The organism is Mesorhizobium sp. L-8-10 (genome assembly GCF_016756635.1).
Classification (GTDB): Bacteria; Pseudomonadota; Alphaproteobacteria; order Rhizobiales; family Rhizobiaceae.
In genome coordinates this window covers 1305139-1362500 of sequence record NZ_AP023263.1, presented here as the reverse complement: position 1 = coordinate 1362500, position 57362 = coordinate 1305139, and the positions used below count along the sequence as shown (strand labels likewise).

Annotated in this window: 49 protein-coding genes (2 of these 49 only partly in view); 31 read left to right on the top strand and 18 right to left on the bottom strand. The window is 65.7% G+C overall.

The window, feature by feature from the left end:
- On the bottom strand, window positions 1–1893 hold the 5' portion of the coding sequence (locus tag JN280_RS06180) for a propionyl-CoA synthetase (RefSeq protein WP_202310783.1). It extends 15 nt beyond the left edge of the window; the window shows 1893 of its 1908 coding nt (coding positions 1–1893); it begins with the start codon at window positions 1891–1893; its stop codon lies off the left edge, out of view.
- Between the two features lie 262 nt (window positions 1894–2155).
- On the opposite strand from JN280_RS06180, the gene JN280_RS06175 reads away from it, so the two are divergent.
- Entirely contained in the window at window positions 2156–2317 is a 162-nt protein-coding gene (locus JN280_RS06175; protein ID WP_202310781.1) for a hypothetical protein, read from the top strand.
- Window positions 2318–2561: 244 nt separating this feature from the next.
- On the opposite strand, the gene JN280_RS06170 is transcribed toward JN280_RS06175, so the two are convergent.
- The 6 genes from JN280_RS06170 to JN280_RS06145 form a co-directional block, all read right to left on the bottom strand.
- The gene (locus tag JN280_RS06170) at window positions 2562–3287 is read right to left on the bottom strand and encodes an SGNH/GDSL hydrolase family protein (RefSeq protein WP_202310780.1); all 726 of its coding nucleotides are present in this window, start codon (window positions 3285–3287) and stop codon (window positions 2562–2564) included.
- 94 nt (window positions 3288–3381) lie between these two features.
- Complete coding sequence (gene ltrA / locus JN280_RS06165) at window positions 3382–4641, bottom strand: group II intron reverse transcriptase/maturase (protein ID WP_244742193.1); 1260 nt, start codon at window positions 4639–4641, stop codon at window positions 3382–3384.
- Between the two features lie 665 nt (window positions 4642–5306).
- On the bottom strand, window positions 5307–6332 hold the full coding sequence (locus JN280_RS06160) for a class I fructose-bisphosphate aldolase (protein ID WP_202310779.1): 1026 nt from the start codon (window positions 6330–6332) through the stop codon (window positions 5307–5309).
- Between the two features lie 137 nt (window positions 6333–6469).
- The gene (locus JN280_RS06155; protein ID WP_202310778.1) at window positions 6470–7666 is read right to left on the bottom strand and encodes a phosphoglycerate kinase; all 1197 of its coding nucleotides are present in this window, start codon (window positions 7664–7666) and stop codon (window positions 6470–6472) included.
- A gap of 148 nt (window positions 7667–7814) precedes the next feature.
- Window positions 7815–9659 (bottom strand): potassium/proton antiporter, encoded by a 1845-nt coding sequence (locus JN280_RS06150; protein WP_202310777.1) that lies wholly within the window; start codon window positions 9657–9659, stop codon window positions 7815–7817.
- 141 nt (window positions 9660–9800) lie between these two features.
- A complete protein-coding gene (locus JN280_RS06145) occupies window positions 9801–12299 on the bottom strand; it encodes a putative bifunctional diguanylate cyclase/phosphodiesterase (RefSeq protein ID WP_202310776.1) in 2499 nt (832 codons plus the stop codon).
- Window positions 12300–12626: 327 nt separating this feature from the next.
- Between JN280_RS06145 and JN280_RS06140 the strand changes: the two genes are divergently transcribed.
- Window positions 12627–13538 carry an alpha/beta fold hydrolase gene (locus JN280_RS06140; protein ID WP_202310775.1) on the top strand — a complete coding sequence of 304 codons (912 nt, stop codon included), beginning with the start codon at window positions 12627–12629 and terminating at the stop codon, window positions 13536–13538.
- Between the two features lie 106 nt (window positions 13539–13644).
- On the opposite strand, the gene rpsP is transcribed toward JN280_RS06140, so the two are convergent.
- The 4 genes from rpsP to JN280_RS06120 all read right to left on the bottom strand — a co-directional run bounded on the left by rpsP (window position 13645) and on the right by JN280_RS06120 (window position 16783).
- Entirely contained in the window at window positions 13645–14022 is a 378-nt protein-coding gene (rpsP, locus tag JN280_RS06135; protein ID WP_202310773.1) for a 30S ribosomal protein S16, read from the bottom strand.
- 32 nt (window positions 14023–14054) lie between these two features.
- Entirely contained in the window at window positions 14055–14381 is a 327-nt protein-coding gene (locus JN280_RS06130) for a chorismate mutase (protein ID WP_202310772.1), read from the bottom strand.
- 10 nt (window positions 14382–14391) lie between these two features.
- Window positions 14392–15978 (bottom strand): signal recognition particle protein, encoded by a 1587-nt coding sequence (gene ffh, locus JN280_RS06125; protein ID WP_202310771.1) that lies wholly within the window; start codon window positions 15976–15978, stop codon window positions 14392–14394.
- A gap of 265 nt (window positions 15979–16243) precedes the next feature.
- The gene (locus JN280_RS06120) at window positions 16244–16783 is read right to left on the bottom strand and encodes a TetR/AcrR family transcriptional regulator (RefSeq protein WP_202310770.1); all 540 of its coding nucleotides are present in this window, start codon (window positions 16781–16783) and stop codon (window positions 16244–16246) included.
- Window positions 16784–16986: 203 nt separating this feature from the next.
- On the opposite strand from JN280_RS06120, the gene JN280_RS06115 reads away from it, so the two are divergent.
- The 13 genes from JN280_RS06115 to JN280_RS06055 all read left to right on the top strand — a co-directional run bounded on the left by JN280_RS06115 (window position 16987) and on the right by JN280_RS06055 (window position 33006).
- The gene (locus JN280_RS06115) at window positions 16987–18210 is read left to right on the top strand and encodes an efflux RND transporter periplasmic adaptor subunit (RefSeq protein WP_202310769.1); all 1224 of its coding nucleotides are present in this window, start codon (window positions 16987–16989) and stop codon (window positions 18208–18210) included.
- Complete coding sequence (locus JN280_RS06110) at window positions 18207–21287, top strand: efflux RND transporter permease subunit (RefSeq protein WP_202310768.1); 3081 nt, start codon at window positions 18207–18209, stop codon at window positions 21285–21287. Before JN280_RS06115 ends, JN280_RS06110 begins: the two co-directional genes overlap by 4 nt.
- A gap of 194 nt (window positions 21288–21481) precedes the next feature.
- On the top strand, window positions 21482–22315 hold the full coding sequence (locus JN280_RS06105; RefSeq protein WP_202310767.1) for a GntR family transcriptional regulator: 834 nt from the start codon (window positions 21482–21484) through the stop codon (window positions 22313–22315).
- The gene (locus JN280_RS06100; RefSeq protein ID WP_202310765.1) at window positions 22236–23270 is read left to right on the top strand and encodes a BMP family lipoprotein; all 1035 of its coding nucleotides are present in this window, start codon (window positions 22236–22238) and stop codon (window positions 23268–23270) included. Before JN280_RS06105 ends, JN280_RS06100 begins: the two co-directional genes overlap by 80 nt.
- Window positions 23271–23287: 17 nt before the next feature.
- Complete coding sequence (locus tag JN280_RS06095) at window positions 23288–24835, top strand: ABC transporter ATP-binding protein (RefSeq protein WP_202310757.1); 1548 nt, start codon at window positions 23288–23290, stop codon at window positions 24833–24835.
- Window positions 24832–25884, top strand: coding sequence for an ABC transporter permease (locus tag JN280_RS06090; RefSeq protein WP_202310755.1), 1053 nt, complete (start codon window positions 24832–24834; stop codon window positions 25882–25884). The genes JN280_RS06095 and JN280_RS06090 overlap by 4 nt, the downstream gene beginning before the upstream one ends.
- Window positions 25881–26777, top strand: a complete 897-nt coding sequence (locus tag JN280_RS06085) for an ABC transporter permease (protein WP_202310753.1) — start codon at window positions 25881–25883, stop codon at window positions 26775–26777. The genes JN280_RS06090 and JN280_RS06085 overlap by 4 nt, the downstream gene beginning before the upstream one ends.
- Before the next feature lie 2 nt (window positions 26778–26779).
- Window positions 26780–27337 carry a cysteine hydrolase family protein gene (locus JN280_RS06080; RefSeq protein WP_244743032.1) on the top strand — a complete coding sequence of 186 codons (558 nt, stop codon included), beginning with the start codon at window positions 26780–26782 and terminating at the stop codon, window positions 27335–27337.
- Window positions 27334–28200: a carbohydrate kinase family protein gene (locus JN280_RS06075; RefSeq protein WP_202310751.1), complete on the top strand. Its 867-nt coding sequence runs from the start codon at window positions 27334–27336 to the stop codon at window positions 28198–28200. Before JN280_RS06080 ends, JN280_RS06075 begins: the two co-directional genes overlap by 4 nt.
- A gap of 1 nt (window position 28201) precedes the next feature.
- On the top strand, window positions 28202–28957 hold the full coding sequence (locus tag JN280_RS06070) for a nucleoside phosphorylase (protein WP_202310749.1): 756 nt from the start codon (window positions 28202–28204) through the stop codon (window positions 28955–28957).
- Window positions 28958–28988: 31 nt separating this feature from the next.
- Window positions 28989–29756 (top strand): sugar isomerase domain-containing protein, encoded by a 768-nt coding sequence (locus JN280_RS06065; protein WP_202310747.1) that lies wholly within the window; start codon window positions 28989–28991, stop codon window positions 29754–29756.
- Between the two features lie 5 nt (window positions 29757–29761).
- Complete coding sequence (locus tag JN280_RS06060) at window positions 29762–31213, top strand: aldehyde dehydrogenase family protein (RefSeq protein ID WP_244743029.1); 1452 nt, start codon at window positions 29762–29764, stop codon at window positions 31211–31213.
- A 278-nt stretch (window positions 31214–31491) separates the two neighbouring features.
- On the top strand, window positions 31492–33006 hold the full coding sequence (locus JN280_RS06055; protein WP_342216166.1) for a class I adenylate-forming enzyme family protein: 1515 nt from the start codon (window positions 31492–31494) through the stop codon (window positions 33004–33006).
- Between the two features lie 99 nt (window positions 33007–33105).
- On the opposite strand, the gene JN280_RS06050 is transcribed toward JN280_RS06055, so the two are convergent.
- The 6 genes from JN280_RS06050 to JN280_RS06025 form a co-directional block, all read right to left on the bottom strand.
- Window positions 33106–33864, bottom strand: a complete 759-nt coding sequence (locus JN280_RS06050; RefSeq protein ID WP_202310744.1) for an adenylate/guanylate cyclase domain-containing protein — start codon at window positions 33862–33864, stop codon at window positions 33106–33108.
- A 227-nt stretch (window positions 33865–34091) separates the two neighbouring features.
- The gene (locus JN280_RS06045; RefSeq protein ID WP_202310743.1) at window positions 34092–35651 is read right to left on the bottom strand and encodes an ABC transporter substrate-binding protein; all 1560 of its coding nucleotides are present in this window, start codon (window positions 35649–35651) and stop codon (window positions 34092–34094) included.
- Window positions 35652–35666: 15 nt separating this feature from the next.
- Window positions 35667–36698 (bottom strand): ABC transporter ATP-binding protein, encoded by a 1032-nt coding sequence (locus JN280_RS06040; protein ID WP_202310742.1) that lies wholly within the window; start codon window positions 36696–36698, stop codon window positions 35667–35669.
- Window positions 36695–37696 carry an ABC transporter ATP-binding protein gene (locus JN280_RS06035; protein ID WP_202310741.1) on the bottom strand — a complete coding sequence of 334 codons (1002 nt, stop codon included), beginning with the start codon at window positions 37694–37696 and terminating at the stop codon, window positions 36695–36697. Before JN280_RS06035 ends, JN280_RS06040 begins: the two co-directional genes overlap by 4 nt.
- Complete coding sequence (locus JN280_RS06030) at window positions 37693–38595, bottom strand: ABC transporter permease (RefSeq protein WP_202310740.1); 903 nt, start codon at window positions 38593–38595, stop codon at window positions 37693–37695. Before JN280_RS06030 ends, JN280_RS06035 begins: the two co-directional genes overlap by 4 nt.
- Window positions 38596–38605: 10 nt before the next feature.
- Entirely contained in the window at window positions 38606–39547 is a 942-nt protein-coding gene (locus JN280_RS06025; protein ID WP_202310739.1) for an ABC transporter permease, read from the bottom strand.
- Window positions 39548–39807: 260 nt separating this feature from the next.
- Here JN280_RS06025 and JN280_RS06020 point away from each other — a divergent pair, with 260 nt between their 5' ends.
- On the top strand, window positions 39808–40857 hold the full coding sequence (locus tag JN280_RS06020; RefSeq protein WP_202310737.1) for a LacI family DNA-binding transcriptional regulator: 1050 nt from the start codon (window positions 39808–39810) through the stop codon (window positions 40855–40857).
- Window positions 40854–42254, top strand: a complete 1401-nt coding sequence (locus JN280_RS06015; RefSeq protein ID WP_202310735.1) for an amidase — start codon at window positions 40854–40856, stop codon at window positions 42252–42254. Before JN280_RS06020 ends, JN280_RS06015 begins: the two co-directional genes overlap by 4 nt.
- Here the strand turns inward: JN280_RS06015 and JN280_RS06010 are convergent.
- Window positions 42251–42934 carry a GntR family transcriptional regulator gene (locus JN280_RS06010; RefSeq protein WP_202310733.1) on the bottom strand — a complete coding sequence of 228 codons (684 nt, stop codon included), beginning with the start codon at window positions 42932–42934 and terminating at the stop codon, window positions 42251–42253. The genes JN280_RS06015 and JN280_RS06010 overlap by 4 nt on opposite strands.
- 165 nt (window positions 42935–43099) lie before the next feature.
- Between JN280_RS06010 and JN280_RS06005 the strand changes: the two genes are divergently transcribed.
- The 14 genes from JN280_RS06005 to JN280_RS05940 all read left to right on the top strand — a co-directional run.
- Window positions 43100–43906 (top strand): FAD binding domain-containing protein, encoded by an 807-nt coding sequence (locus tag JN280_RS06005; protein WP_202310731.1) that lies wholly within the window; start codon window positions 43100–43102, stop codon window positions 43904–43906.
- A 36-nt stretch (window positions 43907–43942) separates the two neighbouring features.
- Entirely contained in the window at window positions 43943–44437 is a 495-nt protein-coding gene (locus JN280_RS06000) for a (2Fe-2S)-binding protein (RefSeq protein ID WP_202310729.1), read from the top strand.
- 11 nt (window positions 44438–44448) lie between these two features.
- Window positions 44449–45810, top strand: coding sequence for a xanthine dehydrogenase family protein molybdopterin-binding subunit (locus tag JN280_RS39945; protein WP_202310727.1), 1362 nt, complete (start codon window positions 44449–44451; stop codon window positions 45808–45810).
- 1 nt (window position 45811) lies between these two features.
- The gene (locus JN280_RS39940; RefSeq protein ID WP_202310725.1) at window positions 45812–46822 is read left to right on the top strand and encodes a xanthine dehydrogenase family protein molybdopterin-binding subunit; all 1011 of its coding nucleotides are present in this window, start codon (window positions 45812–45814) and stop codon (window positions 46820–46822) included.
- Window positions 46823–46844: 22 nt separating this feature from the next.
- On the top strand, window positions 46845–47153 hold the full coding sequence (locus JN280_RS05985; protein WP_202310723.1) for an EthD family reductase: 309 nt from the start codon (window positions 46845–46847) through the stop codon (window positions 47151–47153).
- Between the two features lie 18 nt (window positions 47154–47171).
- On the top strand, window positions 47172–48026 hold the full coding sequence (locus JN280_RS05980; protein WP_202310722.1) for an AAA family ATPase: 855 nt from the start codon (window positions 47172–47174) through the stop codon (window positions 48024–48026).
- Window positions 48023–49186: a vWA domain-containing protein gene (locus tag JN280_RS05975; RefSeq protein WP_202310721.1), complete on the top strand. Its 1164-nt coding sequence runs from the start codon at window positions 48023–48025 to the stop codon at window positions 49184–49186. Before JN280_RS05980 ends, JN280_RS05975 begins: the two co-directional genes overlap by 4 nt.
- The gene (locus JN280_RS05970; RefSeq protein ID WP_202310720.1) at window positions 49183–50070 is read left to right on the top strand and encodes an amidohydrolase family protein; all 888 of its coding nucleotides are present in this window, start codon (window positions 49183–49185) and stop codon (window positions 50068–50070) included. Before JN280_RS05975 ends, JN280_RS05970 begins: the two co-directional genes overlap by 4 nt.
- A gap of 589 nt (window positions 50071–50659) precedes the next feature.
- A complete protein-coding gene (locus JN280_RS05965; RefSeq protein ID WP_202310719.1) occupies window positions 50660–53185 on the top strand; it encodes a sulfatase-like hydrolase/transferase in 2526 nt (841 codons plus the stop codon).
- 11 nt (window positions 53186–53196) lie between these two features.
- Window positions 53197–53367, top strand: coding sequence for a hypothetical protein (locus JN280_RS05960; RefSeq protein WP_202310718.1), 171 nt, complete (start codon window positions 53197–53199; stop codon window positions 53365–53367).
- A gap of 114 nt (window positions 53368–53481) precedes the next feature.
- Window positions 53482–54675 carry a glycosyltransferase family protein gene (locus JN280_RS05955; RefSeq protein ID WP_202310717.1) on the top strand — a complete coding sequence of 398 codons (1194 nt, stop codon included), beginning with the start codon at window positions 53482–53484 and terminating at the stop codon, window positions 54673–54675.
- Window positions 54676–54701: 26 nt separating this feature from the next.
- Window positions 54702–55970 carry a glycosyltransferase family 4 protein gene (locus tag JN280_RS05950; protein WP_202310716.1) on the top strand — a complete coding sequence of 423 codons (1269 nt, stop codon included), beginning with the start codon at window positions 54702–54704 and terminating at the stop codon, window positions 55968–55970.
- On the top strand, window positions 55967–57127 hold the full coding sequence (locus JN280_RS05945) for a glycosyltransferase family protein (protein ID WP_202310714.1): 1161 nt from the start codon (window positions 55967–55969) through the stop codon (window positions 57125–57127). Before JN280_RS05950 ends, JN280_RS05945 begins: the two co-directional genes overlap by 4 nt.
- 8 nt (window positions 57128–57135) lie before the next feature.
- Window positions 57136–57362 carry the 5' portion of a glycosyltransferase family 4 protein gene (locus tag JN280_RS05940; RefSeq protein WP_202310712.1) on the top strand. It continues 934 nt past the right edge of the window, so 227 of the gene's 1161 nt are visible here — the first part of the coding sequence; the start codon lies at window positions 57136–57138; its stop codon lies off the right edge, out of view.

Here is a 57362-nt window from a genome sequence, read left to right as displayed (position 1 = left end):
GCGCGTAGCCAAGGCCTGCGTGATCTCGTCGAGAATAGCCGGATCGTCGATGGTGGCCGGCATCGCCCAAGCCTCCTTGTCGGCGATCTTCTGCATGGTACCGCGCAGGATCTTGCCCGATCGGGTCTTCGGCAGCCGCTTGATCGTCACCACCAGCTTGAACGCGGCGACGGGACCGATTCGCTCGCGCACCAAGGCCACCACTTCGCGCTCGATTTCGGCGATGTCGCGCGTCACGCCTGAGTTCAGCACCACGAAGCCGCAGGGGATCTGCCCCTTCATCGCATCGGCGATACCGATGACCGCGCATTCGGCGACATCGGGATGCTCGGCCAGCACCTCCTCCATCGCCCCGGTCGACAGGCGGTGCCCGGCGACATTGATGATGTCGTCGGTGCGCGCCATGATGAAGAGATAACCGTCGTCATCGACATAGCCGGCATCCGCGGTCTTGTAGTAGCCGGGGAACTCCGCGAGATAGGCGTCGTGGAACCGCTTGTCGGCATTCCACAGAGTGGGCAGGCAGCCGGGCGGCAAAGGCAACTTCAGGACGACATTGCCGAGTGTATTGCGCGCCACCTCATGGCCGGCATCGTCGAGCACCCGCACATCGAAACCGGGCATCGGCACGCAGGGCGAACCGTATTTCACAGGCAACATGCCGAGCCCTACCGGATTCTGGCTGATCGGGTGGCCAGTCTCCGTCTGCCACCAATGATCGATCACGGGCACGCCGAGCTTCTGCTCGGCCCATCTGATGGTTTCGGGGTCGGCCCGTTCGCCCGCCAGGAAGAGAGTGCGGAACCGGGACAGATCATGTTTGCTGACGAACTCGCCCTTGGGGTCTTCCTTCTTGATGGCGCGGAATGCGGTCGGCGCGGTGAACAGGGCCACTACGCCATGGTCGGCGATCACCCGCCAAAAGGTGCCGGCATCGGGCGTGCCGACCGGCTTGCCCTCGAACAGGATCGTGGTGCAGCCATGCAGGAGCGGGGCATAGACGATATAGGAATGGCCGACCACCCAGCCGACATCGGACGCGGCCCAGAACACCTCGCCCGGTGCGACGCCGAATTCGTTCTGCATCGACCATTTGAGCGCCACCATATGCCCGCCATTGTCGCGCACCACACCCTTTGGCTGGCCGGTCGTTCCCGACGTATAGAGCACGTAAAGCGGATCGGTCGCGGCAACGGGCACGCATGGCACGTCGGTTCCGGAGGCCTTGGCCGCGCTCACCGCATCGGCATAGTCGATGTCGCGGCCGGGGACAGTGTCGCAGGCAAGCTGCGGCCGCTGCAGGATGAGGCAGCTGGCGGGTTTGTGGCCGGCGAGGTCGATGGCGCCGTCGAGCAGGGGTTTGTAGGCGACCACCCGGCCGGGCTCCAGGCCGCAGGACGCGGAGATGATGAGCTTCGGGCGGGCATCGTCGATGCGGGTGGCGAGCTCCGTGGCGGCAAAGCCGCCGAACACGACCGAATGCACGGCACCGAGCCGGGCGCAGGCCAGCATGGCGATCGCGGCCTCCGCCACCATGGGCATATAGATGATGACGCGGTCACCCTTCTCCACGCCGAGCTTGGCCAACACCGCGGCGAGCGCCACGATCTCGGCCTTCAGCTCGGCATAGGTGAAACGCGTCATGGTGCCGGTGACGGCACTGTCATGGACCAGCGCGATCTGATCGGCGCGGCCGCCCTCGACATGACGATCGACGGCGTTGAAGCAGGTGTTGCATTCGGCACCGGCGAACCAGTGCCCATAGACGCCGGCCGGCGCGTCGAAGACCTTGTCCCAGCGCCGGAACCAGTCGATATCCTCCGCCGCCTTCGCCCAGAAACCTTCCGGATCGCTTTGCCAGCCGGCATAAACTTCGTGATAGCGGGACGCCATGATGTCACCCTCCCCAGGAACATTGGCCCAAGCGGCATTCGTCTACCGCATCGGCCCGAAAATCGTATGCGATTTTCGGAAAGCACGATGCGTCGACCCAAAGCTATAGAGCGTCCTTTGCGCGTCCAAGTGGACGCGCGGCGCTCTATGCCGTTTTAGCCACCTCCCCCCGCGCGCGTCCATCTGACTTTATGACGAGCCCGTCGTGCGAAATTCCTCATCTCCGCTTTGACAGGAGCGAGCCGGCCTGCTCAATGGCCTCATGACCAAGGCCCTTTCCCTGCTTATCCTCGCGTTGATGGCCGTGCAGCTGATCAAGCCGCTCGGCCTGCCAGGTCTCAGGCAGCGCCGCGATTTCTGGAAACTCGCCGTATTGGCGCTCGGCGCGATCTCGCTGACCGTCATCCTCAGCCACGCTCAATAGCGTGGGCTTCAGACGCCGGCGCGGCCCATCCGGGCCGATTGAAGCGCCGCGCGTCCGTTTGGACGCGCAAAGGACGCTCCAGCACTTTGAGCCAACGCATCGTGCTTTCCGAAAATCGTGCACGATTTTCGGGCCGATGCGGTAGCTTTCGCGCCAACAGGCGTGGGCCACGCGGTCGCGCGCTCCAGCAGTCGATTTCATCGACCGCTGGTAGACCGAGGTGTTGCCCGGCAGAGCCGGCGTCTTACTCCAGACGTTCGGCCAAGACGAGATCCGCTACGTGCTCGGCCCAGGCGCGATAACCGGCTGCCGAAGCGTGGAAACCATCGGTCGAGAAGCCGGCCTGCGGATCGAGGATTGGCAGCCGCGAGGCCGGCACGGCGCCGCGTTCATGGCACAGCCGCGCGCCCATGCGGTTGATCTCGCCGGCACGGATCTCAAGGATGCGTCCGAGCAGCGGCGGCAAGGCCGGGACGCGGGTGAACTCCACCACCGGCGACCAGACCACCCGCGCTTCCGGCCATTTGGCGCGCAACGCATAGAGCAATCCGCCAAATTCTTTCTTGAAACGCGACACGGTGTGGAAATTCTTGGTGTCGTTTGTGCCGACCGACAGCACGATATGGGTCCAGGGATCGGCAGAAAGATTTGGCAGGACGTGGTCGCGGATCTGCCCGGCGGTGGCGGAGTTGAATCCGGCTGCGCGCCAGCGCACGGCGCGGCCGGTGCGTTCAACAAGAATCAGCGAGAGCTGATGGGCGAGCCCATCCTCCGACCGGCCGATACCGACCGAGGCGGCGGACGAATCACCCAGTACCAGCAATGACAGCGGTGGCTCGTCGCCTTCGACCTGGTGCATCACCGGCCCTTCGGCCGGCAGCATGCGCTCGGTGCGGCGGCGGACGCCGAGCCCCTGCCAGATATAGGCGGGGAAAGCCAGCCAAGTTAGGATTCCAGACAAACGGAACATAGCGGTTTCATAGGGCTGGTACCGATCGGGTAGGAGGGAGCCTTGCGTCTCCCTCCTCCCACACCACCGGACGTACGGTTCCGTATCCGGCGGTTCATGCAGCGTGGTTGAGGCGTTTGAGTTCCTGCTGGAGCGAGATCAGCCCGAGCCGGTCGAAGAAGGTCTTGCGGAAGGCATCGTTCATGTGGTTGGCCCCGGCATTCCACCAGGGACCGCGGCCATTGCCGGCCGAGTCACGTGCGCGCTGTTCCGTCAGTCCTCGTTGCATCAGCCGCATGAACCGGGTCCACGGTCGTTTCCACTGCCGCCACAGGATGCAGCGCAGCCTGCGCCGCAGCCAGCCGTCCAGTTCCTCGAGTATCCCCTTGCCTTCGGTCAGCCGGAAGTAGGCGATCCAGCCGCGCAGGATCGGGGTGAGGTCTTTGACGGTGGCGCCAAGGGCGCGTCCGCGCCCGGCCCGGAAGGCCGTCTTCAGCTTTCGCTTGAACCGTGCCACGCTCGACGCCGCAATCAGGAGACGCGGTGCCTTGTGGGCGGTCATGGTGTAGCCGAGAAAGGTGCGCTTCCACGGTCGGTCGACGGCGCTCTTGGCGCCGTTGACCGTGAGCTTCAACCGCTCGGCCAGGAACCGGGTGAGCGAGGCCATGACCCGCGCGCCGGCACGCCGCGACCGTACATAGACGTTGCAGTCGTCGGCGTAGCGGCAGAAGGCATGACCGCGCCGCTCCAGTTCCTTGTCGAGATCGTCGAGCAGGATGTTCGACAGCAGCGGCGACAGCGGGCCGCCTTGCGGCGTGCCTTCGCTGCGGGCCGTCGCCATCCCGCCCGTCATCAACCCGGCCTGCAGGTAGCGGCGGATCAGCCGCAGCACCCGCTTGTCCGTCACCTTGCGTGCCACGCGTGCCATCAAGACATCGTGGTTCACCCGGTCGAAGAACTTCTCCAGGTCGAGGTCGACCACGAAGCGGCAGCCGCCGGCCACATGGGACCGGGCGGCCAGGGCCGCATCATGGGCACTCCGCCCCGGCCGGAAGCCGTAGGAGGAGGGGGAGAAGTCCGGGTCGAAGATCGGCATCAGCACCTGATGCATCGCCTGCTGGATGAGCCGGTCCAGCACCGTCGGGATGCCCAATTGGCGCATCCCTTTGCCGCCGGGCTTGGGGATTTCCACCCCACGCACCGGCGCCGGTCTGTAACGGCCCGCCAGCAGCTCTTCCCTGATGCGCGGCCAGTGCGCCGCAAGGTAGGGCTTCAACTGCTCGACCGTCATCTTGTCGATGCCCGGCGCGCCCTTGTTCCCTACCACCCGACGGTGAGCCGCCATCATGTTCTCGCGGCTGAGGATCATCTCCATCAGTCGCTCGTCTGCCTCCGGTCGAGAGGGTGACGGTCCTGCCGTGGTGTTTGATGCACCCAATGCCTGCCCTCGCGGCTTCCGGCCGCTGCTCTCGGCATGGGCACGGAGCGTCTCAGCCCCGTCTTCTGCATCCTTCCTCACCATCGAAAGACCGTTCTCCGTCCGGCACTCCATGTTCGGCCCTTCGCCGGTCGGTCCGGCTACTACGGCCTCTGCTGACTCCTGCCGTCCCATCCCGACACCTTTCGATGTCGGTAGCACACCTGAAACCAGGGGCAGGCCGGCAGGCCTCCCAGGGTAAGACGCGTGACCTTCGTGCCATATGCCTGTCGCATCTACGCCCGCACCCTCCGGGTGACATCGGGCTTCGGGTCACTAGGCCCCCTCGCCCGGATGCGGACGCCTCATATGCGATTCCTGTTCGTCAGGCCGGCACTTTGCTTGCAGCTTCCTTCAGACCCCGCCTCGCGACGACGCCCTTGCTGTTCGGCTAGCGGTTCCCATCACCAGGGCCCGCAGAGGACTTGCACCTCCAAGTCACCTCGACCGCCACCACAGCGGTCCAGACAGCGCCACTCACGGCGCTACGCGCCATGCCTGGCGCACCTAAAGAAAAAGCCCCGGCGGTGCGGGGCTTTCTCTTTCGAAACATTCGGAGCGCGTCAGGCGGCCTTTTCGAGGCTCTCCTGCCACTTGCCGAGCGCGGCCAGGCCGTTCATTTGCGCGCGGTGCGCGAACGCGCGCTGCCCGGCAGGCACATTCTCGGCCTTGCCCGACCAGGCCTTCTGCGGTGCGGCCTGCAGGGCGCGGCCATAGGAGAAGGTGAGCTTCCAGGGATGCGGGCCGATGGCGTTGATGGCGTTGAGGTTGGCGGTCGCCTCCTCGTCGGACTGGCCGCCCGACAGGAAGGCGATGCCGGGCACAGCGACCGGGACCGTCTCGCGGAAGACGCGGATGGTCTTCTCGGCCACTTGCTCGGGGCTGTCCTTCTTGCCCGACTTCTTGCCCGATATGATCATGTTGGGCTTCAGTACCGTGCCTTCGAGCACGACGCGGGCGGCGTAGAGCTCTTCGTAGAGCTTCATCAGGGTCGCCCTTGTGACGTCGTAGCAGGTGTCGATGTCGTGGGCGCCATCCATCAGCACCTCCGGCTCGACGATCGGCACGATCTTCGCTTCCTGGCAGAGCGCGGCATAGCGGGCCAGCGCATGGCAGTTGGCGGCGATCGAGGTGGCCGAGGGCACGTTGGCGCCGACGTCGATGTCGATCACTGCCCGCCATTTGGCGAAGCGCGCGCCGAGACCATAATATTCGGCGAGACGCTCGCGCAGGCCGTCGAGACCTTCGGTGACGGTGTCGCCGGGGAAACCGGCCAGGGGCTTGGCGCCCTGGTCGACCTTGATGCCGGGGATAGCGCCCGTGGCCTTGATCAGATCGACCAGCGGCGTGCCGTCGGCGGCCTTCTGGCGGATCGTCTCGTCATAGAGGATGACGCCGGAGATGTTGTTCTTCATGGCGTCGGTGGCGCGGAACAGCATCTCGCGATAGTCGCGGCGGTTGTCGGCGGTCGATTCCACGCCGATCGCGTCGAAGCGCTTCTTGATCGTTCCGGAGCTTTCGTCGGCCGCCAGAATGCCCTTGCCGTCGGCAACCATCGCCGCGGCGATGTCTTCAAGACGTTCGCTCATCTTCTTCTCCTGTTTCAGCGTCCATCAGGCGCATAGCAGAACAGAATTGCGGACGAAATGCCGCGCGAACAGTCGAATCGATTGAAAGAATTACAATCGATTCGAGTGATCCAAGACTGGCACCGTGGAGCCGGAGTTTATGCTTTCAACACCTCGACACCAGGCAATTCCTTGCCCTCCATCCATTCCAGGAAAGCGCCGCCGGCCGTCGAGACATAGGTGAAGTCGTCGGCGACACCGGCGTGGTTGAGCGCGGCAACCGTGTCGCCGCCACCGGCGACCGACACCAGCGTGCCCTCGCGCGTACGCTGTGCCGCATGCCGCGCGGCCGACACCGTCGCCTTGTCGAAGGGCTCGATCTCGAAGGCGCCGAGCGGCCCGTTCCACACCACGGTCCTGGCCCGGTCGATCCACTGCGTGACGGTTTCGATCGTCTTCGGCCCGACATCGAGGATCATCGCATCCTCGGGCACCTTGTCGACCGGCACCACCTCGTTGGCCGCACCCGCCTTGAATTCCCGGGCTATCACGGCGTCGGACGGCAGGATGATGGCGCAGCCCGCGGTCGCCGCCTCGATCATGATCTGCCTGGCGGTGCGGGCGAGATCGTGCTCGCAGAGCGACTTGCCGACGGACGTGCCGCGCGCAGCAAGAAAGGTGTTGGCCATGCCGCCGCCGATGACCAGCGCATCGACCTTCTTCACCAGGTTCATCAGGAGGTCGATCTTGGTCGAGACCTTCGCCCCGCCGACGATGGCGACAACAGGGCGCACCGGGCTGCCGAGTCCTTGCTCCAGCGCCTCGAGCTCGGCCTGCATCGTGCGGCCCGCGCAGGCCGGCAGAAGCCTGGCCAGGCCTTCGGTCGAGGCATGGGCGCGATGCGCGGCCGAGAAGGCGTCGTTGACGAAGATGTCGCCATTGACGGCGAGCGCCTCAGTGAAGGCCGGATCGTTCTTCTCCTCGCCCTTGTGGAAGCGGGTGTTCTCGAGCAGCAGGATCTCGCCGTCCTTCAAGGCGCCGACGGCGGCAGCCGCCTTGTCCCCGATGCAGTCGGCCGCGAAGTCGACGGGACGGCCGATGACCTCGGACGTGGCCCGCGCGATCGGCTCCAGCGAGAATTCCGGCGACGGCCCGTCCTTCGGCCGGCCGAAATGGGCGAGCAGGACGACCCTGGCGCCCTTGTCGGCGAGCTCGGTAATGGTCGGCGCCACGCGCTCGATTCGGGTCGCGTCGGTGACCTTGCCGTCGGCGACCGGGACGTTGAGATCGACCCGGACGAGCACGCGCTTGCCCTTCACATCGCCGATCGCGTCGAGCGTCCTGAACCCTGCCATCGCGTCATCCCTCTTCTTGAGAACTGGCTGGAGAAATCCGCGGGACCTTAACGCGGTGGCCCCGCGATGCAAGAAAGAATGATGGAGGCCTCACCAGCGGTCGTGGGCCACGCGGTCGCGCGCTCCAACGCTCTGTCGACCATCGGTATCAAGCATCGTCCTTTGCCGGCTGCGATTTGTGCGGGGCCCTTTTGCGCAGGCGGGAAAAGAGCTCCCACAGGCGGTCGCGCGCCTCGGACGCGCTGAGGTAGAACGGCACCGCCGGCGGCGGGGCCGCGGGCTCGACCGACAGGCCGATCGCAGTGACGCGGCCCTTGTCGTCGACGTCGCGCACGATCAGCTCGATCGGCCCGAGCGAGACACGGTCGCCATATTCCGCCCGGCCGCCGAGCCGCTCCTTGATGAGCCCCTCGATGGTGAGCTTGCGCTCGGCTTCCGTCAATTCAGGGCCATAGGCGGCTGTCAGCTCTTCGGCGGGCCGGGCCGGATCGATGGCGAAGGCGCCGAAGAAATCCTCGTCCTCGGGATCGACCTCGGCTCGGCTGGCGAAGAGCCGGTCGAGCAAGCGGGGATAACGGTCAGGAACGAAGATATAGACATGATCGCCGGCGGCGAGGCGCCCCATATCCTGGAAACGCATGGAGCGGCCCTCGCGCACCACCAGCGACGGCCGCGCCCATCTTGGGATGCGCTGGCCCCGCGCCACCGGACTGCCGGGGACCACGGTATAGGCGAGCAGCTCGTGATGCGCCGAGCCGGGCAGCTCGAGCTCGACCTTGTTCAGCGGCCCGAGCCGCGCCGGCACGATGAGACCGAGGCGCCGGGCGACCGGGCCGATCGTCCAGCCCTGCACGACGAGAGATACGAGCACGATGATGAAGGCCGTGTTGAAGATCATCCGCCCGTGCTCCAATCCGCCGAGCAGGGGCGTGATCGCCAGAAGGATGGATACCGCGCCGCGTAGCCCGACCCAGGAGATAAAAGCGGTCTCGTTGCGCGGGTAGCTGAACGGAAAGAGGCAGAGCCAGACCGCCATCGGCCTGGCGACCAGGATCAGGAACAAGCCGAGCACGATCGCCGGCAGCAGGATCGACCCGAACTGCGACGGAGTGGCGAACAGGCCGAGCACCAGAAACATGATGATCTGGGCGAGCCAGCTCATGCCGTCCTGGAAACGTTTCAGCGTGGTGACGGCGCGGATCTGCGAATTTCCGGCGACGAGGCCGGCGACATAGACTGCCAGGAAACCGGAGCCGCCGATAGCGCCGGCGCCGGCGAAGACGAGCAGCGACAGCGTCAGCACGAAGATCGGCAGCAGACCCTGGTCGAGGTTGAGCCACTCGACCAGCCGGACGATCGCCATGCCGCCCAGGAAGCCGACCGCGGCGCCGATGCCCATCTGCATGACGAAACCGGCGAGGATGTCGAGCAGCAGCACCTCGGCTTCCGGATCGGCGCCGATGGCGATGACTTCCACGAGCGTGATGGTGAGGAAGATGGCGATCGGATCGTTGCTGCCGGATTCGATCTCGAGGGTGGAGCGCACGCGGTCGCGTATATGGAGGTTGCCGGCGCGAAGAAGGAAGAACACGGCGGCCGCATCCGTCGACGCCACGGCCGAGCCGAGCAGGAACGACTCCAGCCAGTTGAGGTCGGTCAGATAGTAGGCGGCAACACCGAAAGCCAGGGTCGTGATGACGACGCCGAAAGTGGCAAGGGATAAGGCGGGCAGCGACGCCTGGCGCAAGGCGGCGACCGGCGTTCCGAAGCCGGAGTCGAACAGGATCACGGCGAGCGCGAGCGAGCCGACGAAATAGGCGAAGCTGGCATTGTCGAATTCGATGCCGAGCCCGTCGGTGCCGGTCGCCAGACCGATACCGAGGAAGAGGAGCAAAAGCGGTGCGCCGAAACGGAAGGCGATCAGGCTCGAAAACGCGGCGGCAAGGACAAGGGCCGTGCCCACCAGCGTCACGAGATAGATCGACTGGTCCATGCGCCCCTCATAGCCGATTGTTCCACCCTGCGTCGCGGCAGAGTGCGGCAAAGACAAGGCGATCACCCTGCAAAATGTGCATGAGGCGCCGGGGGTTGGTGATTTTCCTTAGCCGATTGCTGCCCCGGAGATCGGCAGTCTTCACGCGACCAACGATACGTCGTCGAAAAACGCTCCGATGATGCCTGCGACATCGTCGCGTGCCACCGGCGGACTGAACAGATATCCCTGCAGCTCACCGCAATTCTCGTTTCGCAACGCCTCGAGTTGCGCCACCGTCTCCACCCCTTCCGCGGTCGTGTCGATGCCCAGGCTGGCGCCGAGGCCGATGATGGCGCGCACGATGGCAAGCGATTCGGGGCTTTCGTCGATCTCGCGCACGAAGGAACGGTCGATCTTCAGCCGGTTGAACGGGAAGCGCCTGACATAGCTCAGGCTGGAGTAGCCCGTGCCGAAATCGTCGAGGGCGACACGCACGCCGCGGCCCCGGAGCTGGCTGAGGGTCGCCAGATTGGCGCTGGTGTCGGCGAGCAGCACCGTTTCGGTGATCTCGATCTCGATCCGCCCGGGCTCGAGCCCCGTGAGGGCGAGCGCCATGTCGACGGTGTCGACCAGTTCCCCCTTGCGGAACTGCACGGGCGAGACATTGACCGCCACGACCAGAGGCGCGGGCCAGGCAGCGGCCTGGCGGCAAGCCTCGAGCAGGACCCAGCGGCCGATGTCGTCGATCATGCCCGTCTCCTCGGCGATCGGGATGAAATCGGCCGGCGAAACCAGGCCGCGGCGAGGATTGCGCCAGCGCAGCAAGGCCTCGAAACCGCGCAGCCGGCCGGTCTTGACCGCGACGATCGGCTGATAATGGACCTCGAATTCGCTCTCGATCCGGGCGGCGCGCAACTCCATCTCCAGGGCGCGGCGTTCGCGGTGCTGCCGGTCCATCTCGCGTTCGAAAAAGCGGAATGTGCCTCGGCCGGATTCCTTGGCGCGATAGAGCGCCAGGTCGGCGCAGCGCAGCAGCTCCTCGGTGTCGACCGCATCGTCGGGCGCCAGCGCCACGCCGATGCTTGCACCCACCGACACCGCCGCTCCCTCGATCCGCTGGATCGAGGCAAGCTCGTGGAGGATCCTGGTTGCGAGGCCTTCGGCCTCGCGCCTCGTGCCGGCATTGGGCAGGAGGATCGCGAACTCGTCACCGCCGAGCCGCGCGACCACGTCGCTCCGGCGCACCAGATTGCGCAGGCGCGTGGCGGCCTCGATCAGCAGCGCATCGCCCGCCGCGTGGCCGAGCGTGTCGTTGACCGTCTTGAAGTCGTCGAGGTCGACCAGGATCACGCCGAAGCCGCGGTTGTCGCGGGCCAGTCCGCCCGCAGCCCGTTCGAGTTCGCGCGTGAACACGGTGCGGTTCGAGATGCCGGTCAGCGGGTCGTGATGGGCGAGATAGGTCACATGCGCCTCGGTGCGCTTGCGCTCGGTGATGTCGACGATGGTCGACAACACCGCGGGCGCGCCGTCGACCATGATCTCGCGGGCATATTCTATGACGTCGATGATGCGGCCGTCGGCGGTGCGGTGGCGCGACACGCTTTCGCGGTCCTCGGCGCCGTCGATGCGAATATCGGCGAGAGCCCGCGCAAGGAAGTCGGACCGCGCGTGGCCGTAGAGACGCAGTGCCGCCTCGTTGACGTCGAGAAAGCCGGAGGCGCCGCGCGCCCTGACATACATCGGAGCCGGATTATCGTGGAACAGCGAGCGGAACAGTGTCTCGCGAGCCTTGAGGTCGCGCACGTCGGTCAGCGTGACGGCCAGCACGCCGTCGGCGACCGCCACGCCGACCTGCAGGACCATGCTGCTTCCGGCGAGTTCATAGGCGAGCTCGAAATTCGTCAGGCGGCCGCCCGCGACAGCCCGCGCCAGGACGGCGGGGTTCTCCCTGATCCCGATCCTGCGAAGCGCGTCGGACAAAAGCGTGAACTGCAGGGTATCGACGGTGGAGCCGAGGAAACGGGCCGCCGCCTCATTGATGCTCAGAATGCAGAAATCTTCGGACGTGCCGGCGGCCAATTCGATCGGGCTCAACGCGACGATGCCTTCCTGGGTGGAATTGATGAGCAGTTTCGCCAGATTGAACTGGCTCTTCCGCGGCCGCAGGAACAGCAGGAAATATTCTCCGGGCCAGCGGCAGGAAAGCGGCAGCGCGATGATTTCGATCGTGGAGACCTTGCCGTCGACGAGCCAACGGCAGACGGCGAGACGCGGCTCGCGGGCGGAGCGCGCCTGGTCTATCGCCGAGCCGATCGAAAGCGTGAAGACATGGGGCAGTTCGCCGAGGCTCTGCGAACTGTGCCTGAGACCGACCACGGTCCGGAACCGCTGACCGGCGCGCAGCACGCAGTGGTTCGCATCGCCATCGCGGCGGATGACGGCGACTTCGTCCGCGAAGCGGCCGATGCTGCCGAGCGTCATCTCCTCATAGGGCGGCAACACGTCGCCGACCCGGGCCGCCTGCCAGCGACGCAGCATCAACCGCACGTCGTCGAACTCGGTCTCGACCGCGATCGCCGGCTCGAGGGCCGGACTTGCCGACGCCGGCTCGCCGCCGGCGAAGACTTCTGATGACAAGGGTCCGATAGAGGTAGGCATGCGACAGCAATCCGAATTCCGGCCCGGGCGGAGGCACGATGCCGGCAAGCCCGGCCTCGGTGCCGCGAACGGCCCGAAACTTCCATAGAGATGCCGCGCTGGCCGGCCCGACAGTCGGGCATCATGCCTGCACGCCGTATCGGCAATGCACTGTCGCGAAGGGAAGCTAGCGGAGCGCATCTTACCAAGCGCTTAAGCCGCCTGTCACCGTTGCGTCACATCGTGGAGCGGGCAGGAACCGGCGGCGGCCGGACCGCCATTCGACGTTTGAACTTGCCGCCGGTCGGTGCGACCAATGCTTGTCTGTCACCAGCGGAGGTCAAAACGATGCGTAATATTCTTCTGGCGGCGGGGATGGCGCTTCAGGTGCTGTCGTCTCCACCGGCCCTGACGAACGCCGCGGCAGCCGAGACGCCGATCCCCGGCCAGGCCGCATGGGCGGACGCCAAGAAGACCGTGAAGCTGGCCAACGGCATCTCGCTCGCTTACGTCGAGATGGGCAATTCCGACGGCAAGCCCACCCTGCTCATCCACGGCTACACCGACAACAGCCGGAGCTGGTCCCTGATTGCGCCTTACCTCAAGGAACGGCGGCTGATCGCCATCGACCTGCGCGGCCACGGCAAGTCGGATGCGCCGGCATGCTGTTATGCCTATAGCGATCTCGCTGACGACGTCAGCCTGTTCCTCGATGCGGTCGGCGTGGCCAAGGCTGACGTGATCGGCCATTCGCTCGGCTCGCTGACGGCGCAGCTCCTGGCCGCCCAGCATCCCGACAAGGTCGACCAGCTCGTCCTCATCTCCTCGACCACGGCCATCGGCGGCGGTCCGGGCTCGTGGCTATGGGACAACGTCATGCCGCTGACCGCGCCGATCGATCCGGACAGCCAGTTCATGAAGGACTGGTACGCCAACCCCAACCCTGTCGACGAGGATTTCATCACCCGCGAGCGGACGGAGAGCGCCGCTACCCCGATCCCGGTCTGGCGCGGGGTTCTGTGGGGGACGGTGATCAACGACCTCACGCAGATCGCGCCGCTCGTCAAGGCGCCGATGCTGGTGCTGTGGGGCGACCAGGATCCGCTCTTCGACCTGACGCATCAGGAGAAGCTTGAAAAGGCCTATCCTGACGCGCGGTTCGAGGTCTTCGGGGGCGCCGGCCACAACATGTTCTGGGAGTTCCCCGAGAAATCGGCGAAAGTGATCAAGGCCTTCATCGACGCGCCCGCCGAACAATAGGGCGGGTCGCTGGGGAGCGCGCGGCCTGGCAGGCAAGAGAAGCCGCTTGAAACGACAACGGCGGGCAAAGCCCGCCGTTTCGAATGCAAGTGGTTCGACCCCGATATCACTCGCTCGGCGCGGCCGCGGCGGCGAGAGCGGCGGCGGCGTCTTCCTGCGCCTTCTTGATGGCGTCGAGACGCTCCTGCGTCTTCTTGCCGGGCAGGGCCTTGGTCGGGTTCGAGCGGGCGTCGCGCTTGGAGATGCCCGCCTGGTCGAGGAAGCGCAGCACGCGGTCGGTCGGCAGCGCGCCGTTCGACAGCCAGTGCTTGACGCGGTCGGCGTCGAGCTTCACGCGTTCGCCGTCCTTGGGCAGCAGCGGGTTCCACGAGCCGACCGCCTCGATGAAGCGGCCGTCGCGCGGCGAGCGCACGTCGGCGACGACGATGTGATAGTACGGGCGCTTCTTGGAGCCCGCGCGGGCGAGACGGATCTTGAGCGACATGTTTTTCTCCTAAAGGTTCAATCCGTTGCGATTCAGGTGGTTTCGGTGACGCCGTTCGAGGCGGCGATCTGTTCGTGATGGCGGATGACTTCCTTGATCACGAAGTTCAGGAACTTTTCTGCGAAGTCGGGGTCAAGATTGGCATCCTTGGCGAGCTGACGCAGCCGCGCGATCTGATGGGCCTCGCGTGCCGGGTCGGCCGGCGGCAAGCCCTGCGTCGCCTTCAGCACGCCGACGGCCTTGGTGCAGCGGAAGCGCTCGGCCAGCATGTGGATGACGGCCGCGTCGATATTGTCGATCGAGGCTCGATATTCCGCGAGCGCGGCGAGCGCCCTTGCCTTGTCGCCGGCTTCAGTCATCTTCACCCCCTCACTTCTTCTTGCCCAGGCCGGGCAGGCCGCCCAGCCCCGGAAGCTTCATGCCGCCGGGCAGCCCGGGCAATCCGCCGCCCGGAAGACCGCCAGGCAGGCCACCGGGCAGCCCCTTGGGCAGGCCGCCGCCCAGACCGGCCGCCTCCGCCTGCTTCTGCAGAGCTTCGAGCTGCTTCGGATCCATCTTCGACGAGTCGGGCATTCCGCCCATGCCGCCCATGCCGCCGAGACCCATCTTCGAGGCGAGCCCACCCATCAGGCCGCGCATCATGCCCGCACCTTTGCCCTTGCCGCCCATGGCCTTCATCATGTCGGCCATCTGGCGATGCATCTTGAGCAGCTTGTTGATCTCGGCCGCATCGGTGCCCGAGCCGGCGGCGATGCGCTTCTTGCGGCTGTGCTTGAGGATGTCGGGATTGGCGCGCTCGGCCTTTGTCATCGACGATATGATGGCGAGCTGACGCTTGAACATCCTGTCGTCGAGGCCGGCGGCGGCGAGCTGATCCTTCATCTTGCCCATGCCGGGCATCATGCCCATGATCCCGCCCATGCCGCCCATCTTCTGCATCTGGCCAAGCTGATCGGCGAGGTCGTTCAAATCGAACTTTCCCGACTGCATCTTCCTGGCCATCGCCGCGGCCTTTTCCGCGTCGATGGTTTCGGCGGCCTTCTCGACCAGGCTGACGATGTCGCCCATCCCGAGGATGCGGTCGGCGATCCGCTTCGGATGGAACTCCTCCAGCGCATCCATCTTCTCGCCGGTGCCGATCAGCTTGATCGGCTTGCCGGTGACGGCGCGCATGGAGAGCGCCGCGCCACCGCGACCGTCGCCGTCCATGCGGGTCAGGATCAGGCCGGTGATGCCGACGCGCTCATCGAAGTTCCTGGCGAGGTTGACGGCGTCCTGGCCGGTCAGCGAATCGGCGACCAGCAGGATCTCATGCGGGTTGGACGCCCGCTTGATTTCGGCCATCTCGGCCATCAGCGGCTCGTCGATATGCGTGCGGCCGGCCGTGTCGAGGATGACGACGTCATGGCCGCCGAGCTTGGCCGCCTGAACCGCGCGCCGCGCGATCTCGACCGGGGACTGGCCGGCGATAATCGGCAGGGTCGGAACCTTGGTCTGCTCGCCGAGCTGGCGCAGCTGCTCCTGCGCTGCGGGGCGGCGCGTATCGAGCGAGGCCATCAGCACGCGCTTGTTCTGGCGCTCCGCCAGACGCTTGGCGATCTTGGCCGACGTGGTGGTCTTGCCCGAGCCCTGGAGGCCGACCATCATGACGACAACAGGGGCAGGCGCGTTGAGGTCGATGGTCTTGCCTTCCGTGCCGAGCATCTCGACGAGCTCGTCATGGACGATCTTGACAACCATCTGGCCGGGCTTGATCGACTTCAGTACGGCGGCGCCGACCGCCTGCTGGCGCACGCGGTCGGTGAAGGAACGCACGACTTCGAGCGCGACGTCGGCCTCGAGCAGCGCGCGGCGGACCTCGCGCAGCGCGGCCGCGACATCGGCTTCCGACAGCGCGCCCCGGCCGGTGAGGCCGTTCAGGATCGAGCCAAGGCGCTCTTGCAGCGATTCAAACATTCGTCATCCTCATTCTCGGCCATCATTGTCGAGACCGAGAGGTAATGCTTTCGCGCCGAAGCTCCAACAGCAAGCCAAGCGCCAAAGCCAAAAAGCACCCGGGGGCGCATCGCGCTGCCGGGTGTTGGCCTCCGGGATCGTTTTGTAGCTCTAGGGCGTCCCGGTCGGCTGCTCGGAGTGGAACTCGTCGCGGATTTCGGGCCGGCTTAGACAGGAAAAGGGCGAAAGAGTCAAGGCAGGCCGCGATTCGGGGTTCGATCCGGGCCTATCTCAGGGCCGCGTGCAGCACGGCCACGACGCTCTCGCGCTCCTGCCGCGTGAGCATGTCCATGTCGAAGAGCTTCAGGCTGCGCATCCCTTCCAGCGCCAGGAAGACGATGAGCGCGGCGTTCTCGTCGGAAGCGTTGGCCTTCAGCCTGTCGAGCAGCGCGCGGTTGTATTCCTTGATAGGTATGATGAAGTCCGGGTTCTCGGAAAGTGCGGCGAGCACGCCCTGGGAAGGAGGGTGCTTCCGGGCGAAGTCGGCGACGACCAGTTCGAGATAGGCTTCGACCAGGCGATTCTCTCCGCCGCCATGTTCGCGCTCCTTCTCGGCGAGATTGGCGTCGAACTCTTCTATATAGTGTTCGACCACCGCCTTGAGCAGCCGTGCCTTGCTGGGGAAGTGGTAGAGCAGCCCGCCCTTGGAGACGCCGGCGCGCTGCGCCACCGCATCGAGCGACAGATTGGCCGGACCCAGGTCCCGGGACAACTCGTCCGCCGCGGTGAGGATCCTCTGCCTTGCGCTCTTCTTCCTGCCTTGCATCTACCCACACTCGACGCAGCGCCCGGTTCGGTGAGCCCCGTGCTCACGATTTTGCTACTAGCCTGCGACCGTTCGCCAGATATACAGCAATTGACAATACCGTCCAGACGGTACAGTTACGCGGCGTCGGATTCCGTTTTGAATTTGCGGAACCGGTTCCAACGTTACACCTTTCGGACCCCCAATCGCAGGTAGCGCCGGTCATGATCAAACGCTTCATCATTGCGTTCATTCTTCTCGCTCTCGTGGTCGGTGGCCTGGTCGGGTTCAACATCTTCCGCGACAACGCGATCAAGCAATTCTTCGCCAACATGCCGGTCCAGCCGGTGACGGTGTCCACGACGACGGTCAAGCCGATCACCTGGAAGCCGGGCATCGAGGCCATCGGTACGGTAAGTGCGGCCCGCGGCGTCGACCTGACCGTCGAGACATCGGGGGTCATCAAGGACATCCGGTTCCACTCCAACGAGAAGGTCGAACAGGGGGCGGTGCTGCTCCAGCTCGACGACGGCGTGGAGAAAGCCGATCTCGACGCGACCAAGGCGCAAGCCGCACTCGACCAGACCGCGCTTGCCCGCGCCATCGAGCTTAAGGACCGGGGCGTCGGCTCGCAGGTCACGCTCGACGTGGCCCGCGCGACGGCCACCGCGTCGGAAGCGCAGGTCAACAAGCTGCAGGCGGTGCTCGACCAGAAGCAGCTCCGGGCACCGTTCAGCGGCACGGTCGGAATTCCGCGCGTCGATCTCGGACAATATCTCTCGCCGGGGACCACCGTTGCGACCCTGCAGGACCTGGAAACGATGCGGGTGGACTTTTCGGTACCGGAACAACAGTTGAATCTGTTGAGGATCGGCCAGAAGCTGCATCTCGGCCCGGCCGACAGCAACCTGCCGTTCAGGGGGATGATCCGCGGCATCGATCCAAAGATCGACCCGGTGACACGCCTCGTCGCCGTGCGGGCGGAGGTCGCCAACCCCGAGGGCAAGCTGAGCCCCGGCCAGTTCGTCCAGGTGCGGGTCGAGCTGCCCGCCGAGGATGGCGTGCTGGCGCTGCCGCAGACCGCGCTGGTGACCAGCCTCTACGGCGACTACGTCTATGTCGTGCGTCCGGCAAAGCCGGCTGACGACGCGCCGGCCGCGGCTCCTGAGGAGGCAAAGGGTGAGGCGAAGCCGGCCGAAGGCGCGGATGCGAAGCCTGCCGACGACGCCAAGCCCTCCGGGGGAGACGAGCCTGCTCTGACCGTCGCCCAGATCTTCGTCAAGCCGGGCCGCCGCAGCGAAGGTCTGGTCGAGGTCGGCCAGGGCGTCAAGCCGGGCGATCAGGTCGTTACGGCAGGCCAGAACAGACTGAGCAACGGCACACCGGTCGTCGTCGACAACACGATCGACCCGACCAGGCCGGCCAACCAGCAGGCGGCCCAGCGATGAGCTTCTCCGACATCTTCATCCGCCGCCCGGTCCTGTCGACGGTGCTCGGCTTCCTGATCCTGCTGCTCGGCGTACAGGGCATCTTCAACCTGCAGGTCCGCCAGTATCCGGAGGTCGAGGAGACGGTGATTACCATCACAACGACCTATCCGGGCGCCAGCGCCGACCTGATCCAGGGCTTTATCAGCGCGCCGATCGCGCGGGCCGTCTCCACGACCGAGAACATAGACTACGTCACCTCGCAGAGCCGGCCGTCGGCCAGCGTTGTGACGGTGCAGATGAAGCTCGGCTCCGACCCCGACGTCGCGCTGACCGAGGTCATGTCCAAGGTCCAGGGCGTGCGCGGCGAACTGCCGACCGACGCCGAGGATCCCGTCATCGTGAAAGGTACCGGCGAGCAGTTCGCCATCATGTATCTGGCGATGCAGAACCCGAACATGACGTCGGAGCAGCTCACCGAATATATCGAGCGCGTCATCCGGCCGCGCATGTCGACCATCGAGGGCGTGGCCGAGGTGCAGATCCTCGGCGCCGCCAACTATTCGATGCGCGTGTGGATCGATCCGATCAAGCTCGCCTCGCGCGGCATGACCGCAGCCGAGGTGATGGCCGCTATCAACTCCTCCAACTTCCTCTCGGCGCCGGGCAAGACCGAGAACGAATATGTCGCCTCCTCGATCACGGTGCGATCGACCCTGCAGACCGCCGAGGCCTTCGGCGCGATGCCGCTCAGATCGGAGAACGGCAATGTGGTCAGGCTGCGCGACGTCGCCAATGTCGAGCTGGCGGCCGAGACTACCGACAGCCGCGTCAATTTCAACGGCCAGCCCGGCACCTTCGTCGGCATCTTCCCGACGCCGGCGGCCAACCCGCTCGACACGGCAGGCGCCGTGCTGAAGGAGCTTCCGGAACTGCAGGCGAGCCTGCCCGAAGGCATGACGGTGACCATGGTCTACGACGCGACCGAGCAGATCGGCGCGTCGATCGACGAGGTGTTCAAGACCATCGCCGAAGCCGTGGCCATCGTGGTCGTGGTCATCCTTTTGTTCCTCGGATCGTTCCGCTCGGTGCTGATGCCGATCGTGACGATCCCGCTGTCGCTCGTGGGCGCCTGCTTCCTGCTCTTCGCGATGGGCTATTCGATCAACCTCCTGTCGCTGCTCGCCATGGTGCTGGCGATCGGTCTCGTCGTCGACGACGCCATCGTGGTGGTGGAGAACATCCACCGTCATATGGAGGAGGACGGCATGTCGCCCATGCAGGCCGCCTTCAAGGGCATGCGCGAGATCTCCTCGGCGGTGGTGGCCATGACCATCACGCTCGCCGCGGTCTTCGCGCCGCTCGCCTTCACCAGCGGACTGACCGGCTCGCTGTTCCGCGAATTCGCGATGACGCTGGCCGGCGCGGTGGTGCTGTCGGGCGTGGTGGCCCTGACCATCACGCCGATGATGTCGGCACGCATCCTGAAGTCCGGGCAGCACAGCCGCTTCCAGGGTTTCGTCGACCGCACCTTCACCCGCGTGGAGAACCGCTACGAACGTCTCGTGTCCGGCTCGCTGAAATACCGGCCGGTGACGCTGATGATCGTCGTCGCGCTGGTCACGCTCAGCGGCTATCTGTTCATGAAGACTTCGAGTGAGCTGGCGCCGGAAGAGGATTCGGGCGCCCTGTTCGCGCTGGTGACGGCGCCGCGCTACGCGACGGCGGACTATACCAGCCGCTATGTCGACCAGATCATGGAAGCGACGAAGGACCTGCCGGAGCTGCGCGCATCCTTCTCCGCCGTCGCTTTCGGCGGCGGCGCAACCAACCAGGCCTTCACCGTCTGGGCCTTCAAGGACTGGGCCGACCGCACGCGCTCGCAGGCCGAGATCCAGCAGGATCTGCAGCAGCGTCTGAAGCACATCGCCGGCGTCGAGGCTCTCGTCTTCGCGCCGCCGTCGCTGCCGGGCGCCGGCGGCGGCTTGCCGATCTCGCTGGTGATCCAGTCGACGGGCGATGCGAGCCAGGTCTACGAAGTCGCCGAGAAGATCAAGCGCGAGGCCGAAGCCACGGGCCGCTTCATCGTCGTCCAGAACTCGCTCGCCTTCGACGCACCACAGGTGACCGTCACCATCGACCGCGACCGCGCTGCAGCGCTCAACCTGCCGATCCGCGACATCGGCATGACGCTGAGCCTGCTGGTCGGCGGCGGCTCGATCGCGCAGTTCGACCGCGATTCCAACAGCTACGACATCATCATGCAGGTGCCGAAGGCGTATCGCGACAACCCGCACAAGCTAGGCGAGTTCTTCGTGCGCAGCGTCACCAATGAGATGGTGCCGCTATCGGCCGTGGTGTCGATCTCGAACAACGCCTCGCCGGCGGCAATCGAGCAGTTCAACCAGCTCAATGCGGCGACGATCTCGGCCCTGCCGGTGCCCGGCGTCACCACCGGCGACGGCCTCGCCACGATCGAGGACATCGCTCGGCAGTCGCTGCCGGCCGGCTTCTTCATCGACTATTCCGGCCAGTCCAGGCTGGAGAAGGAGCAGGGCAACACGATCGCCATCGCCTTCGCGCTGGCCGTCATCGTGATCTATCTGGTGCTGGCGGCGCAATTCGAGAGCTTCCGCGATCCGCTGATCATCATGATGACCGTGCCGCTGTCGATCTTCGGGGCCATCGTACCGCTCAATCTCGGGCTCGGCACGCTGAACATCTACACGCAGGTGGGCCTGATCACCCTGATCGGGCTGATCACCAAGCACGGCATCCTACTGGTGGAATTCGCCAACCAGCAGCGGGAAGCTCATGGCATGAACCGCAGGGAGGCGATCGTCGCTTCGGCAAAGGTCCGGCTGCGCCCGATCCTGATGACGACGGCCGCCATGGCGCTCGGCGTCGTGCCGCTGATCCTGGCGAGCGGCGCGGGTGCCGCCGCACGCTACTCGATGGGGCTGGTGATCTTCTCCGGCATCCTCATCGGCACGATGTTCACGCTGTTCGTGGTGCCGATGTTCTACACCTATATCGCCAGCAAGGAGGCGCCCAAGCCCGCCGAGATGCCCGACGCTGAGGTCGCCGCCCCGCACTGAGGCGCCCAAACCCGTTCCGCCTTCGACCCGAAGGGCGGCAGTTCCAGACCGGGACTGCCGCCCTTTTCGTCATGCGTGTCCTTCGCCCGAGACGCCGAAGCCTCTCTCCTTGTCCGCATGCATCTCCATCTTCTGGCCTACTTGCGCACCGGCTAAAAAGCTGTACAGTTGACTGGACAACTTTGGGCAGATCGATGAAATCCAAGCTCCGCGACCGCGACGGACCGCTCTACCTGCAGATCGCCGATCGGCTGCGGGAGGACATCGGAGCCATGGACAGCGGCGCGCGGATTCCCAGCGAGCCGCAGCTCGCCAAGGATTGGGGCGTCAGCCGTTTTACCGTCGCCAAGGCGGTGGAGCAGCTCGTCGACGAGGGCCTGATCACCCGCAGGCAGGGAAGCGGCTCCTTCGTTGCCGAGGCGCCGCTGCGGCGGGCGCCCGGCTATCTCCTGTCCTTCACCGAGGCCGTCGAGGCGGCGGGCCACAGGGCCAGCCACAAGCTGATCGCCTTCAAGCCGACCGAATGGCGCGAAGGGCTGCCCTACGAAACAGGCACGACGCTGATGCTGCTCGACCGCCTCCGCCTGGTCGACGGGGTCGCGGTGGCGCGTCACAAATCCGTGCTGTCGGCCGAGCTCCTGGAGGAGATCGGCCTCACCGAAGAGGTCGCGCGGGCTCCGACCTTCTCGCTCTATCGCTATTTCGGCGATCATGGGCTCAGCGTTCAGACCGCAACCGAAAGGCTGCATGCCTGCGCCGCGGAGCCGGATGATCGCACCCTTCTCGGGCTGACGGGCGACGGCGTCGTCGTCGCCGTCACCCGACATTCCTTCGCTGCCGACGGCACGCCGCTCGATGCCGTCGCCGCGATCTACGATGCCCGCCGCTATTCCTACGAGGCCCGTCTCGTACGGCGGCATCAGGGGAACCACCAACAGGAGACGAACCATGAAGACATACTGGATTCAGGGCGCGGCCACATTGGCCCTCGCCTCGGCCCTTGGGATGGCCGCGGCGACGGCCGCTGACAAACCGGCCGCGCTGATCATCGCGCAGGGCGGGCTGGGCGACCAGTCCTACAACGACCTCGCTTTTTCCGGCTTCGAGAAGGCCGCGAAGGAAACCGGCATCGAAGGCAAGCCGGTGGAATCGAAGGATGTCGTGGCCCAGGCCACCGAGATCCTGCGCCGCGCATCGGACGCCGATTTCGGCCTGATCATCGACCTCGAATATTCGCACGGCGAGCCGATGCTCGAAGTGGCGAAGGACTATCCCGACACCAAATACGTCATCCTCAACCAGGTGCGCGAGGGCGCCAACATCGCCTCCATCCTGTTCCAGGAACAGGAAGGCTCCTACCTCGCCGGCACGCTGGCCGCGCTCGTGACCACCGACACCTCCATCAAGGGCATCAATGCCGAGCCCATCATCGGCGTGATCGGCGGCACCAAGTCGGCCGGCATCGACAAATTCATCGCCGGCTATATCGAGGGCGCCAAGGCGGCCAATCCCGATGTCCAGGTCAAGGTCGCCTATTCCAACAATTTCGGCGATCCCGCGATCGGCCTGCAGATGGCGAAGGCCATGTTCGAGGAAGGTGCCGACATCGTCTACCAGGTGGCGGGCGGCACCGGCATGGGCGTGATCCAGGCGGCCAAGGAGACCGGCCACTATGCGATCGGCGTCGACACCGACCAGGACGGCATCGCGCCCGGTTCCGTGCTGACCAGCATGGTCAAGCGCACCGACGTCGCGGTGGAGAGCGTGTTCGAGGACTATGCCGCCGACAAGTTCCCGGCCGGCCAGACCGTGACCTTCGGCCTCAAGGAGAACGGCGTCGGGCTGTCCGAGATGAAGCACAGCAAGGACCTGATCCCCGCCGCGATCCTCGAAAAGGTGGAGACCGCCAAGCAGGACATCCTGTCAGGCAAGATCAAGGTCTGGAACGTGGTCGACCAAGGCTACCCGGACTATCTGAAATAGGCCGGCCGCAGCAGCAGATGACCAACCCGCAGCCGTCAGAGGTTCCGTCGGACCCGTCGATCCGCCTCGGCGCGCATCGCATCGTCAGGCGGTTCGGACCCGTCGTCGCCAATGACGACATCAACTTCCGCGCCATGCGCGGAACGGTGCATGCGATCGTCGGCGGCAACGGCGCCGGCAAGTCGACGCTGATGCGCATCCTGCAGGGCATGGACAGGCCTGACGAAGGCGTCGTCATCGTCGACGGCCTTCCGACGGTCTTCCTCGGGCCCGCCGACGCCTTCGCCCGCGGCATCGGCATGGTCCATCAGGAATTCATGCTGGTGCCGAGTCTCACCCTTCTCGAGAACCTGGTTCTTGCCCATGAACCTGTCGATGCGCTCGGGCGCGTCGACAGGGCCAAGGCGCTGGTCGAGGCCCGCAAGCTGGAGGCTCTGGCCGGCGTGAGACTCGACTGGGACATGCCGGTCGAGGATGCGCCGGTCCATATGCGCCAGATCGTCGAGATCCTGCGGCTGCTCTATCGAGGCGCCGACGCGCTTATCCTGGACGAGCCGACCGCCGTGCTTGCTCCGGCCCAGGTGCGCGAGCTGATCGCGCTCTTGCGCAAGCTGCGCGACGACGGCCGCACCATCCTGTTCATCAGCCACAAGCTCGACGAGGTCCTCGCCGTCGCCGACGAAATCACCGTGATCCGCTCGGGTAGGGCGATCGGCACCATGCCGGTCGCCGAGGCGAGCAAGCCGAAACTCGCCGAGATGATGATCGGCGAGGTCCTTTCCCGGCCTGAGGCGCGCCCCGGCACGGCCGGAAAGCCGATGCTCGAAATCTCCGGCCTGACCGCGCGCGACAGCCGCGGCCATGTCGGACTTCAGGGTTTCAGCCTCAGCGTGCGCGCCGGCGAGATCGTCGGCATCGCCGGCGTCACCGGCAACGGCCAGGACGAACTCGTCGGGGCCATGACCGGGCTCGGCCGCGTCGACGCCGGGTCGATCCGCATGGGCGGTAAAGAGGTAACGCCGCTGTCGCTGCGGGAGCGCCGGCATCTCGGGCTCAGCTATCTCAGTCCAGACCGCGCCGCCGAGGGCCTCTGTCTTGGCGCGCCCATCGCCGAGAACGCCATCGCCGGCCACCACCGACGCCCCGATCTCAGCAGCAACGGCATCCTCCGGCGAAAGGCCATCGCCGCCCATGTCGAGAGCCTGCTCGACCGTTTCTCCGTGCTGCGCGGCTCCGCTTCGCAGCCGGCTGCCAGCCTGTCGGGCGGCAACCAGCAGAAGGTCGCCATAGCGCGCGAACTCGACGGAAGTCCCAAAGTGCTGCTCGCCTGCCAGCCGACGCGCGGCGTCGACATCAAGGGCATCGCCTTCATCCACCAATGCCTGCTCGACTACCGGGATCGCGGCGGCGCCGTTCTGCTCATCTCGGAAGAGCTCGACGAACTGGTCACGCTTTCAGACCGAATCACCGTCCTCTACGGAGGTCGGGTCACGGGCGCGGTCGAGCGCGGCGCCGCCGGTCTCGACGACATCGGCAGGCTGATGCTCGGGGAAGCCGCCTCATGAGCGCCGTCACGCAGACCTTGCCGGGCTCGCGCTGGCACGGCGTCGCCGAGGCTCTCGCGCCGCTTGGTGTCGCGCTGGCCGCCGCCGCCATCGTTCTCGCGCTCGCCGGCCACAATCCGCTCGAGGTCTACCGGCTTCTGGCGGTCGAATCCTTCGGCAGCTCGAAGCGCATCGCCGCGACCCTTTCGGCCGCTACGCCCCTGATCCTCACCGGGCTCGCCACGGCGATCGCCTTCCGAGCCGGCGCGTTCAATGTCGGCGTCGAGGGTTGCGTCTTCGTCGGCGGCCTCGCCGCTGCCTATGTCGGCTTTACCTATGCGGGCCTGCCGGGCGTGATCCTGCTGCCGGCGGCTCTCGCCGCGGCCGTCGTCGTCGGCGCGCTCTGGATGCTGACGCCGGGCCTGCTCAAGGCGAAGCTCGACGTCGACGAGGTGGTGACGACGCTGATGCTCAATTTCATCGCCGTCAGCCTCACCGCCTATCTGGTCAACGGGCCGCTGCTTGCTCCGGGCGCCGCCAATTCGGCCACGCCCATGGTCGCCGGAGCCGCGCGGCTGCCGAAACTTATGCCCCCCTCGACCCTCAATGCCGGCTTCCTGATCGCAATCGCCCTTCTTGCCGTCTACGCCTGGTGGAGCAATCGCACGGCGCTCGGGCTCGAGACCAAGCTGGCCGGTATGAATCCGCGCTTCGCGATCGCCTCCGGCATCAACGTGCCGATGCTGCTGGTCAAGATGATGCTTTTGTCGGGCGCGATCGGCGGTCTCGCCGGCGGTATCCATGCGCTTGGCTCCGTCGGCCGTTTCGTCGCGGGCTTCTCGCCGGGCTACGGCTTCACCGGCATCGCGGTCGCGCTGCTCGGCCGCGGTTCGGCACTCGGCATCTTCCTCGCCGCCATCCTCTTCGGCGCGCTGGCCACGTCGGGCGCGACCATCCAGCTCTTCAGCGATGTGCCGATCGAGATCGTCAACATCCTCCAGGGCATGGTCATGACTTTCGCCGTCGCCCGCATCGGCTGGCTCTTTGCCGGCAAAGGGGCGGCGAAATGATCGACAACATCGTCCATGCCGCGATCGTCATGACGACGCCGGTGCTGCTGGCCGCACTCGGCGGCCTGATCAACCGGATCGGCGGGCTCGTCAATATCGGTCTCGATTCCATGATGCTGGCCGGTGCCCTCTTCGGCCTCATCGTCGCCTCGCAGACGGGAAGCTGGGGTGCCGCGCTGCTCGCCGCGGCTGTTGTCGGCGCCATCCTCGGCCTGCTGATGTCGCTTACCGTCACCCGGCTGGAGGCCAACGAGATCATCGTCGGGCTGGGCTTCAACATCGCCGTGGCCGGGTTGGTGCGTTTCTTCCTCAAATCCGCCTATGGCAGCTCGGGTACGCTGAGCCTGCCCGACGTTGCCCGCCTGCCCCGCATCGACATTCCCCTGGTCGCCGACATTCCGCTGCTCGGCGCGGCGTTTTCGGGCCACGACCCGCTGACCTGGGCGGCCTGGCTGATGGTGCCCGTGACCGCATGGTTCCTCGCCCGCACCCGGGCCGGGCTGCGGCTGCGGGCGACCGGCGCCGCACCCCAGGCTGCGCGCGCGCTTGGCCTCAGCCCGCTAACCTTGCGCGACGTCTCGACCGTCTATGCCGGCATGATGGCCGGCCTCGCAGGTGCCTATCTGTCGATCGGCGTCGTCGGCATCTTCAATGAAGGCATCACCGCCGGGCGCGGCTTCATCGCGCTCGCCGCCTTCTATTTCGGGCGCAACCGGCCCTGGCTGACGGCAGTCTGCGCGCTGCTCTTCGGTTTCTTCGACGCCATCCAGATCCGGCTCCAGGGCCGGGGCGTGCCGGCCGAGCTGGTCCAGACGCTGCCCTATGTCATGGTGATCGTGGTGTTGACCCTGATGGCGCTCGCCGTGAAGCGAGCGCGGGCGAAAGGAGCCTGAACATGGCGGAAAAGACGGCCCTCATCCTGGTCGACGTCATCAACTCCTTCTTCGAGCCCGGACACCCGAACTATTATCCCGGCGTCGAGGACGTGATCGCACCGATGCGGGCCCTGCTCGACGCCGCGCGTCGATCGGGTGCCATCGTCGTGCATGCGGCGGAGAAACACCGGCCCGACTTCCACGACTTCGAGTGGAGGAAGCTGCCCGTGCATCACCTGGCCGACGCCCATGACGCAGCGTTCTTTCCGGGCTTCGAACCTGACGGCCCGAACGAGACCACGGTCTACAAGCGCCGTTTCAGCGCCTTCTTCGCCACCGACCTCGCTCTGTTTCTGACCGAGCAGAAGGTGACGCGCGTGGTTATCGCGGGGGTCAAGACCAATGTCTGCATCCGGGCGACGGCCCAGGATGCCTTCGCCAACGGCCTCGAGCCGATCATCGCCCGCGAGGCCACCAACTCCAACCGCCCGCATCTGGCGGAAGCCTCGCTGGAGGACGTCGACCGCTATATGGGCCGGGTGGTGTCGCTCGACGAAGCGATCGGAATGCTGTCATGATCGCGATCACGGGCTACGCCAGCCTCGATCACGTCGCCATGCTCGACGGCACGCCGCGGGCGGGCCGCACCACCACGATCCTCGACCGGCCGGAGAATGCCTGGCCGCGGCTCGGCGGCGGCCCCGCCTATGTGGCGGCCGCCCTCGTCGCGAGCGGTGTTTCGCAAGCGCATCCGGTGAGCTGGATCGGCGACGACGAGGCCGGCGAGACCTATCGCCGGCAGCTCGCGCAGGGACGGATTCCCGGCGACGGCCTCGCAATCGTGTCCGGCGCGCGCACGCCCGTCTCGATCCTCGCCTATGAGCCTGACGGCGGCTGCATCTGCCTTTACGACCCTGGCATGCCGAAGGGGCTGACGCTGACGCAGGCGCAACGCGACCTCGTCGGCCGCGCCGAATGGGTCTGCGTGATGATCGGACCGCCCGAGGCCACGGCCGCCGTGCTCGAAGCGATCGGGCCGAAGACGAAACTCGCCTGGGTGGTCAAGCACGATCCACGCGCCATGTCGGCCGGGCTGGCCGGCAGGCTCGCGGCCCGCGCGAACCTGATCTGCTGCAGCCATGCCGAACGCGCCTTCGTGGACGAGGTACTGCCGCGGGCCGGTCTCGCCGCCGGCCGGATGCTGATCGAAACGCAGGGCGCGAAGGGCGCGGCGCTGACCCGCGACGGAGCCACCGTATCGTCGGCGACGGCGCCGATCACGGTCAGCGACCCGACCGGTGCCGGCGACACGTTTGCGGGCGGCGTGCTGGCCGCTCTCGCCGGTGGCGAAACAGAGCCGGCCAAGATCCTTGATGCGGGACACAGGGCTGCCGCCGCACTTTTGCGCGAGCGCCGGACAATCGAAATGGAAAGTGCATGAGATGAGCCAAGAACGATCGAACACCGCCTGGTATATCGGCGCGAGCCGCGAGCAGGTGGGCCAGTCGGCGATCCTCGTCGGTGATCCCGCCCGCGTCGCCCGTATCGCGGAGCACATGAGCGATGTCGAATTCGTGGCCGAAAACAGGGGCCTGCGCACCGCGACCGGCACCCGGGGCGGCAAGCGTGTCACGGTCTCGGCGTTCGGCATGGGGGCGCCGATCGCGACGATCGTGATGCACGAGCTGTTCGCCCTCGGCATCAGGACGTTCCTGCGTATCGGCACGGCGATGGCGGTGAAGCCGGCCAGGCTCGGCGACTTCGTGCTCGCCGACGGCGCGCTGCGCCAGGAAGGCACGTCGAACACCTACGCGCCGCTCGGCTTTCCGGCGATCGCCGATTTCGAGCTCAACACCAGGCTGCGCGAGCGGCTGGCCCGCTCCGACCTCACCTGGCATGCCGGGATCTTCGGCACCTATGACGGTTTCTATACCGAGATGTTCGGGCTGTCGGGCGAACGCCGCGCCATCATCGACGGCCTCAAGCGCGACATCGAACGCATGGGGCTGATCGGCACCGACATGGAGACCTCGGCGCTGCTCACCGCCGCCCGCATCCTCGGCGCCCGGGCTTCCACGCTGTGCGTGGCGACGGTCGATGCCTTCACCCAGGAAAAGATCGCCGACGAGGCAATGGCGAAGGCCGAGCGCGAGCTCTTCGAGATCGCGCTGGACGCCATCACCGCCGTGCCGGCGTAACGCAACGAGAACAATAAGAAAGGCAAGACCGATGATGTCGATCGTCGACCGCTATTTCACCACGCTGGCCGAGCGGCTGGAAAAGGTCCGTTCCACGCAGGGCGCGGCAATCGAGAAGGCTGCGGAACTCTGCGCCAAGAGCATCGCGGCCGAAAAACTCGCCTTCACCTTCGGCACCGGCCACGGCGCCCTGCCGGCACTCGAGAGCTTCCCTCGGACCGGCACGATCGTCGGCTTCCGGCCGATCGTGGAAAGCACCATGATCTCCTTCCACCATGTCTGGGGCGACATGGGGGCCAGGCAATATCGTTTCATCCACGCCCAGGAAGGCTACGGCAAGGCGATCCTGCGCTCGCACCAGATCGACCCCGCCGACGCGATGATCCTGTTCTCGCATTCGGGCATCAACGCGGTGATCATGGACATCGCCATGGAGTGCAAGGAGCGTGGCATCGCGCTGATCGGCGTGACCTCGCTGCCGCATTCCTCCTCGACGCCGTCGCGCCACTCCTCCGGCAAGCGCCTGTTCGAGGTCGCCGACGTCGTCATCGACACCGGCATCCCGCTCGCCGACGCCTCGCTCTTCATCGACGGGCTGGAATCCCCCGTCGGCGCGAGCTCGACCAGCGTCACCATCGCGGTCGCCCATGCGATCGTCTCGACCACCGCCGAGAAGCTCGTCGCCCAGGGCATCAAGCCGCATGTCATGGTCAGCCCGAACACCACCAGCAAGGAAGCCGCGAACCGCCAGAACGACGAGAATTACGAACAGCTCTGGCGTCGGCTCAAGGCACGGTGAGAGCCATGGATCGGAAGCTGTTCATCGACGGCGCCTGGCGCGACGCTAGGGACGCCGGCCGCCTCGACATCAAGGACCCGGCCACGGGCGAACCGGTCGGATCGAGCGCCATCGCCGGCCGCGCCGATGTCGACCTCGCCGTTGCGGCCGCAGCCCGCGCGCTCCCGCTCTGGGCGGAGACCCATGCCGACGAGCGGGCGAAGCTTCTTCACCGCGCCGCCGACCTGGTCGAGGAGCGGATCGACGCCATCGCCGAGATGCTGACCCGCGAGCAGGGCAAGCCGGTTCCGGATTCGCGCAAGGAGATTTCCTTCGGCATCAGCGTCATCCGCTACTATGCGGAGGAGGGGCGGCGTCTGGGCGGATCGATCCGGCCCTCCTCGCGGCCCGACATCAGGAGCATGGTGACGACGGCGCCGGTCGGCGTCGTCGGCGCGATCGTTCCGTGGAATTATCCCGTCGACCTCTATTGCTGGAAAGTGGCGCCGGTTCTGGCCGCCGGCTGCACGCTGGTCGCCAAGCCGCCGCACGAGACGCCGCTCGCCATCGGCATGGTGGTGCAGTGTTTCGCCGATGCCGGCGTTCCGGCCGGCGTGGTCAACGACATTCCGGGCACCGGCCCGGAAGTGGGGGCGGCACTCGCCGAACACCCAGGGATCGCCATGATCACCGCCACGGCTTCCGTGCCGGCCGGCCAGTCGATCATGCGGGCGGCGGCGGGCAACCTGAAACGCCTGTCGCTGGAGCTCGGCGGACAGAGCCCGTTCGTGGTGCTCGACGACGCCGACCCCAAGGAGGCAGCGGCGGCGGCAGCCAGGCGTTCCTTCTCGAATATGGGCCAGATCTGCATCGCGGTGAACCGCATCCTGGTGTCGCGCGGCATCCACAAGGACTTCATCGATGCGCTGGTGGCCGAGACGAGCAAGATCAAGCTCGGCCACGGCGTGCTGCCCGGCGTGCTCTACGGCCCGATGCTCCATGAGGGCGTACGCGGCCGCGTCGCCAATCATGTGGCCGATGCGGTCGCCAAGGGCGGCAAGCTGCTCATCGGCGGCCGCGTTCCCGCCGGCGCCGACTACGGACGCGGCTTCTTCTACGAGCCGGCGCTGGTCGACGAGGTGCCCGACGCCGCGCTCGCCCTGACGGAAGAGACCTTCGGCCCGCTCGCCGCGATCCGGCCGGTGGCGGACGATCGCGAGGCGCTGCGGGTTGCGAACGCGCTGCCCTATGGACTCGCGGCCTATGTCTATTCGCGCGATCTCGAACGCGCCTGGAGCTTCGCGGACCGGATCGAGGCCGGCGCGATCGGCGTCAATGTCAACGACACGACCGAACTGCAGGCGCCTTTCGGCGGCTGGAAGATGAGCGGCATGGGTCGCGAACTCGGCCGCGAGGGCCTCGAAGCCTTCCGCGAATCGAAGCACATCAAGATGCGGGTGCGGAACAGGCTGGGGTGAGCCTGAGGTCATGCGGAGCGGCGCCCCAACGCCTCTCCGCATTTCGCTGGGCGACAGCCAGCCGCACGAAGTGTCTCCCGAACAAGCCACGCCGATCGGTCGCAAGGCAGGTTGCAGATTTCGCTGTAATGTGCCCCGCCGTTCCGTCCGGGCGCTTGCATCCCGCCAGGATTTCGTAGTGCTATCGACCCATGAAGATAGCACCCTCATCCCTGCTCCGACGCGAGAGCCATTTCTCCAGCCGAATCGTGTCGTGTTTCCACCCGCGCCCACGGACGTTGAACCAGCTTCTGAAGCGAGCCTACGAGGCCAATCCGAACGGCGATGCCATTGTATGCGGTGGGGAGCGCATCTCGTGGGCCCAACTCCGCCAACGCGTCGCGGTCCTGGCGGCCGGCCTTTCGGCGGCCGGTGTCAGAGCGGGCGATCGGGTGGCCGTCATGATCGGCAACCGACCGGAATTCGTGATCGCCTTCTTCGCGATCTCACAGCTTGGCGGCGTCCTGTTGCCGGTCAGCACACGGCTGAAGGGCCCCGAAGTGGCTCACTCCGTCAACGACGCGGGAGCGGTATTTCTACTGGCTGACGCCGCCTATTGCGACCAGCTTCCGGCGCGCGGCGACATCGCGTCTGTAAAGGACGTTTTTGTGGTCGGAAACGACGTACCTGCCGACGCACGTCCTTTCCTGGAACTGCTCAGCCGACCGGCGCTGGACACCGTCGCCAAACCCGGCGAGGAAGACGCCTGCGCCATTCTCTATACGTCCGGCACTACTGGCCGACCAAAGGGCGCCGTGCTGACGCAACTCGGTGTCGTACATTCTTCAATGGTCTTCGCGCACGAGTTCGAGCTCACGTACCACGATCGCTCGGTCGCCGCGGTCCCCCTGGCGCATGTGTCCGGGCTGATCGGCAACGTAACGGCGATGGTGGCATGTGCGGGCGCGCTCGTCATTCTGCCGGAATTCAAGGCGGGCCGATTCCTGAAGCTGGCCGAGGCGGAGCGCATCACCCACACCTTGATCGTGCCTGCCATGTACAGCCTGATGCTGCTCGAACCGGAACTCGAGAATTACGATCTTTCGAGTTGGCGGGTCGGGGCTTCGGGTGGTGCGCCATTGCCGGAACACGTGCACAGACAGTTCGCCCAGCGCGTCCCGAGCCTCTCCATCGTCAACGCCTATGGCGCGACGGAGACCACATCGCCGACCACAATCATGCCCCGGGGTTCGATGGACGGACGCCTCGACAGTGTCGGCAAGGCAGTGCCCGGCTGCGAGATCATCGTGGTCGATGATCTCGGCTGCGAGGTGCCTCCCGGCGAAACGGGCGAGGTCTGGATCGGCGGGCCGCATATCGTCGGCGGCTACTGGCGCAACGAGACGGCTACAGCGGAGTCGTTCACTGCCGGTTTCTGGCATTCGGGAGACATCGGCATGAAGGACGCCGACGGCTTCCTCTACATACTTGACCGCAAGAAGGACATGATCATCCGCGGCGGCTTGAAGATCTTCTCTTCAGAAGTGGAGAGCGTGATAGCTGAGTTCCCTGGCATCGTCGAAAGCGCGGTGGTGTCGAAGCCATGCCCCGTTCTGGGAGAGCGGGTTCACTGTTTCGTCTATGGCCCGGCGGGCGACATTTCGGATGAACTTCGCACTTTCCTCGCCGCCCGTCTTGCCGACTATAAGGTGCCTGAGACAGTCAGCGTCACGCCCCAACCGCTCCCGCGCAACGCAAACGGCAAGATCGTCAAGCGGCAGCTCCGTGACCGGTTGATCAACTCGGCATCCTAAGACAATTCCGCCTTTCTCCGAATCGCGGAAATGTTGCAATCCCGGACGCAGAACGGCCGCGCACTTTTCCTGGAATCCCCCGGGACGACTTGATCGTCCTCAAGCGTGCGTTCTCAAGGCATAGGCCGACACCGGCTGGTCGATGCCCTTGAGCGTGAACGACCGCGATACGGCATCGCCGACGAGGTCGGGGGCGGCCGCCGCGACCTCGGCGGAAACCAGGATCTCGCCTGCCGCAGCCTGCGATTCCAGCCTCGATGTCAGATTGACCGTGCCGCCGATGGCGGTGAAGTCGCTGCGGAACGACGAAAACTCACCGATCTCCACCTCGCCGGAGTGGATGCCGACACCGACGCCGATCGCCTTGTCGGGTAGCTCGCCACTGCTCGATCCCAACCTTTCCAGGACTTCCGCGCAGCGGCGTTGTATGTCGATGGCGGCGCCGATCGCCGCCGCCGCGTGGCGCTCGATCCTGATCGGGAAATTGAAGATCGCCATCAGGCCGTCGCCCATCTGCTTGTTGACGATGCCGTCATGCGCCCAGATCGACTGTGCACACTGGTCCTGGAACGTGCTGACGATCTCGCCGAGGACGGCCGGATCTATCCGGTCGGACAGATGCGTGTAGCCCCTGATGTCGGCGAACAGGATGGTGGCAGTGGCCGTGATATGCTGTTTTCCTTTGATGCGGCGGAAGGAGCGTTCGCAGATCGTGCAGATGTTCGGGTTCATCTTGCTCCGCGTGATGCCGAAGGCGCGGAACGGAATCGCCAGCGGGCCCCGAATGGGGATCGGCATCTTCATCTGGTCCCAGCAGCCGAGGCAAATGCGCGCGTGGCCGCCTGCGGTGGATGCCATCTGAAATGATCTCCCGATGGGCAGTCATCTCGTCTGATTGACCAAAGCTAGAGTGGCGCTTTCAGCGGCCGTTGGCAACTCTGTCCATGGGGCGGGATGCCGCTTGCGACGGCATATCCGGATTCGGCTCCCCCAGTCGCCGGGACGACGCTTCAAGCAGGATTCGTACGAACATTCATTGCAGCGCAGCGGCAAAAAGCGCGTTTCGCCGCTGCGCGCGTGCGACGCTATTTCAGCGTGATGTTCCAGTAGACGGGAACGGCCGCCTTCAGGACATTGTCGACCTCGGCGCGCATGCCGCGAACGAGAAAGAGCTGGGCCGCCGGCCAATAGGGAACCACCTCGACGGCGCGCAGCTGGACTGCCTTTGCGATCTCGGCCTTCTTTGCCGGGTCGGTCTCCAGGGAGAAGGCGGCGCGCAGCTTCTCTATCTCCTCGTCGCAGGGCCAGCCGAACCAGGCCGCATCGCAATTGGAACGCAGGCCGAGATGGCCGGACGGGTCCATCATGTCGGCCCCGGTCGGACCGGACATGAACAGCGACCAGCCGCCCTTATCGACCGGCTCCTTGGACGAACGGCGCGCTGTCAACGTGCCCCAGTCCATGGACTGGGGGTCGACCTTGAGGCCGATGTCGCGCATCAGTTGCTCCGCCACGAGGCTGAACGTGTTGGTTGGACCGGCTTCCGTGGCGTGGAGGACCACGACCGGCGTGCCGTCATAGCCGCTTTCGGCGATGAGCTGCTTCGCCTTCTCAAGGTCGGGCTGCACCCAGCCCGCGTCGGTGTAATAGGGCGAAGAGCACATATAGAACGACGGGCAGACCTTGTAGAGGCTGGGATCGCTGACATAGGCCCTTGCGAAGGTGTCCTGGTCGATCATGTAGCGGATCGCCTGTCGCACCTTCCCGTTGTTGAAGGGCGGCTGGGTGGTGTTCATTCGGAACACCATCTGCATGCCGAGCGAGTCCTGCGGCATGGTCTTGATATCGGCATTGCCTTCAAGGACCGGCAGGAAATCCGGAGGCACCTCCTCGAAGATGTCGATCTCGCCGGCCTGCAGCGCATTCAGCGCGGTCTGGGCATCGGGAATGTAGTGCCACTCCACCCGATCGACGCCGGCGATCTTGGCGCCGGCCAGACCGCTCGGCGCTTGCGCCCGCGGCTTGTAGTCCGGGTTCTTTACATAGACGACCTTGGAGCCTGGAACCCATTCGTCCTTCTTCATGATGAAGGGGCCGGAGCCGACGGGATCGGTGATCGCCGTGTCGATCGGCGTCTCGGCGATCGCGGCCGGCATGATGAACGGCACGTTGGACGAAGGCTTGCCGAGCGCGTCGAGCACGAGCCCCCAGGGCTGGGAAAGCTTCAGCGTCACCGTCCTGTCGTCCATCGCCGCGAGGCTTGCCGTGAGCTTCGCCAATTGCTGGCCAAGGCCGTCGCGCTGGCCCCATCGCTTGAGGGACGCCACCACGTCCGCCGCCATCACCGGCTCTCCATTGTGGAACTTGAGGCCATCCCGCAGAATGAATGTGTAAGTCAGCCGGTCGTCGCTGACCGTGTAGCTGTCGACCATCTGCGGCTGAACCTTCAGGTTCTCGTCCATGGAGAACAGAGTGTCGTAGACCATGTAGCCATGGTTGCGCACCATGTAGTCCGACGTGATGAAAGGATCGAGCTGCTTCAGGTCGCCGAAGGGGCGCACCCGCAGCACAGATTCCGCGAAAGCCGGCGCGGCCGAGACAAGCAGGCCGACGACAGCGGCAGCAAGCCGTTTTTTCCAGGTCATTTCAACTCTCCTCCCTCATGAAAAAAGATCGGGCGTCAGCCCCATGCCGCGGTTCTCGCCATCGTCGCCAGCGGAGCCCGGGACCGCGTGGTGGCACGCCACGAAATGGGCCGGTGCGACCCCGCGCAGAGCCGGCCTGGTCGCGGTACAGACCTCGGTGGCGAGCGGACAGCGGGTGCGGAAGCGGCAACCTGACGGCAGGCTGGCGGCGCTCGGCACCTCGCCTTCCAGCGGCACGTAGCGCTTGCGCAGAGAAGGATGAGCGGCCGGGATCGACCCGATCAGGGCGCGCGTATAGGGATGCCGCGGGGCCGCGAACAGTTCCTTCGCGGGCGCGCGCTCGACCAGCGCGCCGAGATACATGACTGCGACCTCGTCGGCGATATGGCGAACGACCGAGAGGTCGTGCGAGATGAAGAGATAGGCGACGCCCGTTTCCTTCTGCACGTCGGCGAGCAGGTTGAGGATCTGCGAGCGGATCGACACATCGAGGGCTGCGACGGCTTCGTCGGCGATCACCACGGAGGGCTCCGCGGCAAGCGCGCGGGCGATGCCCAGGCGCTGTCTCTGCCCTCCCGACAGTTCGCGCGGCAGCCTCTCCATCATGAACTGCGGCAGGCCGACGAGGTCGAACAGCCTGCGGGCGCGCCGCTCCCGGTCGGCAGCGCTGCCCATGCCGAAATTCGCCATCGGCTCGGCGACAATGTCGGCGGCACGCATGCGGGCGTTGAGAGAGGCGAACGGGTCCTGGAACACCATCTGCACCTGCCGGCGTCGGCGCCTGAGCGCTTCGCCTGACAGCATCGAGAAGTCCTCGCCGTCGATGACGATCGAGCCGCCGGTCGGGCTGGTGAGCCGCACCACCATGCGGCCGATCGTGGTCTTGCCGCAGCCGCTCTCGCCGACCAGGCACAATGTGCTGCCTTTCGCGACCGAGAAGCTGACGTCGTCAACGGCATGCACGCGGCGCCTGCCGAACAGGCCGAAAGGCCCACCGCGCGATACGAAGGTCTTCGAGAGGTTCCTGACTTCCAGTGCCGCCGTCATCGGGATGCCCCCGCTACGGAGGCGAGGTCCGGCAGCCAGCACGCAGCGCCATGTCCGAACTCGCGGGTTTCGAAGGCGGGCCGCGCTTCATTGCAGCGCCCGAAGGCGTACGCGCAGCGCGGCGCGAAACCGCAACCCGGGCCCCGCTCCGCTGGCGAGGGGACAGTTCCCGGGATTTCGGTAAGCCGGTCCATCCGGTCCGGTGCGAGCAGCTCGCGGATCGCGCCGAGCAGGCCCGCCGTGTAGGGATGGTGCGGCCGATCGAACAGCTCCACACAGCCGGCTTCCTCGACCGCACGGCCGCCATACAGTACGACCACCCGGTCGGCGGCTTCCGCCACCACGCCCAGGTCGTGGGTGATGAGAAGGACGGAGGTTCCGAATTCCCGCCTCAGCTCGTCGATCAACGCCAGCACCTGACCCTGAATGGTGACATCGAGCGCGGTGGTCGGCTCGTCGGCGATCAGCAGCGCCGGCCGCAGGGCCAAGGCCATGGCGATCATCACGCGCTGGCGCATCCCTCCCGAGAGCTGGTGCGGATATTCGCGGGCCCGACGCCGCGCATCGGGAATGCGCACGCGATCGAGCAGCGCGACGGCTTCCGCTTCTGCCGCCGCCTCCCCGGTCCCGCGATGTTGCGCAATCACCTCGGCGATCTGGCGGCCGATCCGCTGCACCGGATTGAGCGAGGTCATCGGCTCCTGGAACACCATGGCGATCCGGTTGCCGCGCAACGCGCGCATTTCCGGCTCCGGCAACGCCAGGAGGTCGCGGCCTTCGAACAGGATGCGTCCGGCGGTCGGCCGCAGGAGCTTGCGGTCGAGGAGCCCGATGATGGACAGGGCCGTCAGGCTCTTTCCGCAGCCGCTCTCGCCGACCAGGCACAGCGTCTCTCCGCGCCGGATTTCGAAGCTGAGCTCGCTGACGAGCGGCCAGGCCGCATCGGCGCCGACGAGCGATATTGCGAGGTTCTCGACCCTCAGGATGGGCTCGTTCATCGGCCACGCTCCTGATCAGAGGGAGTCCGCGCGAGGCTCGGATCGAGCATGTCGCGCCAAGCGTCCCCCATCAGATTGACCGAGAGCACCAGCAGAGCGAGGCAGACGCCGGGAACGGCGAGCACCCAGGGCGCGAGCTGCAGGTAGAGCCGCCCCTCCGCCATCATGTTGCCCCAGCTCGGTACGTCGGGTGGGGTCCCGGCGCCGAGAAAGGACAGGATCGCCTCGAGGATCATGGCGGATGCGAAGACATAGGTCGCCTGGACAAGGATCGGGCCGGCGCCGCCCGGCAGGATGTGGCGGATCAGGATGTTGTGGGTCTTGCCCCCGTTGGTGATCGCCGCCTCCACGAAGGGCTGATCGCGCAGGACGAGCACGCTCGCGCGCACCATGCGGGCCATGCGCGGAATCTCCGGCAGGCTGATAGCGACGACCAGCACGAAGGTGCCGGCGCCGATCAGAGACACGAGCGCGATGGCCAGAAGGATCGCGGGGATGGCCATGACCGCGTCCATGACGCGCATGGTGACCGAATCGAAGGCCCTGAAGTAGCCGGCGAGCACGCCGAGCAGCACGCCCGTCACCGTGGTGACCAGCATCACCAGTGCGCCGACCGCGAGCGAGACCTGGGCACCCCAGACCGTGCGCGCCAGTACCGAGCGTCCGACATGGTCGGTGCCCAGCCAGTCTTGTCCGGACGGCGGCTTCAACCTGCCCAGCGGGTCGATATGCGACGGGTCGAGTCCGAACAGCGGACCGGCGAGCGCCATGACCACGAAGGCCAGGAGGATGACGCCGCCGGCAGCCAGGACCGGGCTCCGGCGCAGCCGGCCGCGCAGCCTTGAGCGCGCGAACGCACGCGAGACCGGAGGCGCCGGAAGCGAAGCCACGCGGCTCATCCGATCCTCCTCAATACCGTATGCGTGGATCGAGCAGCGCATAGGCGATGTCGACCAGCAGGTTGACGAAGACATAGACCGCCGAGAACAGCAGGATGAGCGCCTGAACCACGGGATAGTCGCGGCGCAGGATCGCGTCGGCCGTCAGCCGCCCCAGGCCGGGGATCGAAAAGACCGTCTCGGTGACGACGACACCGCCGAGCAGGGACGCGAAACCGATGCCGATGATGGTGACGATCGGTACTGCGGCGTTCCGCAGCACGTGGCGCGACAGGATCTTCCGCTCAACGAGACCCTTGGCGTGGGCGGTGCGCACGAAGTCCTCCCGCAGAACCTCGAGCACCGCGGCGCGCGTGACCCGCGCGATCAGGGCCAGATAGAGGAATGAAAGCGCGACCGACGGAAGCGCCAGGCTGTGCAGACAGGCGAAGAACCCCTTGGAGAGCGGCACGTAGCCCTGCACCGGGAACCAGCCGAGCGTCAGGGCGAAGACATAGACCAGAGCATAGGCGGCAACGAACACGGGCATGGAGAAGCCGAGCACGGCACCTGCCACGGTCAGTCGCGACACGAGGCTCTCCGGCTTGTAGGCGGCGAGCAGGCCGAGAGGCACGGCAACCGCGACGGCGATCACGATGGTCATGGAGGATAGGATCAGCGTGGGCTCGATGCGCTGCAGTACCATGGTCGAAACCGGAAGACCGGAAAAGATCGACGCGCCGAAATCTCCGGACAGGATCCTTGCCGCCCAGACAAGGAACCTTTCGTGCATCGGCGCATCGAGATCGAGCGCGGCGCGCATGGCCGCGACCTGTTCCGCCGAGGCGTAGTCGCCGGCCATGATCGCGGCGGGATCGCCGGCCGCCAGATTGAGCAGCAGGAAGACGAATGCCGCCACGGCGGCCAGCACGGGCACCGCCGACAGCAGGCGTCCGATGACATAACCGATCACGGTTCAGCGTCCGGCCTTGCGACGGCGGACCGAAGCGCGAATCGCAGCCGAAATCGGCACGGCTTTGCTCGACTGGGCATGGTTCCTCCCCAGTTAATCGTTTTCCAAATGCTAACTTCGTTTTCCGGGATCGCGCAAGATGGATTCGACTAGATCAGCCCAGGATTAGTCCAACACACTGATTATACGTCGCAAAAAGATGCCCTTGAACTTTTGAGAGCGTGCCGTTACGTTCAAGAAAACGTTTTTTGGAGGATCGCGTGAGCGGCAACGGACTGCCCACGATACGGGAGGTGGCTCGGCTGGCCGGTGTCTCCGTGGCAACCGTGTCGAAAGCGCTGAACGGCAGCGGCAAGGTCAGCGAGGAGCTGCGCGGGCGTGTGTCGAACGCCGCCCGTCAGCTCGGCTACGCGCCGCACGCCAGTGCGCGCAGCCTGCGCAGCGGGGCCAGCCGCACGCTGGGCCTGCTGATCGCCGACATCACCAATCCTTTCTTCCTGAAGCTCGTAGAGGCGATCGAGCAGCGCGCCAGCGCTCAGGGCTATTCCGTGCTTCTATGCAACAGCAGCGAGGATCCCGCGCGCGAAAGGAACAACCTGCGCCTTCTCACCGAGCAGAGGGCCGACGGCATCATCCTCGTGCCGACCCGCGAAGGCTGGCCCGGCCGGGTAGCGGAGCTTTCGCGGCTGAAGCCGCCGGCGATCCTTGTCGACCGTCTCCTCGACGGGCTCGAGATCGATTCCGTCACCATCAACAACCGGCTTGCCGGCGAACTGGCGGCACGCCACCTGCTGGAGCTCGGGCATCGCCGGACCGGCGTGATCATGGGTTCCCCCGACCACCAGATCGCACGCCATCGGCTCGACGGCTATCGGGACGCCTTCGTGGCAGCCGGCGCCGATTTCAGGCCGGGCTATATCGAGCAATATGCCTTCAGCGAGGCTCAGGCCTACGAGGCGGCAGGCCGCCTGCTGTCGCTGCCGGAGCGCCCGACCGCCCTGTTCGCGACCAACAATCATCTTGCGCAAGGCATGCTCCGCGGCATCCTCGACGCCGATCTGCGCATACCCGACGACATTTCCGTCATCACCATCGACGACCTGCCATGGTCCGGCATGTTGCGGCCAGGGCTCACCGTGGTGATGCAGCCCTCTGACGCGATCGCCGAGGCCGCCATCCGCATCCTGCTCGGCCGTGTGACCGGCGGCCAGCAGGAGCGCGCCGCGGAGCCGGAACAGGTCGTCTTCGATCCAGCCCTCCTGCGGCGCGGATCGACTGCCGGACTGCCAGCGGAATTCCTCACGACATGACCGGTACGATCGAGTTGCTTTCCCTGTCCGCGCTCGAGGCGCGTGACCGGATCCGGGCCGGCGAGTTGACGCCGCTCGACCTCGTCGAGGCCTCGATCCGCCGGATCGAGGCGGTGGACATCGGGGTGAATGCCATTCCCGTCCGGTGCTTCGATCGCGCGCTCGCGCAAGCGCGCGGACTCATGGAACGTCATGCTGGCGCGCCGCGGAACTATCCGCTGCTGGCCGGCCTGCCGCTGGTGGTCAAGGACAATTCCGACGTCGCAGGAGTGCCGACGAGCGGCGGCAGCCCGCTGACGCAGGTCCAGATGCCCGAGCGTTCCGATCCCGTGATCGCCCGGCTCGAAGCGCATGGCGCCATCCCCGTCGGCAAGAGCAACCTTTCGGAACTTGGCGGGGCCAACACGACCAATGCGCTGTTTGGACCGACCCGCAATCCCTTCGACCCGAGGCTCACCCCCGCCGGTTCCTCCGGCGGCTCCGCCGTGGCGCTGGCGACCGGGGAGGTGCTGCTCGCGCATGGCAACGATGTCGGCGGCAGCCTGCGCACGCCCGCCGGCTTTTGCGGCGTCGTCGGGCTGCGGCCGACGCCCGGCCTTGTGCCGCGCAAGCCGAGCGCCGATCCCCAGGACACCATCTTCGTCGAAGGACCGATGGCGCGCAGCGTTGCCGACACGGCACTGATGCTCGACGGAATGGCCGGACCCTGCGCTTCGGATCCGCTGTCCTATGACGGCCTCGCGGACGGCGGTTTCCTCGCCGCTGCCTTGCGGCCGCGAGCGCCGGGCCGCGTTGCGGTCAGCGCCGACCTCGGCGTGCTGCCGGTCTCGAAGGAGAACCGGCGTCATTTCGAGCGTGTCGAAACGCTGCTCGGCCGCGAGCAGGTGGCTTACGACCGGGCCGAACCGGATTTCGTCGGGGTCCAGCGCGCGACAAACGTGATCCGGGGCGTCGGCTATGCCTCGAAATGGAAGGAGAGGTGGCCGGCGGAAGCGGAGCGCTTCACTGCCGACGTGCGCGGCGACATCGAGCGCGGCATGGCCGCCTCGCCCGACGAGGTCGCGCAGGCGCAACGTCGCCGTACGAAACTGACGAGCGACGTCGAAACCTTCTTCCAACGATACGATGTGCTGATCTGCCCCGTCGCGCAGACCGGTCCGTTCCCCGTGGAACTGCCCTGGCCGACCGAAATCGACGGCAAGCCGCTCGCCACCTATATCGAATGGATCGCCGTGACCTATTTCTGGTCGATGGCCGGCGTTCCCGCCCTGACCGTCAGCATCGGCCGCGACGAGAGAGGCTTTCCGATCGGCGTCCAGCTGGTCGGACCGCCCCGTTCGGAACGCCGCCTCCTTGCCGCCGCCGCCTGGCTCGAGGCGATCGCCCGCCCTTCTTAGCCGGCTTTGCTCGGGACCGGCAGCCTCTCGAAATAATCCTGATGCTCGCGCGCGACGCGGGCCGCCAGTTCGGCATCTCCGCCCGATATCGCGTCGACGATCGGCTGATGGCTGTCCGCGATCTCGACGAGGTCGAGCCCCTCGACCAGCATGGTGATGGTCGTGCGGGTCTCGATCTGGAGAGATTGCCAGATGTTGAGCAGGAGGCGGTTTCCGGCGGCTTCCATGATCGATCGATGGAACTTGACGGAATGCTCGACGACGCCATGCGTATCGCCGCCCACCGCCGCTTCATGCATGAGATCGACTTCGCGCTGGAGCAGCCTGAGGTCGCAGGCACCGCTTCGCGTGGCGATGCGTGTCGCCTGCTCCTCCAGGGCCCCGCGCACCGTGTAGATCTCGCGCAAGCCTTCGCCCATCACGTCGGAGACATAGGTGCCGCGGCGTGGCAGGTTGGTCACGAGACCCGTCGCCTCCAGTTCGCGCAATGCTTCGCGCACCGGGCCCTGGCTGGTCCCGAACTCCTCCGCGATACGAAGCTCGACCAACCGCTCGCCGGGGTCGTAATGCCCGCCCAGAATGCGGCGCAGCAGCACTTCCTTCAATCTCTGCCGCAGCGGCGTATTGGAGAAGTCCGGTTCGCTGGAGCGTTCCGGTTTCAGGGCCTGCTTGTCGCTCATCAAGAGATTTCCGCGGAATTGACGATCGCCCCGGGCACGCCCGGAGCTTGCTCCGTCCTATGGTGCACACTGGTGGTTGACAAAGTCATTTTGATTTATCGATAATGAATAATCAAGAGGCTGCCAAGGCCCGTGCCGCAACTGCTGGTTCTCTGGGAGGAGACGATGCTGCAGGCCGTATCCGTGCCCGGCTCCGTGGCCGAGGCCCAGGCGATGCTGCAACGGAGCGAACGCGCCGCAATCATTGCCGGGGGCACGGCATTGATGCCGCTGCTGAACTACGGCACCGACATTTCCACCCTTGTGAGCCTGCGCAGGGCGGGGCTTTCCGGCGTCTCCATCAAGGCCGGCAAGGCTGTGATCGGCGCGGCGGCGACGCTCGCGGAGCTCGAGGCCGAGCAGGGCCTCAGCTTCCTTCATCAGGCGCTCTACGCCATCGCCTCGCCGACGATCCGCAACATGGCGACGGTCGGCGGCAATCTGTTCGTCAAGCAGCCCTATGGCGACCTTGCGGTCTGCCTGGTCGCACTCGGCGCGACCGCTGGCGTCGCCGGGCCGGACGGGGAACGGCAGGAACCGGTGGAGGAGATCGTCCGTACCGGCGTGAAGCCGGGAGAAATCGTGACCTCGGTTTCCCTGGCGCTTCCCCCAACGGGAACATTCCACTTCCGCAAGGCCGGGCGGAAAGCCTTGAATTCGGCGGCGATCGTCACGGTTGCGGCCATCGTCCATCTCGATGACGGCCTGGTCGGCGATTGCCGGATCGGCCTGGGCGGTGTCGCGCGCCATCCGCTGCGCGCGCTTGCAGCCGAAATGGCGCTGAACGGACAGCCCTTCGACCGGGATCATGTCGAGGCGGCGGCACTGGCTGCGCTCGCCGACATCGACCCGTTCGACGACGCCTATGCCAGCGCCTGGCACCGGGCGAGGGTGACGCCGATCCACGTCAGGCGCGCGCTTCTGAACGAATAGAAGATCGCCGGAGCCAAGCACCGGGGAGGGAGAGCCATGAAGAAATCGGTCGTATCGCTCACGGTCAATGGCGCGGAGCGCGACGTCCTGGTCGCGCCGGGCACAACACTGCTCGACCTTCTGCGCGAGAGCCAGGGGCTCACGGGAACACGGCGCGGTTGCGAGCAGGGCGCCTGCGGCAGTTGCACCGTGCTGGTGGACGGCAAGGCGATGATGTCCTGCCTGCTGCCTGCCGAAACCGTCGACGGCGCGTCCGTCCTGACGGTCGAGGGCCTGACGCCGGCCGCCGGCCTTCATCCTATCCAGGAGGCCTTCCTCGAAGGTTTCGCCACCCAGTGCGGCTTCTGCACCCCCGGAATGATCATGGCGACGGCTGGCCTGCTGGCCGCCAATCCGCAGCCGACCCGCGAGGACGCGGTCCGCGCCATTTCGGGCAACATCTGCCGCTGCACAGGCTATGAGGCGATCATCGACGCCGTTCTCGATGCCGCCCGTCGCGTCCGGGCTGGACACTTGGCAACGGCGGCGTGAGGGGATCGGCCATGGAGAAGATCGACACCAGCTTCTTCGCCCGCGAGCGCCAGGCCGATCTCTCGGTCGTCGGCGACAGCGTCCAGCGGGCCGACGCGCGAGGCCACGTCACGGGCCGCACCCAGTTCTACGAGGACGTCAGCTTCCCTGATATGCTGCATCTCAAGATGGTGCGTTCCACGCGCCATCATGCCCTCATCAAGCGCCTCGACACGGAGCCGGCGCTGAAGGTTCCAGGCGTGGTGCGCGTGCTCACCCACAAGGACGTGCCCAACAACTGGTACACGATCCTGAAGCTGATCGGCGTCGGACCGGACGATGAACCGGTGCTGCCGGAGGATCGCGTCCTGTTCATGGGGGAGCAGATCTGCGCCGTCCTTGCCGAGACGCCCCAGGCGGCACTCGAAGGTGCGCGGCGGGTCGTCGTCGACTATGAGGACCTGCCCGCCGTGCTCGACGTCGAGGAAGCGATGGTCGCGCCGCCCTTCAAGCGGCACGGCACCAACTATTTCGTCTATGAGGGCCACAATTGCCGGCGTATCCGCTTCGGCGACGTGGACAAGGGCCTTGCGGCTGCCGACCACATCATCGAGCACCGCTACGAATCGGCGCCCATCGAACACGCACCGATCGAGCCCACAGGCTGCATCGCCAGGCCGGAGGGCAATGGCCGGCTCACCGTCTATTCAAACACGCAGGCTCTCTACTTCACGCTCGACAATATGGCGCTGATCCTCGGCGTGCCCTTCAACAAGCTTCGTCTCATCGGCGGCACGGTCGGCGGCGGCTTCGGCGGCAAGGTCGATGTGATCGTCGAGCCGATCGCTGCGATCGGCGCCATGCTGACCAATCGCCCGGTGAAATATGCCTACAACAGGGCGGAAGAGATGCAGGTGTCGTCGCCGCGCGCTTCGGAACGCATCTACATCAAGGACGGGGTGATGGCCGACGGCCGCATCGTCGCGCGCAAGATCACGCTTTATGTCGATGCCGGCGCCTATTGCCGCCATTCGACCTATGGCACGACCAAGGCGGCGGCGCATATGCCGGGGCCTTACACGATCCCCAACGTCCATGTCGACGCCTATTGCGTCTACACGAACCGCACCCCGTCCTCGGCCATGCGCGGCTTCGGCGTGACCATCGGCGACTTCGCGCTGGAATCGCAGATGGACCAGATCGCGCGTTTTCTCGGCATGGACCCGATGGAGCTGCGCCTGATCAACGCCTATCGCGACGGCGACATGAAGGCCCACCGCAAGAAGGTGGAGGGTGCTGCCCTGGTCGAGGTGATTCAGGCGGCGGCCCGGCAGACCGGCAAGACGCTGGCGCCGCGCTTCGCGGCGATGTCGTCTTTCGGACGGGAGGCGTGACATGGCATGGCTGAAGGGCCGCGGCGTCGCGGCGGTGAACTATCCGACGGGCATGAATCTCGGCGGCGATCCCAGCCAGGCGTTGATCCACGCCACCACGACCGGCAGCTTCGTCGTCACCCTGTCGTCGGTCGATCTCGGCCAGGGCATCAAGACGGTCGGCGCCCAGATCGCGGCCGAGACGCTCGGCATTCCATACGAAAACGTCGTCATCGATACCGCCGACACCGACACCGGACCGCATTGCATGGGCACCTTCGCCAGCCGGGGCACCCATCGCATCGGCAATGCCATCATGATGGCGGCACGCGAGGCGCGCGAGGTGATGATGGATGTGGCCGCCACCGAGCTGGAGGTCGACGCCGGCGATCTCGTCACCGACGGCAAGGGCCGCATTCACGTCAACGGCGCGCCCGACAAGGGAATCTCGGTCGTCGACGTGGCGCTGGCGGCCCATTTCAAGCATGGCCGCACGATTTCGGGCCGCGGCATGTTCCTGAAGCCGAAGAGCGAGGTCGTGCCCGAAACAGGCGAGATGGACCCGGATTCCTGCCAGGCCCACGCCTGCACGATCGCCGAAGTCGAGGTCGACGACGAGACCGGTGAGGTGAGGGTGATCAAGCTCACCAACGCCTATGAGATCGGCCGCGCGGTGAACCCCGCGCTCGCCCATCAGCAGATCGTCGGCGGGGCCTGGATGGGCGTCAGCCATGCGCTCTACGAGACAACCGAGCCTTACTATCCGAGCCGCGCCCATGGCCCGCTGGATTTCTCGCAATATCTGATGCCCGGCCCGGGCGACATCGCCGAGATGGATTCGGTGATCATCGAGCGCCCGGCGGCAAACGGACCCTACGGCGCCAAGGGCATCGGCGAGATGACGGCGAACTCGCCGATCCCGGCCATCGCCAACGCCATCTTCGACGCCTGCGGCGTGCGCGTCACCACAATGCCGATCACGCCGGAGAGGATCCTCCGCGGTCTCGACGCGCTGCGCGCCCGAGCCGGGTGAAACACCAAAGGGAGCATTTCGCATGATCAAGGTGATGGCGCTGATGAAGCGCAAGGAAGGCATGGCGTTCGACGATTTTAGGAAATGGATCCTCGAGGATCACGTCGCCTTCGCGCGCAGCCTGCCCGGCCTCAGGAAATACACGTCCAACGTGCTTCGCGCCGAAAACGGCGAGGCTCCTTTCGACGGCGTTTCGGAGATGTATTTCGACGACGAGGCCGCGATGGCCGCCGCCTTCGCGACCGAGGCCGGCAAGGCCGCCGGCGGCGACGCCGCGGCGCATTGCTCCAACCGGTTCAGGATGGTGTGCGACGAGAAACTCCAGTTCTGAGAGCCGGCGGATTTCGTCATGATCGCGCCGCTCAGCCAGGACGAACTCGATGCGCGGCTCGCGGCCGAGGGTTACTTTGCCGACGAAACGCTGGTCACCGCCCTTTATCTGGCGCTTGCGCTCGGCAAGCCGCTGCTGCTGGAGGGCGTTCCGGGGGTCGGCAAGACCGAGGTCGCCAACACGCTTGCAAGGCTCCTCGGCCGCCAGGCGATCCGGCTGCAATGTTACGAAGGCATCGACGCGACCAAGGCGCTCTATGACTGGGACCACGCCCGCCAGCTGCTGCATGTGCGGGTAGCGGAGCGCAGCGGCGCGGTCTCCTTGGCCGATCTCTATGCGCCCCAGTTCCTGATCGAGATGCCCTTGCTCAAGGCGCTTCGCAATGCCGGGACCAGCGTCTTGCTGATCGACGAGATCGACCGTGCCGACGATGCCTTCGAGGCGTTCCTTCTGGAATTCCTCTCGGATTTCCAGATCTCCATTCCCGAGATCGGCCCCGTGAAGGCGGAACAGCCTGTCGTCACCGTGCTGACGTCGAACCGCACGCGCGAACTCCATGACGCGTTGCGCCGGCGCTGCCTCTACCATTGGATCGACTATCCCGAGCCCGCAAGAGAGCGGGCGATCGTCGAAAGACATGCGCCCGGGGTGGCGAAAGAAGCGGCCGAGAGGCTGGTGGACGCCGTCGCGGCGGTCCGCCGCCTGCCCCTGATCAAGCGGCCGGGTATCGCCGAAAGCATCGATTGGGCTCGCGCAGCGGAAGTGCTGCACCGCGACGGCGCGCCCTGGCCCGATGCGTTGAAACGGTCGCTCGGGCTGCTGGTCAAAGACCAGGAGGATTTTTCGGTCGTGGCCGAGGCAGGTGTCCTGTGACGTCGGTGGCGTCGGTCACGGCAGCCGCCGAGCTGCTGGCCGGCTTCCCTCCGGCGCTGCGCCGGGCCGGCCTGGCGGTCGACGCCGGCCGGGCGGCGGACTTCCTCAAAGCGACAAGGCTCTGCCGGCTCGATGGGCTGGCTGACCTGGAAAGGATCGGCCGCGTGACGCTCGCGGCCGCACCGGAAGACTTTCCGGTCTATCATTCCGTGTTCCAGTCATGGTTCGGATCCGAAACCTTGGCCGGCGAGGTCGAGCGGCCGCAGGAGGATGCCGGTCCGCGTGCCGACACGTCCCGCACCGGAGAACGGATGCTCGACACTGTTCCGGGAGACAGCAGCGGACGAGTGGCTTCCGACGACATCGGTCGCAGTCGCAAGCACTTTGGGCGACTTATCGAGGATGATCGCCGTGCGCTGGCCGCATTGTCCCGCAGCCTGGAAACGCTGCCCACGAGGGCACGCAGGGTCTGGCTTCCCGCTTCGGGCGGCCCCCGGATCGACTTGCCCGGCACGGCCCGCGCCGCACGGCGGACCCTTGGCGAAACCTTGCGGCTGCTTCGCCGATCTCGACCTCGACGGCCGCGCAAGCTGTTGTTGCTGATCGACGTGTCGGGCTCCATGAAGGCGCAGTCGGAGGGCTATCTGCGTTTCGCCCATCTCGCCACGCGCCGGTCGCGAAGGGTCGAGACCTTCTGCTTCGGCACCCGCCTGTCGCGCGTCTCCGCCACGCTGCGGCATCGCGATGGCGAGCAGGCCTTGGGGCGGCTCGCCGATATCGTTTTCGACTTTGACGGCGGCACTCTGATCGGCCGTTCGCTCGAGGATTTCCTGTCCGTCTCGCGCTACGCGGCGCTGGTGCGCGGCGCCGTGACGATCGTGTTTTCGGACGGGCTGGAGCGGGGCGACCCGTCCGCCATGGTCCGCGCGGTCGATAGGCTTGCTCGCCTGAGCCATCGCCTCGTCTGGGCGACGCCGCTCGCGGCCGACCCGTGCTATCGCCCGGCCACGCGCGGCATGGCCGCCATCCTGCCCGTGCTGGACGGGCTCTTCGACGGATCCAGCCTGACCGCACTCGATCGTTTGCTCAGCATGCTGGATGCCGTCGGGCGCGCGCCGCGCGGCCACGCCGGAAAGGCCTTCCCGGAGGACCGGAAATGATATCGATCATCGACGCGCATCATCATGTCTGGCATCGGGCCGACCTGCCGTGGCTGCAGGGGCCCATGGTGCCGCGGATCTTCGGTCCCTACGAGCCCATCCGGCGGGACTATCCGATCGAGGAGTTCCTGGCCGACATCAGCGGCTCCGGTGTCGAGAAATCGGTCTATGTCCAGACCAACTGGGCCAAGACCCGTGCCGTCGACGAAGTGGCCTGGGTACAGGGCATCGCGGACGCCCATCGCTGGCCGCACGCCATCGTGGGCTATGCCGACCTGATGGACGAGACTGCCGGCGACACGCTGGAACGGCAGTCGGAGTTTGCGCTGATGCGGGGCATCCGCATGCAGCTTCACTGGCACGACAATGAAATGTACCGCTTCGCGCCGCGCCCCGACCTGATGAACGAGGCTGTTTTCCGCAGGAACCTGCGGCGGCTGGCCCATTACGGCTGGTCCTTCGACCTCCAGGTTTTCGCCTCGCAGATGGCCGACGCCGCGCGGCTGGCCACCGACAACCAGGACATTACCTTCATCCTGCAGCATGCCGGCATGCCCGAGGACCGGACGACGGCCGGCCACGCCTTGTGGCGCGACGGCATGAAACGGCTGGCCGACAGGGACAATGTCGTCACCAAGCTGTCCGGGCTCGGCACCTTCAGCCACCGCAACGACCCCGCCGACATCGCCGAGATCGTCGCCGAAACGGTCGCCATCTTCGGCTCCGAGCGCTGCCTGTTCGGCAGCAATTTTCCGATCGAGAAGCTGTGGACGTCCTATGAAGCACTGGTCTCGGCTTTCCGCGCGGCGCTGGCGCCGTATCCATCGGCCGCGCAAGACGCGATGTTTCGCGCAAATGCTGCAAGAATCTACCGCATCCGTTAGCGATTGAGAGGCAGCGTCGCGCGAAGGCCAAAGCGTGGAGGGAGAATCCCGTACGCCGAAGACCGGCTCGCGTTCCCGGCGTGTCCGGCCTGCAGCGCCGCCTGCTCAGGGGATTGATCGACCTTGTCTACACAAATCTTGCCGATGGGTCACCGATGCCGAAAGACCATTGGTAAAGACCAGACATTTTGTACCAAAAATTTGTTGGCTGAAGAGTAAGCTCCTTTCGATCCGCTTTCTGTCGAACCGGAGAGTCGGACGGGGAAGCCCTGACCTTCCTGAACAATGCACGAGACTTTCTGTGAGTCGGCAGAGCCGTTCGCTGGCAGATTTTACCGTAATTTACTTCAAACGGTGTACTTCAAACGATATACTTCAAAAGCTCGAAGCGTCGGGCGATACTGGCTCTGCCGGTTACCGGATACAAGGGAACACGACAACGCTGCCGTTCGTGGCTTTGCGCGGTTGGGCGTGTGGCTCACTCGGGCGGGAGACAAAGTTCCGTTTTTGGATGTGCGATAGCGACCCGGCTCATCACCAGCCCGATATGCAAGTCAGCCAGATCTAGGCCAAGCCATGGAGTACAGGGATGAAGCTATTTCTTGCGGTGTCGAGTCTTCTGGCAATTGCGATTTCTCATGCAAGCGCCCAGCAAATAACCGGAACGCCGGGCGCACCGGACGCCACGACCACCATAGACGGCAACCAGCTGCCGGCGCCCGATCCTGAGTTCGGCGGGGTCATCAAGGACGATGCCCTTCAGTCGACACCGTGGTGGGCTCCACGCATCGTGCCGCCCCAGGGGGCGCCAAACATTCTGCTTATCATCACGGACGACGCCGGGTTTGGCGTACCGAGCACGTTTGGCGGCGTCATCCCGACGCCCACGATGGATCGCATCGCGAATGACGGTCTGCGCTACAACAACATTCACTCGACGGCATTGTGTTCGCCGACGCGGGCTGCGCTCATCACCGGGCGCAATCATCATTCGGCCGGCTTCGGCGTGATCTCCGAGCAGTCCACGGGTTTTCCCGGCTACAACAGCATCATCGCCAAGGACAAGGCAACCATCGGGCGCGTTCTGCTCGACAACGGCTACGCTACCGCCTGGTTCGGCAAGGATCACAACACACCCGCGTTTGCCGCGAGTTCGATAGGGCCGTTCGACCAATGGCCGACGGGCATGGGCTTCGAGTATTTCTACGGGTTCGTCGGCGGTGACGCGAACCAGTGGCAACCGAATCTGTTCCGCAACACCACTCAGATCTATCCCTTCGAAGGCAAGCCGGATTGGAACCTGATCACTGGCATGGCCGACGACGCCATCGACTACATAAATCGCCTGAACCAGACCCTGCCCGACAAGCCGTTCTTCATAAAATACGCGCCTGGCGCCACCCACGCGCCGCATCACCCGACCAAGGAATGGGTCGCGAAGATCGGCGAAATGCATCTCTTCGACGAGGGCTGGAACAAGCTTCGCGATCAGATTTTTGAGAACCAGAAGAAGCTTGGCGTGATCCCGCAGGACACGCAACTCGAGCCGTGGCCCAAGGATATCCTTCCAAACTGGGATGACCTGAAACCGGAGGACAAGAAGCTCTTCATCAAGCAGGCGGAGATCTTCGCTGCCTACGCCGCCTACAACGATCACGAGATCGGGCGCGTCATCCAGACCATCGAGGACATGGGCAAGCTCGACAACACACTCGTCATCTACATCAACGGCGACAACGGAACAAGCGCCGAGGGCGGACCGCTCGGCACGCCCAACGAAGTCGCGTTCTTCAATGGCATCAACATGATGCCGGTCGACGTGCAGATGAAGTGGTACGACGTGTGGGGGACCGAACACACCTACAACCACATGTCGGCGGGCTGGTCCTGGGCTTTCGACACGCCATTCACCTGGTTCAAGCAGAACGCCTCGAAACTTGGCGGCGTGCGGCAAAATATGGCGATTTCCTGGCCGGCGCGCATCAAGGACAAGGGTGGCCTGCGCGAGCAGTTCATGCATATCATAGACGTCGTGCCGACAATTCTCGAAGTGACCGGCATTCCCGCGCCCGACATGGTTGACGGCATAAAGCAGGCGCCGATCGAGGGAACGAGCTTTGCCTACAGCTTCGAGAAGGAAAACGCCAAGGCGCCGACACGGCACAACATCCAGTACTTCGAGATGATGGGCCAGTGGGCGCTATACGACGATGGCTGGCTGCTCAGTACAAAGGTGAACCGCGCGCCGTGGGAGGCTTTCGGTGTAGCTAATCCCGACCCGCTCAACAACCAGGTCCTCGAGCTCTACGATCTCAATACGGATTTCAGCCAGTCCAGGAACATCGCCGATCAGCATCCTGACAAGGTGAAAGAGATGAAGGAACTGTTCATTGCGGAGGCGAAAAAATATCAGGTCTTCCCGATGGATGCCTCCGTGGCTGCCCGAATAGTCGCACCGCGCCCGAACATCACCGCCGGCCGCACGGAGTTCACCTACACCCTCCCCATGGTCGGTCTGCCGCAGGGCGACTCGCCTTTCCTCCTCAACAGCTCCTACACCATCACCGCGGACATCGAGGTTCCCGAAAGCGGTGCGGAAGGGATGATCCTGACTTCAGGCGGACGGTTCGGCGGCTACGGGTTCTATCTCCTCGAGGGCAAGCCGGTGTTCCTCTGGAACCTGGTCGACCTGAAACGCGTCAAGTGGGAAGGGCCGGATGCGCTCACGCCCGGTCAGCACACAGTCGAATTCGACTTCAAGTATGACGGCCTTGGTGTCGGAACGCTTGCGTTCAACAATATGAGCGGTCTCGGCAAATCCGGCACTGGCACGCTCAAGGTGGATGGCAAAGTCGTTGCAACCGAGACATTGCCGCATACCATGCCGATGATTCTGCAGTGGGACGAGAGTTTCGACATCGGCTCCGATACCTTGACCGGCGTCAACGACGTCGACTACAAGCCGCCCTTCGCGCTGACCGCCAAGCTCGGCAAGCTGACCCTCAAGGTGGACCGTCCGGAGCTTTCCGAGGAGGACATCAAGAAACTCCAGAATGTGCAAGCCATCGCTGTAGACGGCAATCCGATTCACCACATGCAGCCCGGGCCGCAGTAGGGCTGTCCGGAATGATCGACTTCAGCCCGCCGGCAAGCTTGCCGAGTGTCGGCGGGCCCATCATGGATGGCGAGCGTCAGCTCATGTGGCGCTCGCTGCTCGCTCCGAAGAACGAAACGATCAGCGGCATTCCAGAACGGGAATCCGGCCGTCGGGACCAAGCGTTTGATTTTCACCGCTAGCAGAAGGCGGCGTCACTGTCACCAAGTTGACTTGTCCCGCCGGTACGTCTTATGCCTGCACGAAGTTTTGTTTCCTGGGCGTCCATGGCTCGATCCGCCGACTACAAAGTTCTGATGTATAGTCACGATACGTTCGGCCTGGGTCACCTGAGACGCAGCCGCACGATCGCGCATGCGCTCGTCGATCATTTCCCCGAGATGGAGGTGTCGATCATCTCCGGCTCGCCGGTGGTGGATGCGTTCTGGTTCCACGAACGGGTGAACTATATTCAGATACCGGCGGCCCAGAAACTCTCCAACGGCGAGTATTCATCGGGTAGCAGCAGTCATTCCCTGGAGGACACGCTCGCCGCGCGCGAATCGATCATCCGAGCCGCCGCCGAACGGCTGCGCCCCGACATGGTGATCGTCGACAAGGAGCCGCTGGGCCTCGGTCGCGAAATGCTGCGCACCCTGCGCTGGTTGAAGGCGCTGGGCACGATCGCCGTGCTCGGCCTGCGCGACGTGCTCGACGCGCCGGAGCTTCTGCAGGGCGAATGGGAGCGCAAGCAGAACACTGCCTTCACCGAAGAGATCTATGACGAGATCTGGATCTATGGGCCAGGCAGCTTCTACAATCCGCTTTCCAGCATCGAACTCGACGAGGCGACCCAGGCGCAGACGCGCTATACCGGCTTCCTGGCGCGTTCGCTGCCGCCCATGGACGACGGCACGGCCGGCCGCTACGGCACCGGCTACATATTGGTGACGGCGGGCGGCGGCGGCGACGGCTACGAGCTGATGGCGGCAGCGCTGAAGGCCGTGAAGCGGCGCCCCGATTCGACCGATCGTTACCTTTTCGTGCTCGGGCCGTTCATGACCGAGCAGCAGCGCTTCGAGATCACGGCGCGGGCATCCTCGCTTGCGAATGTCGAGGTGGTCGATTTCCACGTCAATGTCGAGACGCTGGTCGCCAATGCCGCCGCGATCGTGGGCATGTGCGGCTACAACACCTTCTGCGAGGTCATGTCCTTCGACAAGAGGGCCCTGTTCGTTCCGCGGACCGCGCCGCGCCGCGAGCAGAGCATCCGCGCCCATCGCGCGGCCGAGTTCGGCTGGGTCGACGTGCTCGACATCGAAGAGGCGAAAGACCCGTCGAAATTCATGGCCGCGATCGACCGGCTGGAGCGCAATCCTCTGCCTTCCGGGGCCGTGGCGCGGCCCGATCTCGACGGCCTCAGCCGCGTCTGCGCCCTGACCGAGATTCTCTTCGAGCAACGCGACGAGCGGATGGCCGTGGACGACCTGCCGGAAGCCGCCGGCCAATGACCAGATCTGGCGATCGGGCCTGAACCATGCTGGCCGACACAATCGCGGTCGTGCTGAAGTGCTATCCGCGCCTCTCCGAGACCTTCATCGCCCAGGAACTGCACGCCCTGCAGCAGGCCGGCTACAGGCTCAGGCTGGTTTCGCTGCGCCATCCAACAGACAAGAAGCGGCATCCGATCAACGACGAGATCCATGCGCCGGTCAATTATCTGCCGGAATATCTCTATCAGGAGCCGATCCGCGTTCTGCGCTCCTGGCGACGTGCGCGGAGGATGCCGGGCTATCGCGAGGCGCTGCGCAGCTGGCTCAGGGATCTCAGGCGCGACTTCACGGCGAACCGGATCCGCCGTTTCGGCCAGGCCCTGGTGTTTGCGGCCGAGTTCCCCGAGGACGCCGGCTGGATCTACAGCCATTTCCTGCACACACCGTCTTCCGTCGCCCGTTATGCCAGCGAGATGAAAGGCGTTCCCTGGAGCGCATCGGCGCATGCCAAGGACATCTGGACGTCGCCCGACTGGGAGCTGAAGGAAAAGTTGCAATCGGCCGAATGGGCGGTCACCTGCACAGCGTCGGGCGCGCGGCATCTGCAATCGCTGGCACCCTGTCCCGACAAGGTGGAGCTCGTCTATCACGGGCTCGATCTTTCCCGTTTCCCGAAACCGGCGGATTTTCCGCCGGGGCGCGACGGCAGCCGGCCGGACGACCCGGTCAGGCTGCTCACCGTCGGCCGCGCCGTGGAAAAGAAGGGGTTGGATACGTTGGTCGACGCGCTCCCGCTGCTTCCCGCCGACCTTCACTGGCATTGGACCCATATCGGCGGCGGTGAACTCTGGGAGCAGCTCAAGGCGCAGGTCGAGCGACTGAAGCTCGGCGACCGCATTTCCCTGCTCGGCACCAGGGCGCAGACCGAGATCATCGCCGCCTATCGCACATCCGACCTTTTTGTCCTGCCCTGCAGGATCGCCGGTGACGGCGATCGGGACGGGCTGCCGAACGTGCTCGTCGAAGCCCAGAGCCAGGGCCTCGCCTGCATCTCCACGCCGGTATCGGCCATCCCCGAGCTGATCGAGGATGGCGTCAACGGCATCCTGATCGAGCCGAACGACGCGGAGCTTCTTGCCCGCACCATCACGCGCGCGGCGCGCGATCCGGCGCTGCGGCAGCGCTTCGGCGTGGCCGGAGCGAACCGCGTCCATGCGAAGTTCGACCATTTGGCAACAATCGGCGCCCTGATCGGCCGCTTCGAGCAGGCAGGAATGTTCGGCGCCAGGACTCTCGAAACGGCCCAGCCATGACGCGTGTGCTCTTTTACGTCCAGCACCTCATGGGTGTCGGCCATGTCTTCCGCGCCATGCGCATCGTCAAGGCACTGACCGCCGCGGGAATAGCCGTCGATATGGCCTATGGCGGCGAGCCCATCCCGAATTTCGCCGCAAACGGCGCCCGCGTCCACTTCCTGCCGCCGGTGCGCGCCGTGGGCGAGGCCTTCAACAAGCTCGAGGACGCTTCGGGAAACCCGCTGAGCGACGACTACAAGGACCGCCGGCGAGACATGCTGCTCGGCATCCTGGAGGCGACGCGGCCCGACATCGTCGTGACAGAGGCTTTCCCCTTCGGACGCCGCCAGATGCGATTCGAGCTGCTGCCTCTGCTCGCCGCGGCGCGGCAGATGGATCCGAGGCCGATCGTGCTGTCCTCGGTCCGCGACATCCTTCAGGAAACGGGCAGGATCGACAAGGACCGCGAGACCATCGGCTATCTGCAGTCGCTGTTCGACCATGTGCTTGTCCATGGCGACCCCGGCCTGGTGCGGCTCGAGCGCACGTTCCCGCTCGCCCACGATATCGGCGACAAGGTGCTCTACACCGGCATGGTCGTGCCGGACGAGCCCCGTGGCGGCGCACAGGACGAGACCTATGACGTCGTCGTGTCGGTCGGGGGAGGGGCGCTCGGGCGCAAGCTCGTGATGGCCGCGGCTGCGGCAAAGCGGCATTCGGTGCTGCGCGACGCGCGCTGGTGCATCGTCACGGGCCTGCGCTTCAGCGAAGAGGACAGGGCCGATCTGCAGGCCCACCTGTCCGGCGATGTCATCCTGCGCAGATTCCTTCCCGACCTGCCGTCGGTTCTGGCCCGTGCCAGGCTCTCGATTTCGCGCGCCGGCTACAATACTGTTGCCGATATCTGCGCGGCGGGCTGCCGCGCCGTCGTCGTGCCGCTATCCGACGGGATCGAGACGGAACAGATACGACGTGCCGAAATCCTTGCGGAGAAGGGGCTCGCAGTGACCGTGAGCCACGAAAGGGAAACGCCGGAGCATCTGGCGGCGGCGATCGGGAGCGCCATGGACGCTCCGCCGCCGGACAGGTCGCGGATCAATCTGGACGGCGCGCGCAACACCGCGCGCATTCTGGCCGACCTGACGGCGGGCAGGAGCGTCGAAAGATACAGGTAAGGCCGACGATGCGGGGCAGGATTGCCTTCTACGCACCGCTTAAGACGCCGGATCACCCAATCCCCTCCGGCGACCGCGAGGTCGCGCGGCTGATGATGGCGGCGCTGGAAACCGCCGGCTATGAGGTGGAGCTCGCCTCGCGCCTCATCTCCTACCAGAAGCGACCCTCGGCCGAGATCGGGCGGGAACGGCGGCTGGAGGCCCAGGGCGAAGCCGGACGGCTGATCGATGCCTG

Excerpts from the sequence above, each read along its gene's own strand:
- JN280_RS06175 (WP_202310781.1), top strand. The coding sequence starts at position 2,156 with ATGACCAAGGCCCTTTCCCTGCTTATCCTCGCGTTGATGGCCGTGCAG.
- JN280_RS06170 (WP_202310780.1), bottom strand. The coding sequence starts at position 3,287 with ATGTTCCGTTTGTCTGGAATCCTAACTTGGCTGGCTTTCCCCGCCTAT.
- ltrA (WP_244742193.1), bottom strand. The coding sequence starts at position 4,641 with ATGGAGATGATCCTCAGCCGCGAGAACATGATGGCGGCTCACCGTCGG.
- JN280_RS06160 (WP_202310779.1), bottom strand. The coding sequence starts at position 6,332 with ATGAGCGAACGTCTTGAAGACATCGCCGCGGCGATGGTTGCCGACGGC.
- JN280_RS06155 (WP_202310778.1), bottom strand. The coding sequence starts at position 7,666 with ATGGCAGGGTTCAGGACGCTCGACGCGATCGGCGATGTGAAGGGCAAG.
- JN280_RS06150 (WP_202310777.1), bottom strand. The coding sequence starts at position 9,659 with ATGGACCAGTCGATCTATCTCGTGACGCTGGTGGGCACGGCCCTTGTC.
- JN280_RS06145 (WP_202310776.1), bottom strand. The coding sequence starts at position 12,299 with ATGCCTACCTCTATCGGACCCTTGTCATCAGAAGTCTTCGCCGGCGGC.
- JN280_RS06140 (WP_202310775.1), top strand. The coding sequence starts at position 12,627 with ATGCGTAATATTCTTCTGGCGGCGGGGATGGCGCTTCAGGTGCTGTCG.
- rpsP (WP_202310773.1), bottom strand. The coding sequence starts at position 14,022 with ATGTCGCTCAAGATCCGTCTCGCCCGCGCGGGCTCCAAGAAGCGCCCG.
- JN280_RS06130 (WP_202310772.1), bottom strand. The coding sequence starts at position 14,381 with ATGACTGAAGCCGGCGACAAGGCAAGGGCGCTCGCCGCGCTCGCGGAA.
- ffh (WP_202310771.1), bottom strand. The coding sequence starts at position 15,978 with ATGTTTGAATCGCTGCAAGAGCGCCTTGGCTCGATCCTGAACGGCCTC.
- JN280_RS06120 (WP_202310770.1), bottom strand. The coding sequence starts at position 16,783 with ATGCAAGGCAGGAAGAAGAGCGCAAGGCAGAGGATCCTCACCGCGGCG.
- JN280_RS06115 (WP_202310769.1), top strand. The coding sequence starts at position 16,987 with ATGATCAAACGCTTCATCATTGCGTTCATTCTTCTCGCTCTCGTGGTC.
- JN280_RS06110 (WP_202310768.1), top strand. The coding sequence starts at position 18,207 with ATGAGCTTCTCCGACATCTTCATCCGCCGCCCGGTCCTGTCGACGGTG.
- JN280_RS06105 (WP_202310767.1), top strand. The coding sequence starts at position 21,482 with ATGAAATCCAAGCTCCGCGACCGCGACGGACCGCTCTACCTGCAGATC.
- JN280_RS06100 (WP_202310765.1), top strand. The coding sequence starts at position 22,236 with ATGAAGACATACTGGATTCAGGGCGCGGCCACATTGGCCCTCGCCTCG.
- JN280_RS06095 (WP_202310757.1), top strand. The coding sequence starts at position 23,288 with ATGACCAACCCGCAGCCGTCAGAGGTTCCGTCGGACCCGTCGATCCGC.
- JN280_RS06090 (WP_202310755.1), top strand. The coding sequence starts at position 24,832 with ATGAGCGCCGTCACGCAGACCTTGCCGGGCTCGCGCTGGCACGGCGTC.
- JN280_RS06085 (WP_202310753.1), top strand. The coding sequence starts at position 25,881 with ATGATCGACAACATCGTCCATGCCGCGATCGTCATGACGACGCCGGTG.
- JN280_RS06080 (WP_244743032.1), top strand. The coding sequence starts at position 26,780 with ATGGCGGAAAAGACGGCCCTCATCCTGGTCGACGTCATCAACTCCTTC.
- JN280_RS06075 (WP_202310751.1), top strand. The coding sequence starts at position 27,334 with ATGATCGCGATCACGGGCTACGCCAGCCTCGATCACGTCGCCATGCTC.
- JN280_RS06070 (WP_202310749.1), top strand. The coding sequence starts at position 28,202 with ATGAGCCAAGAACGATCGAACACCGCCTGGTATATCGGCGCGAGCCGC.
- JN280_RS06065 (WP_202310747.1), top strand. The coding sequence starts at position 28,989 with ATGATGTCGATCGTCGACCGCTATTTCACCACGCTGGCCGAGCGGCTG.
- JN280_RS06060 (WP_244743029.1), top strand. The coding sequence starts at position 29,762 with ATGGATCGGAAGCTGTTCATCGACGGCGCCTGGCGCGACGCTAGGGAC.
- JN280_RS06050 (WP_202310744.1), bottom strand. The coding sequence starts at position 33,864 with ATGGCATCCACCGCAGGCGGCCACGCGCGCATTTGCCTCGGCTGCTGG.
- JN280_RS06045 (WP_202310743.1), bottom strand. The coding sequence starts at position 35,651 with ATGACCTGGAAAAAACGGCTTGCTGCCGCTGTCGTCGGCCTGCTTGTC.
- JN280_RS06040 (WP_202310742.1), bottom strand. The coding sequence starts at position 36,698 with ATGACGGCGGCACTGGAAGTCAGGAACCTCTCGAAGACCTTCGTATCG.
- JN280_RS06035 (WP_202310741.1), bottom strand. The coding sequence starts at position 37,696 with ATGAACGAGCCCATCCTGAGGGTCGAGAACCTCGCAATATCGCTCGTC.
- JN280_RS06030 (WP_202310740.1), bottom strand. The coding sequence starts at position 38,595 with ATGAGCCGCGTGGCTTCGCTTCCGGCGCCTCCGGTCTCGCGTGCGTTC.
- JN280_RS06015 (WP_202310735.1), top strand. The coding sequence starts at position 40,854 with ATGACCGGTACGATCGAGTTGCTTTCCCTGTCCGCGCTCGAGGCGCGT.
- JN280_RS06010 (WP_202310733.1), bottom strand. The coding sequence starts at position 42,934 with ATGAGCGACAAGCAGGCCCTGAAACCGGAACGCTCCAGCGAACCGGAC.
- JN280_RS06005 (WP_202310731.1), top strand. The coding sequence starts at position 43,100 with ATGCTGCAGGCCGTATCCGTGCCCGGCTCCGTGGCCGAGGCCCAGGCG.
- JN280_RS06000 (WP_202310729.1), top strand. The coding sequence starts at position 43,943 with ATGAAGAAATCGGTCGTATCGCTCACGGTCAATGGCGCGGAGCGCGAC.
- JN280_RS39945 (WP_202310727.1), top strand. The coding sequence starts at position 44,449 with ATGGAGAAGATCGACACCAGCTTCTTCGCCCGCGAGCGCCAGGCCGAT.
- JN280_RS39940 (WP_202310725.1), top strand. The coding sequence starts at position 45,812 with ATGGCATGGCTGAAGGGCCGCGGCGTCGCGGCGGTGAACTATCCGACG.
- JN280_RS05985 (WP_202310723.1), top strand. The coding sequence starts at position 46,845 with ATGATCAAGGTGATGGCGCTGATGAAGCGCAAGGAAGGCATGGCGTTC.
- JN280_RS05980 (WP_202310722.1), top strand. The coding sequence starts at position 47,172 with ATGATCGCGCCGCTCAGCCAGGACGAACTCGATGCGCGGCTCGCGGCC.
- JN280_RS05970 (WP_202310720.1), top strand. The coding sequence starts at position 49,183 with ATGATATCGATCATCGACGCGCATCATCATGTCTGGCATCGGGCCGAC.
- JN280_RS05965 (WP_202310719.1), top strand. The coding sequence starts at position 50,660 with ATGAAGCTATTTCTTGCGGTGTCGAGTCTTCTGGCAATTGCGATTTCT.
- JN280_RS05960 (WP_202310718.1), top strand. The coding sequence starts at position 53,197 with ATGATCGACTTCAGCCCGCCGGCAAGCTTGCCGAGTGTCGGCGGGCCC.
- JN280_RS05955 (WP_202310717.1), top strand. The coding sequence starts at position 53,482 with ATGTATAGTCACGATACGTTCGGCCTGGGTCACCTGAGACGCAGCCGC.
- JN280_RS05950 (WP_202310716.1), top strand. The coding sequence starts at position 54,702 with ATGCTGGCCGACACAATCGCGGTCGTGCTGAAGTGCTATCCGCGCCTC.
- JN280_RS05945 (WP_202310714.1), top strand. The coding sequence starts at position 55,967 with ATGACGCGTGTGCTCTTTTACGTCCAGCACCTCATGGGTGTCGGCCAT.